Raw genomic sequence first — 57671 nt, 5'->3', positions numbered from 1 at the left:
CCAGCATGATTACCGAAAGAGCGATCAATTTCCACATCAATGCTTTTTTGGCTCCGGCTACTTTTAGGATCAAATAAAACTCAACGCACATTAGGGGAACTGTCAGAATCCAGTCCACATAACGGAAAAAGGTGGGCGATTCACCATTGGCTGCCCAATAATCACGCATGTACCAATAGTGCACTGCAGCAATGAACGTAATCAATCCGGATACTAAAATGGAAGTTCTCCATTTACGGTCAAAACTGTTCATTGATAAAAAGAAAAAGGCCGACGCGGCCATCATGGCCATACACCCAACAAAGAAGGTGAAGCCAACGTAATCGTTGGTAGCAATTTTAGCCACCATGGGTAACGAAGTAATTAAACTTTCCATAATACAATTATTTTTTTGTTTAACTAAAAGTATAAAAAATTAAACAATATATTTATATTTTTGTATAACTTTTTTTATGAATAATTAAACAAAGAGTATTGGATATTATCAGAATAACAAGTTTTTTGCTGGTAGCTACCTTTTTTGGATTATGGCTATCGGTATATTTACCCTTGGAATTGGAGCTGCTGTTGTCCTTTTTGCTTATTGGCACCTTTGGGATATTGCATGGTGCAAATGACATTGGTATACTGACCAGCTATTTTCAAAAAAGAGGGGCCAATATCCCACAAACGGGCATGACCATGCTTTATATTATAATGATAGCATCCATCTGCGCCGTATTTTATTTTTTCCCCACCATTGCCCTAATGCTCTTTATCCTGTTTAGCAGCTATCATTTTGGGGAACAGCATTGGAATACCACCTTGGCCGGAGACTTTAAAGGTAAGCCGTTGTTTTATCTACTTTATGGTGGCCTGATTTTATTTATGCTGTTCCATGCGCACCGCGAACAAGTGGCCCAGATAGTATTGGATATTACCGGACAGGATGTTCCCTCGCGGGTAATTGGTCAACTATTTCTCGGAATGGGGATAGGGGTTGGCTTGTTTTTCCTGTATTTCGCCTATGCCAGGTTAAGGACCTATTCCATTTTGCTGGAGCTGTTCCTATTGGCAGTTTTTTATGTTGTTTTCAATACCGCTTCGTTGTTGCTGGCCTTTTGCATCTATTTTGTGGTTTGGCACAGTATTCCCTCTTTAATGGATCAGATGAAGTTTCTTTATGGGGAAGTGAGCTGGAAATCGTTCTACCGTTATTTCAAGAGCAGCTACCTCTATTGGTTGGCTTCTTTGCTAGGAACTTTAATCTTATACCTTTTATTAAGGAACACTGAGGAAATTTTGGTCCCTGGTTTGATTTGCTTTTTGGCCTCGATTACGGTTCCCCATGTGTTGGTGATGACGAAAATTGAGGAGTACCTAAAAGCTCACCCTGAAACTGATGTTGGGAGTAATACCCAATGAAAAATTTTCAATGGTTTCGATTTCATCGTCCTCATTCACCCGATAATACTTGTTCAGGGTATTTCTTCGGTCCGTAAAATTTAAGATTGATAAGCCTGCATTGGCCTTGATGTTCCTAGCAAGCTGAAAATGGTAAATGGCTGAGGCATCCGCCCTAAAATAGTCTGGCAAACGGCTATTGTTCGGGGACTGGAAATTGATGCGGGGCGGCACAAAGTCATCATTTAGGCCTTCATCCCCCTCAACGGGTTCCGTAAAGGGTTTACCGGTCCTATAATTGAGTCCAATACTTAACTTCAAATCCTTATAGGTATAGGTGCTGGCAAGGGTTATGGTGTGTCGAATATCCAAATTGTTGGGGAAGGTTGTAGGTGTTATGGAATCGAAAGTGTAATCGTTTTTATTGTAGGCATAGGTGAACCATGTACTGTAATTGTCGCCTTTTTTGTTGATGAGCAATTCAACCCCTTTTACATCATAGCTGCCGATTTCCCCAGCAAATTGATTTGGATTTTGGAAACCTTGGGTGCTTGTGCTGATGCCGTCCACATGTTTGTAAAACCCTTCAACGCCGATATAAAGGTTATTTTTTTCGTAATTAAACCCAACTGAGCCCTGCTTACTGGTGGTAACGGGCAAAGAATTGTCGTTGGACAGTATCCACCTGCGTTTTTCAATTCCTAAAAAGTTTTGCTCCAAATCAATGATCTGGTTAGTGGTCTGGCTTTTGAATTCACCCAAAACCTCTGCTCTAAGATAGTTGGCCAGTTTAAAATTGAGGTTGAGTCTGGGTTCGATAATCACTTTTTGAAAGGTGTTCAAGTTCTCGATAAAGTTGACCCTGGCCCCGAGACCACCTATAAACTTGTTGCCCGGTGAACTGTAGTTGAGTTCCGAATAGGGAGCGTGGGTTCGTATGACTCCTTTTATTTCGCTGATAAAATTAGGCTCGTTGATAACCGTGGCATTGGTAATTCCCGTTTCGATATATTGGTAACCATTGCTCCAGTTCCATCCATCGGTGATAAGATATCTGGTGTCCAGTTTTAGTGCGTTTTCCGTTACTTGGTTGTTCTGGAACAATTGCTGTACTTGATTGGCAAAAATGTTCTCCGCATCCAGATCATACTTGGAATAGTAGATATTGAGATGGGAGGAAAATCTTTCGGTCCAGCTACTTGTCAATTGCCCACCCACCGAAATGTTATCCTGTTTCAACAGACTGATGTTCGTTTCGTTGAGGGACACATTGGTTTCTTCAAACCTTAAGTTGTTTTTGATTTGGATGGCACTGAGGCTAACTTTATGGTCTGGATTCAGGTCGTAAATAATCTTTCCTGAAAAATCATAAAAGAAAAAATCTTCGTCACGGATAAACTCATCCTCTACGGTGTTGTTGTTCTGCAAGGTAATCTCACTATCCTGAAAGGCCCTATTGATAAATTGCTTGTAGGTTGGAGTACTCAAAAAATCGGTAGCCGAGCGTCTTGCGGCGAACTGTACCCCCAATTTTTGGGTTATTGGGATTTCGACATAAATATCACCACTTATCAAGTTGAAGCCACCTCCACCTTTAAAGGTTTGGGGCACGGTATTGCCGGTTTCCATTTGGATCACACTGCTTACCCCATCCCCAAAAATGGCAGGGGTTCCGTTTTTGTAAACGGTCACCATATCCGTTTGATATGGATTGAAGGCTGAAATCAACCCGAAAAAATGACCGGATTGGTACATTTTGATGCCGTTCCACAGTACGAGGTTCTGGTCGTTGGTTCCTCCGCGGACATTGATGTCGGATACGGTCTCATCAATACTTTTGATCCCTGGCAACGCTTGTACGGTTTGAAGGATGTCCGGTTCTATCAAGCCGGGCAAGATACCAAACTCCGCCGTGTTCAGTGAGATGCTCGCATCACTCTCCTTTATAATTCCAGAGGTAAGATACTTGTACACAAATACCTCGTCTAACTCTTCGTAACGCGGTGCCAATAGGATTTTAGGGCATCCCCCTTGCTGGATGAGCGCTTCAACATTGATGTATTTGGTATCATAGCCCAAGTATCGAATCCTTAGGGAAGCATCGCGGGATACGTTTTCCAAACGGAATGAGCCATCGGAATCGGTAACAATGGCGACATTGAAGCCCATCACCTCCACCGTGGCACCTATGACGGTATTTTCAGCAAAATTATCCAGTACCACACCACAAAGATTGACCCGATTATTTTTGGAAAGGGCGTAGTAACGATCATTCAATTTTTCGGGGATGATCCGGAATTTATCCTGAATATATGTTAGAATATCAGTAAGGGAACTGAGGTTTTCGGGAATCTGGATGGTATAGCCTTCCAAATCTTCGTTCAAGTAGGAAAATTTAATATCAAAACGGTCCTCCAAGGTTTGAATGTACGAAATAAGGGAAACGGAGGGTTCTTGTTTTTCCTGGGCCTGCAAGCAAATGTCGCCCATTAAAAACAGGAAAACCAGTATGGTGCCTATATTTTTATTGAGGTGTGTTCCCAGCATAAAAAAGTACATTGTCTCCTTCTACCTTATAACGAGTTTGGGAGGGGGTACTTATACTTTTTAACGCCATATTCAGGTCGGTGTTGTTGAAAGATCCGGTAAATAGTAAATCGGTATTGATGTTTTCCGTGTTGACCTTCACATCAAATTGCCTTTCCAACTCGGCAAATACATATTTCAGGGGAATACTTTCAAAGCTACTTTCGTTGTTCATCCAAGAAGGTTGGGTTCCTTCGGGAGTTCCTGTAACTTGCTTTCCATTGATGACCACATAGGAGTTACCAGCAGGCAACTTTATTTCTTTGCCATTGTGGGTAACACTTACCAAGCCCTCATAACAGGTCACCTCAAAGATTCCTTTCCTGTTTTCTACGTTGAATTGGGTTCCCAACACGGTTACGGTGCCCTGTTCCGTGGAAACTGTGAATTTTTTTCCTTTAGCCACCTTAAAAAAGGCTTCCCCATCCAATTTGATGTTTCTTTGATTATCCCAATTCTTTTCGCTGTAGGAAATACGCGAATCCGCATTCAAAAACAGTTCGGAATTGTCGGGAAGGATAACCTCGGAACGTTCGGCAAAACCAGTAGTGACCTTTTCGTTCAAGGAGTTGATATAAAAGTAGGAACCGGTAAGTAGTACAGCAATAACGGCAGCCACCCGGAGGAATTTCCTGAAGGGATTCAAGGAAATGACCTTGGGTGCCTCGGCCATGTGCTCTTCCTTAAATCGGAGCAAGGCTTGGTCCACATCAAAATCGGGAGCCTGCAAACCGCTGGAAGCTTCCTTCAGTTTTTGAAAGGAAGCATATGCTTCAGAAGCTTCAAATTCCCGAAGCTCCTGCTCTGAGAGCTCTCCGCTCAACCATTTTGCCAAATAATTTTCTTGCATGGGTCTTATGCTTTACGTTATGATAACAACTACCTATTAAAATACCCTACCTTACCACCTTAAAAATAATCACCTGCTAGATCCCGTCTATATGTTCCCGCAAACTTTTAAGGGCCAAATGCATTCTTTTTTCAATGGCTTTTACACTTACCCCTTCCATTTCGGCGATTTCCGCATATTTTTTTCCATCGATGCGGTTGAGCAAAAAAGTGGTACGCTGATTTTCTGGAAGGGCATGTAGTGCATCGTCCAATTTTTTCTGGTATTCCTTTTCCTCCATTAAAAATTCGGGCGACTCGTTGGTACGGTCCCTAACAAGGCTGTCCGCATGTTTGAGTCTTACCTTTTCCGCTTTGATTACATTTAGGTATAGATTGTTGGCCACAGTGTAAACGAAGGATTTGGCTTTTTCCGGACTTACCTTGGCACAATTCTCCCATAACTTTACAAAGGCTTCTTGAACGGCATCATGGGCCTTTTCTTCGTTCCCAAATTTGTAAAATATATAATTAAAGACCGTTTTGGAATGGGCCTTGAACACTTCACTGAAAATATGGTCCTCGCAGACGTTGCTCATAGCGGGAAAATTGTTTGTTGGTCAAATATATTTGAAAAATTTAAAGAAAAAGTAGGGTTTTCTTTTTGATGGTTGTTTTAAGGTTGAATTATAACCCCAAAATTGATTTGTTATGAAAAAGTTGACAAACAACTTGTTGCGTACATTACTTGTAATCCTTGTTCTTGGTTTTACGGCCTGCCAAGAAGAATATGAAGAAGTAGGAGGAGGGACACAGAGCGAGACTATTTCCGCCAGCTCCACTACCGCCGATTTGATTCAGAAGACCTCTTCCAATGATGGTTCTTATGACAATATCGTGGATGGCGCCAGTTGCTTCGCCGTACAATTTCCATATACCGTAAATGTGAACGGAGTGGAAATAACCATCGATTCCAGGGAAGATTTGGATTTGATCGAAGAAATCTTTGATGAATTGGACGACGACGATGATATTCTTGATATCTTCTTCCCCATTACCATCACCCTTTCCGATTTCAGTGAAATCACCATAGAAAATCAAGATCAATTGGAGCAGTATGCCCGTGAGTGTCTTGAAGGAGGTGACGATGACGATATTGAATGTATCGATTTTGTATATCCCATTACGCTCTTCACCTTTGGTGTGGACAACCAACAGTCAGGTCAAGTGAACATTGAGAGCGATCGCGATATGAAGCGATTCTTTGACGAACTGGATGATGATGATTTGATCAGCATCGAATTTCCCATTACCCTTATTAAGTTTGACGGAACCCAAGTGGTGATCGAAAATAACGCAGCCTTGGCCGCAGCCCTCGAAATGGCCAAAAACCAGTGTGATGAGGACGATGACGATGATTATAACGACGACGACTTTACAGAATCCGAGTTGGACGAACTGCTACTGGAATGCCCATTGCAGGTGAGGCAGGTCATCCGAAACAGTGTGGACAATACAGAACAGTACATTGAGCGTCTGTTGACCTTCTCCGCAGATGGTACAGTTTACTTCACCACCTTTACCGCCGATGAAATCATGGGAACATGGAGCACCAGTACCACCGAAAATGGTGTAATGCTGAGCCTTGACTTTGAAGATTTCCCAGATTTCACCATCGACGCTATTGTTTACGAATTGGATGATGACAGAATCAAACTTTATCAAGACGATGAGAACAAGATCATATTGAAAGAGAGATGTGATTTGGAGGATTCCAATCCAATCGACAGGGAGGCTTTTATAGCTCTGCTCAACGAATGTAAATGGATTATTAAGGATGTGGAGAACCAAGGTGAGGAAATAGAAAGACTCTTGGGATACGAATTTGAATTTGCCGCTGGTGGCGCTGTAACCTTGAGCAACGGGGTAGATACCAAACAAGGTACCTGGGAAACTGGTTTGAACAGTCAGTTGCAACTTTCCCTAATGATTACCATTGGAGACGAACCCGGAGTGAGCTTTGAATGGCCCATTCGTAAAATGCTACAGTCCCGATTGGAGTTTGAAATCGATGATACTGACCACGAAATGGTATTGTTGAAAGAGTGTAACGATAGTGCGGACGACGGCGATGTGGTCGAAATCAGAGGAATCGCCTTGGACGGACCATGGAATGTGGCCCTCTACAAAGAAGGCAGTACCGATATGACGGCTTCTTTCGCTGGAATGGACTTTAATTTTGGCGAAATGCACCAAGTTGAGGTCTCCATCAACGCTGACCCACAGGCCACAGGTCTTTGGAGAGTGCTTAGGGATTCCGAAGAAGGACTAAAGTTCTTTATCAACTTTGACACAATGGACGACCTATCGGAATTGACAGACGACTGGAAGGTAGTTTCCATAACTTCCACCCGTATCGAGCTAACGGATGAGAGTGGCGATGGAACTATTGATACCCTGGTATTCGAAAAACCATAAACCCGGCATAAAACGAGAACACTAAATTTTTATTCAATCACTTTTATATGAAAACCTCAATTTTAAAACTGACAACGGTTCTATTGTTCATGATTTTTGTGAGCTGCGAAAACAACAACGATGATGATGTCCTTACCAATATATCGGCAGCCCAGGTCACTGAACTTACAGGAATAGCCGCAAGTGGGTCATGGACCATTACCTATTATTTCGATGATAAGGATGAAACGGACCATTTTAATGGCTACACCTTTACCTTTAATAACGATGGCACATTAGTGGCTAGCAACGGTACCACTGATATCAATGGCACGTGGTCCATTTCCGATTCCGACGATGATGGGGATGATGACAGTCCAGATGATAGTGATGTGGATTTCAATATTGCTTTTAGTGCACCGGCCGATTTTGCCGATTTGACAGACGATTGGGATATAGTCAAATACTCTGCTGTGAGAATCGAATTGATCGATGAAAGTGGAGGAAACGGCGGAACCGACAAATTGGTTTTCGAAAAGAATTAAATATTTTTCCCCAATCTTTTTTCAAAAGAAGGACGGCTCTCCCCAAAGCCGTCCTTTTTCTATTGGATTATTCTTAAATTTGTCCCTCTTTAAAACAAAGAACTTATGTTCGATAATTTAAGCGAAAAGTTAGATAAGGCATTACACGTCCTCAAAGGTCACGGACAAATTACCGAAATCAATGTGGCAGAGACCCTTAAGGAAGTTCGACGAGCTTTGCTGGATGCCGATGTCAATTTTAAGATAGCCAAGGAGTTTACCAATACGGTCAAAGAGAAGGCACTGGGACAAAATGTACTGTCTTCCCTTCAACCTGGCCAGCTTATGGTCAAATTGGTGAAGGATGAGCTTACCGAATTGATGGGTGGAGAAGCCGAGGGAATAGACCTTTCTGGTAACCCATCCGTAATCCTAATGTCCGGTTTGCAGGGATCGGGTAAAACCACTTTTTCCGGTAAACTTGCCAATTACCTCAAGAACAAGAAAACCAAAAAGCCGCTTTTGGTGGCCTGTGATGTGTACCGCCCCGCTGCGATAGATCAGTTGCATGTGGTTGGGGAGCAGATAGGAGTGGAGGTCTACTCCGATCACGACAACAACAACCCCGTGGCCATTGCCAAGGCAGGTATAGCCCATGCCAAAACCAAGGGTTGCAATGTGGTAATCATCGATACCGCAGGTCGATTGGCTGTGGATGAGCAGATGATGACCGAGATATCCAACATCCACAAGGCCATACAACCACAGGAAACCCTGTTCGTGGTGGACTCCATGACAGGTCAGGATGCCGTTAACACGGCCAAGGCCTTTAACGATGTCTTGAATTTTGATGGGGTCATCCTTACCAAATTGGACGGTGATACCCGTGGTGGAGCCGCTATTTCCATCAAATCCGTGGTGGACAAGCCCATCAAATTTATCGGTACGGGTGAAAAAATGGAGGCCATCGATGTGTTCCATCCCTCGCGTATGGCCGACCGTATCCTCGGAATGGGAGATGTGGTTTCCTTGGTGGAGCGTGCACAAGAACAGTTCGATGAGGAACAAGCGCGCAAAATCCAGAAGAAAATAGCCAAAAATAAGTTCGGTTTTGATGATTTCCTGAGCCAAATTCAGCAGATCAAAAAAATGGGGAACATGAAGGATTTGATGGGCATGATTCCCGGAGCTGGAAAGGCCCTCAAAGGATTGGATATTGATGATGACGCATTCAAACATATCGAGGCCATTATCCATTCCATGACCCCCGAAGAACGTTCTACTCCGGCCATGCTTAATGCCAGCCGTAAAAAACGGATAGCCGCAGGTAGCGGAACCTCCATTCAAGAAGTAAACCAATTGCTCAAGCAGTTCAACCAAATGAGCAAGATGATGAAGATGATGCAAGGCGGCGGAGGCAAGAAGATGATGCAGATGATGCAGAATATGAGATAACCCTTTTCAGCATAACAAACCAACAAAGCAACCCATGGAAATCCTTGACGGAAAGAAAATATCAAACCAAATCAAAGAAGAAATCACCGTTGAGGTGGCCCAAATGAAAGAGCGGGGCGAAAAAGTCCCCCATTTGGCCGCTGTGCTGGTAGGTAACGATGGTGCCAGCCTCACCTACGTGGGCAGTAAAGTGCGTTCCTGTAAAAAAATAGGTTTTGAGTCTACCCTCATCCATCTTCCGGAAGAGACTACAGAAGAAGAGTTGCTAAAGCAAGTGAACCAATTGAACAACGACCCTGCAATCGATGGGTATATTGTGCAATTGCCCCTGCCCAAACATATTGATGAAGAAAAAGTATTGATGGCCGTTGATCCCGACAAGGATGTTGATGGATTCCACCCCATGAATTTCGGAAAAATGGCCTTGGATATGGAAACCTTCATTTCAGCAACCCCGTTCGGCATCATGGAATTGTTGAAGCGCTATAAGGTGGATACCGAAGGCAAGCATACCGTTGTAATCGGGAGAAGCCATATTGTGGGACGGCCCATCAGTATTTTGATGAGCCAAAAAGGAAACCCAGGGAATTCCACAGTGACACTTGCCCATAGCAGGACCAAAAACCTTAAAGAGTTGACACTTCAGGCTGATATTGTTATCTCTGCCCTAGGAGTTCCCAAGTTTTTAAAAGCGGATATGGTCAAGGAAGGGGTAACCATCATTGACGTTGGAATTACCCGTGTACCGGATGATACCAAAGAAAAAGGATACTACATCACTGGTGACGTGGATTACGAAGAAGTGAGCAAAAAGGCGTCCTACATCACACCCGTGCCCGGCGGAGTAGGCCCTATGACCATTGCCATGTTGCTCAAGAACACCTTGCTCGCACGAGAGCGTCACTCATAAGGTTTAGTTTACCTTTTCCTGTTCCACTTCAGTTTTTAAAGGCGTTGTTTGTTGCTCCTCTTCGGGATTGATGTACTCGAATTCGGTGTCACCCTCGTCATTGGTGCAACTCGATACGGCCATGGCCGAAAAAATAAGGGTGACCAAAAGTAAAATTGTCTTCATACGGATAAGATTTGGGTTCGACTTTATGTTCTAATCGATACACTTATAACGATTTAGGATCAAAATTCTTGTTTTTGTGTTCAAAATATCGATAACTTACTTCGTGGTAAAAAGCGAAGTATGGCCCAAACTACAAGAAATAAGGTAGCATGGATTGTTTTTATTTTTCTGGCCATCGGGATTGGCCTGTATCCATTGGTATACATTTTTGCTTCCGATGATTTTGGTCTGTTGCTGAACAAATCAGATGCAATAAGGGCTAGTTCAGTTTGGAAAGTGGCCTTTTACGGCCATATCAGTTTTGGTGGAATAGCCCTGCTGGTAGGATGGTCCCAGTTCATTAAAACGTTACGCTCCAAACGGCTGCAACTCCATCGAAACCTTGGAAAGATATATGTAATTACGGCCATCCTGAGTGGTTTGTGTGGACTCTATTTGGGTTTTTATGCCACGGGTGGTTGGGTGTCCTCCATCGGCTTTTGTAGCCTTGCACTGATTTGGCTCTTTACCACAACCCGCGCCTACATCGCCATCAAAAACAAGGATTTGGCGCTGCACCAAGGTATGATGATCTATAGCTACGCAGCTTGTTTCGCCGCCGTAACATTGCGTATTTGGTTGCCCATCCTCATCGTGATTTTTGGGGAATTCCTAGTAGCTTACAAAATTGTTTCTTGGCTTTGCTGGGTGCCCAATATGATTTTTGCCTTTTTATGGGTCCGAAGAAAGGGATTGAATTTGGCCTAGATCATTTGGCAAACAATTGCCCCATATCTTTAAAAGCCTTAAACTCCAGTGCGTTTCCCGCAGGGTCTAAAAAGAACATGGTGGCCTGTTCTCCAGGTTCCCCTTTGAACCGAATGTAGGGCTCAATCACAAAATCGATGCCCTTCTCAATCAATTCTTTGGAAAAGGATTGGAAGGTATCCCATGGCAGCACTACGCCATAGTGCGGCACCGGTACGTTTTTGCCATCAACAGGGTTGGTATGGGTGTCTTCTTCGGATTTGGGTTTGTAGTGAATGACAAATTGATGGCCAAAAAAGTTAAAATCTACCCATTGTTCCGCACTTCTACCTTCTTCACAACCGAGGACATCCCGATAAAAAGTTCGGCATTCTTGAAGATTATGTACTGGAACGGCAACATGAAAGGGGGTTATGTTCTGCATGGTCTATTTTTTCTGAAAATTAGGACAAGTTTATCAAGCTTCCAAAAATGATACAATTTGATCGTTTACATCGTCTTGGTGCATGGAATGACCGAGACCTTCGGTACTTATCAATTGGCTCTCTTGCCAATTTTTGTTGACTGCAACCGATGCGTGGTAAGGCGTAATCTTGTCGTACCTGTCATGGAACAGCAAGCCTTTCTTGCTAAGGGAACGTGCAAATTGTGAGGTGGAAAACTCATCAATTTTAAAACCAAAACGTTGTTGCACATACGCATCCAAGTGTTTCATCACCCGATTGTTAAACTTTAATAGGTCTTGAAAATGGGCCATGATCTCATGGAATTCGGACGGAGAACCAATGGTGACCAATTTTTCTACTTGATCGCTCGGATTTTTGTATTGGTTGTACACAATGGTCATCCCACCCACAGAGTGTCCGATAAGATGTTTCGGCTGGTATTTTTTAACCATGTGGTTGAGTGCCTCTTCGTACAACGGAACATAGAGATGTTTCCCTGAGGAATAGCCATGCGACGGTGCATCGAAAGCAATAATGTTAAAATCCGCTTCCCTCAGTTTTTTGATGAGGTTCCGCCACCGGAAGGTGTTGCTCTCCCAGCCATGGACCAATAAAACCGTTTCCTTGTTCCCGGGCCAGTGGTAGGATTGGATGTTGTGTCCAGCTACTTTCTCAACAGAAAGTTTATGGTTGTCCAAATAAGCTGCCTGTTCAGGTGATATCCGCCCCTTCCGTACGGTACAAAAAATATGGAAAGCCGTTTCGGCTCCCTTTTTTGGCGCAACTAGGGTATAGGCATTAAGATATTGCCCATAAACCAAGGGAATCGCTTTGTTCAGTAGTTTTTTCATTAAAACAATTTGGGGGCTACTCCCAGCCCAACATCAAATATTTGATTTTGGCATCATCGGGAATCTGCACGGCTTCAATGGATGCCGTAGAAAAGCGTAAACTTTCGGGCAGTTCCTCTTTGTCGATGGTAAAGTAAAGGTTACTTCCCTTCGGGAAAACCACAACGCTATTTAGGGTGGTCACGATTTTCTTGATTTCATAGGCATCCTGGATATCCTTAAAAGTGCTTTTCAGTCCAATACCATTTTCTGAAGTGTAGCGTGGATCCATAATCCTTACATTTTCCACGGTAGGGATACTGTCCGAATTTGCGGTAAGGGTCAACAAATGTTTGCCACCTTTCTCAAAAATATCGACTTTTTTTGGTGAAGCCCCCAGATTGATCTGGGCGGCATCTCCCACAACGGAATCTTGTACAAAAATGGTTTCGAGTTCACTCACTTTGGAGGTATTGGTCAAGGGACCAACACTGGTTTCGGTAATCAGGAATGCGGTATCCTTTTGGCACGATTGCATTACGGCCAAACCACAGATGAGGGCAAAGGCCCAATTTCTCTTTTTCATATAATTAGCTATCGGATCACTTTTTTTAGAACGCCCAGAACTCCACGTATAAATGTGGCACTGGTCAAGACTTTCACAACCGGGTTCATACGGGTACTGCGCCTGCTCGAAGAGCTTCGGGTTGTTCTTTTTTCTTCTTTTTCTTTCTCGGCCTCTTTTTCGGCCCTTTCAATTTTTTCCGTCAGGATTTCGTAAGCACTTTCGCGGTCGATTTCCTCGTTGTATTTTTTGATGAGCTTGGAATTGTCCAAAACTTCTTTGATTTCCCCATCGGTCAAAATATCCATGCGGCTCATGGGCGCACGCATCATCGTGGCGGCCAATGGTGTGGGTCGGCCTTTTTCGTCCAGGGCGGAAACCAATGCTTCCCCGGTTCCCAGCGATGTCAGTACTTCGGCGGTATCGTAAAATTCCGTGATGGGATAATTTTGGGCCGTTAGTTTGATGGCTTTTCGGTCCTTTGCCGTAAAAGCCCTCAGTGCATGTTGGATTTTGAGTCCCAACTGGGCCAGCACATCGTCCGGCACATCGGTGGGATTTTGGGTCACAAAGTAAAGCCCGATTCCTTTGGAACGTATCAGTTTTACGATGCTTTCAATTTGATCGAGCAGTGCTTTGCTGGCATTGTCAAAAATCAAATGGGCCTCATCAATGAACAATACCAACTCGGGGCGTTCACTGTCGCCCTGCTCCGGGAAGGTGGAGTATATCTCTGCTAAAAGACTTAGCATAAAGGTGGAAAATAGTTTGGGTCGGTCTTGAATATCGGTCAAACGGATAATATTGATGTACCCTCTGCCATTTTCATCAATGCGCACCAAATCGTCCACATCAAAGGACTTCTCCCCAAAAAAGAGGTCGGCACCCTGTTGTTCCAACTCTATGATTTTCCTTAAAATAGTTCCCGTGGAGCTTGTGGAAATGCGACCGTATGCTTTTTGAAACTCATCCTTGCCTTCTCCCGTGGCGTACTGCAGCACTTTTTTGAAGTCCTTAAGATCTAAAAGCGGTAGCTTGTTATCGTCACAATATTTGAATACCACGGCAACAATACCTTCTTGGGTAACGCTCAGGTCTAGAATCCGTGAAAGCAGTACAGGTCCAAATTCAGAGACCGTGGCCCTCAGGCGGACACCATTTTGCTCGGAGAGCGATAAAATTTCAACAGGAAACCCCTTGGCTTCGAACGGGAGTCCAATTTTTGCATGGCGTTCATCGATTTTGGGGTGTCCGGGACTTGGTTGGGCTATACCACTAAGGTCACCTTTAAGGTCCATCAGCAGTACGGGTATGCCTTTGTCAGACAGATTTTCGGCCAATACCTGCAAGGTTTTGGTCTTTCCTGTACCCGTAGCCCCTGCAATAAGTCCATGGCGATTCATGGTTTTGAGCGGAATCTTGACAAATGCGTTGGTCATGGTTTCCCCATCGAGCATTCCGGCGCCCACGGTGATAAAATCACCTTTGGTGGCGTACCCTTGGTCGATATGTTCGATGAACCGTTCTTTGTTGCCCATGCTGTTCAATTTCCGATAAAAATAGGGTAATTTTAAGCAAAACTAAAAACTGGATTATGAAACCTTTTCGATATGTTATTTTGATTTTTCTGTTGGGAGGCTCTTTCTCAACCGCTTGTGCACAAGAAGATACTGAATTGATTTTTCACCCATCACACGAGCCCAAAAAGCAAAGTGCTCCTTTTAGCGATGTGGTGCAGGCAGGAAACCTGTATTTTTTGGCCGGACAAATAGGTATGGACCACAGCACACGTACTTTGGTTTCCGGAGGGATTCAGGCGGAGACCCAACAGGCGATTCAAAATATTTCGGAGGTCTTGGCCCAGCATGGTATGACCTTGGACAACGTGGTAAAATGCACGGTCATTTTAGCGAATATCGAAGATTTTTCGGCCTTCAATGAAATTTATACCCAATACTTCACCCGAAAACCGGCCCGGACCACCTTTGCCGCAAAGGACATTGCTGCCAATGGGCAAATCGAAATTGATGTGATTGCCGTAAAATAAGTGGTACCATTGATTTATCGAAGATATGGGGCAATCGGCTTTAAAATTGAAGCCATTCCTTAAACTGTAAATATCTTCATGGATTCAGAAATTAAGGAATGCTGGAACGCTATTTTTTAAAACATATCTCTAAGGAAACCAAAAGAGAGCTAGGTCTTTTCATCTGTTTCCTATGTTTTGTTCCATATGTGCTGTGCTCCCAGACCAATGTGGCCCCTGAGGTAAATGCAACGGGTGACCAAATTTATTGTCCGCTGACTTCAATTCCGGTTGCGACTGCATTCACAATTACAGATCCGGACGATACGGAAATAGACGCTTTTTATATTCAGATATCAACGGGCTATGAACGAGGATTGGATACCTTACGTTTGGAAAACAATCATCCAAATGTGGCAGCAACATGGAACAGTCAGGAAGGAAAGCTCACACTTGCCGGGGTATCAGGGGGTGCAGTTGCCTATGTGGATTTAATTGCCGCGGTAAGCGATGTAGTTTTCGAGAGCAGTTCCACATCGCCAACCGAAGAAAAGTTCTTTTCATTTACGATAGGTAGTGCCAACTATTTGCCCGAAACGGGGCATTATTATGAATACATTGAAGCCTTTGGTATACGATGGGACGATGCTAGGGCAGCGGCAGAAAATAGGAGCTTTTTTGGACTCCAAGGCTATTTGGCCACTATTACCTCCGATGCGGAGGCCCAACTTACGGGAGAGCAGGCATCTGGAACAGGTTGGATTGGCGGAACGGACAGTGTGAACGAAGGGGTTTGGAGATGGGCCACCGGGCCAGAGGCAGGAACTGTTTTTTGGAACGGAGATGCTAATGGCACTTCTCCAAATTTTGCCTTTTGGAACACCAATGAACCTAACAATCTTAACGATGAGGACTACGCGCATATCACCGCTCCGGGAGTTGGAATCACAGGGTCGTGGAACGATTTGTCCACAACCGGTGATCCCACTGGCGATTATCAACCTAAGGGATATATCGTGGAATATGGTGGGATGCCCGGAGATCCGACGTTAACACTTTCGGCAAGTACCAAAATAACTACTCCAAAAATCTTCACTACGAACCCTGCGGTTATTTGCGGTGCCGGAACCATAACGCTGAGCGCAGAGCCAACTTTGGGAGAGGTAGTTTGGTTTGATGAGCCAACAGGTGGCAACCCTGTGGCCACAGGCAATATTTTTACTGCCGACATAACTTCCAGCACCACGTTTTATGCGATAGCTTCATACGATGGATGCCTCAACGGCGAACGTATTCCAGTTGATGCCCAGGTGCAAATTAAACCACAGGTGAACAGTGATTTTACGGTGGCCAATTGTGGTTCCGGACAAGATGTATTTTTCAATCTGCCACAATACAACAGCTTGATAATCGCGAATTCCGATAATTATACCATAACATTCCATCTTTCGGAAAATGATGCAGAAAACAACACCAACCCTTTGGATGACGAAATGTTTAGTATTTCCACTGCTAATGAGGTGTTTTTTCGGGTGGAGGGGACAGGCGATTTCTGTTATTCGGTCGGAAGGATATTTTTGGAGGAAAGTACTACCTCTTTGCCTGCGAATTACGTATTTGAACAAGAAAAATGTGATGAAGGAGCAATGGACGGTATCGCCTCCTTTGACTTGCAAGAGGCTAGTGATGCCATTCTTTCGGAGTTTCCCACAAATCAAAATCTGTCCGTCTCGTTTTATGTCAGTGAGTATGATGCTTACCTCAGCAGGAATGCGATTTCTCAAAGTGATAATTATACCAATGCCACAACTTTTGCCGAAACACTCTTTGTAAGGGTAGAGGACAATACTTCGGGGACTTGCTTTGGCGTGGGTCCAAACGTAGTGCTCCGCGTAAATCCCATTCCGTCCTTTTCTGTGGAGGACGACTATATCTATTGTACCGGAGAGAGCGTATTGGTGGAACCATTTGCTGCCAACGGCGATTACACGTACGAGTGGTTCAATGAAGCAGGTCAGGTGGTCGGAACAACAGCGAGGATACGTATTTCAAAACAAGGAATGTATAGTGTTATCGCCACCTCGGAATCAGGTTGTGTGGGAGAGCGGCAATCGTTTCAAGTGACCGAATCTGGACCTCCTTCCTTGTCACCTCAATTTATTCAAGTTGAGGATGACGGTGAAACGGGAACCATAATTGTGAATCATCAGGAAGGACAATTGGGTATTGGGGAATATGTTTTTGCCTTGGATGACCCTAACAATGTGCAAGAGGAAGGTGTTTTCACCAATGTAACCCCCGGGCTCCATACCTTATATGCCATGGATTTGAACGGTTGTGGCATGGATGAAATCAGCGTTGGTGTTATTGGTGTCTCCAAATTCCTGACCCCAAATAATGATGGCATCAACGATACGGTGAAAATTTTAGGGGTCACCTCGGCATTTTATGAGCAAGGCACTTTTTATGTGTTTGATCGCTATGGTCGATTGCTCGCCCAAACCAACCCTTTGGTGGCTGGCTGGAACGGCTTTTTTGATGGTCAACCAATGCCCCCATCCGATTATTGGTATGCATTGGAACTTAGGGATGTAAATGGCAAGGTGCATCTTAAAAAGGGACACTTTACCTTGAAGCAATAATTGCCAAGTTTCACGATCATACAATTTCTTCGTAGTATCTTTGCACCATGGTTGAAGAAAACGTGATGGATTTGGTAGAAAAGGGCCTCATGCTGCCTTTGATGGAAGAGTTTTACACCATTCAAGGAGAGGGCTTCCACAAAGGAGCAGCCGCTTATTTTATAAGGGTAGGTGGCTGTGATGTAGGATGCCATTGGTGCGACGTAAAAGAAAGTTGGAACGCCGAAACCCATCCACCAACGCATATTGATAGCATTGTGGCCAATGCCGAAAAGTATTCCAATACCATAGTGATTACCGGCGGGGAACCGCTCACTTGGGATATGGGACCGCTAACAGAAGGATTGAAGGCCAAGAACATGAACATCCATATCGAAACCTCTGGTGCTTATCCGTTGACCGGGGTTTGGGATTGGATTTGCTTGTCCCCGAAAAAGAACAAATTACCAGTGGGCGACATCCACAAAAAAGCCCATGAACTCAAGGTAATCGTTTATAACAAGCACGATTTTATCTTTGCCGAAGAACAAGCTGCACAAGTGAGTGAGGATTGCATCCTGTATCTACAACCCGAATGGAGCGTGCGGGACAAAATTATGCCGCTTATTGTGGATTATGTCATGAAACATCCTAAATGGAAAGTGTCCTTGCAGACCCACAAATACTTGAACATCCCTTAAAAGTTCAAGATTAACGTCCTCCGTATTTCTGAAGGTCCAAAATGCATTCAGCATCCAAGTTGGGAATGGTAGCCAGTCCTTTGGACGCATTGCTTTCCATTTGCTTCAATAAAGAAGAACCAAATTCCAGTTCGGAACGCATCAAACAGCCATCAACATTACAATGGTTATTGCCTTCTTCCATACCTTCCTCATTAACGGTGGTCTCTTCGTGGTCGTTCACCGACTGTGTAGAAAGGTTCACCAAGCCGAACAAATGCCCGAATTCATGTATCAAAGTCGCTGTTTCCACATCTTCGGTGCTGACAGCTGTACTGCTATTGGCAATCTCTTGGATGGTGGATTCATAAACGACCATGGAGGTGTTCCGGTACACCGCACCAAGGGTCACTAGATTGTTTTCTTCGTCATCGGTTTCGGCAGGTGCATCGGCAAAATAAATGTGTACGGTAATGGTAGACCCGCTGTTGTATTCGTCCCTATTCTCCCTTTCCAGCTCTACCACCTCATCCAGGGTCAGGCTTTGTTCATTGGGAGAAGCTAATGAGGTATAAATAAATTCAATATCTTCCTTAAAGGTGTGATGCCTTAAAAATTCTTCAAAATTGGCGATAGCCTCTGCGGTTGGGGCGAACCCGGTTACGTAATCAATTTCGATCAAAAGTTTATCGTAAACGTCGTTGGAAAGTAAGTCCCTGGCCGAAGCACCTGTGGATAACAGGTTTCCCGCCCTAAGATTGGCGTTGGAATCCGTGGATGTCGGGGTCGAATCCTTGGAGCAACCCATAAGTAACCCAAGGCCAAACAAAGTGTATAGCGCAATTTTTTTCATAGCAATCAGTATAAACAAAAAACGTTCCTTGCCGGAATCTATTATGTTTTTAAGGTCAGCTTTGCTAAATAGTCGAAATGCTCGCCGGAAATTACAAGCTCGCAATTGAAACCATTTGACTCGCAGGCGTTTTGCAAGGTATCAAAATCTACGTAAACCCAATCAAAAGGTTCACTTTTTTGCCCCTTATATTCCATTTCAAATTGGACTTCACCATAATAAGTCCCATCATTGGGAATCCAATAGCCACCATCTTCATCCTGTTCAAACATGTAAATGATATCGCTGGAGTCCAGTAATATTTGACCATTAGGCCGCAATAATGAGGCCAAATGCTGAAAAAAGCCACTCAAATTTTTGAGTTGGCCCGCCAATCCTATACCGTTCATCAGTAAAAGGAGGGTGTCATATCTTTCTTCGGAATAATCCAAAATAGGACTGCATATGGTTGATTCTACCCCACGTGCTTGGCAGACTTCGATACAGCCTTTGGAACCATCCAAAGCAGTTACCTCCAATCCTTTGTTCTGTAGGTAGAGTGAATGACTTCCTGCACCCGCCCCTACATCCAACACTTTTCCGCGTGCCAATTGCAACGCTTTTTGCTCAATTTGGGGCATTTCATTAAATGTTCGGAACAAATAGGGCAAAGGGATGACGTCCTCCTCATCCAAAGAGGAGTAGGTTTTGATATCCTCGGTGTATTGCCCTTTTTGATAATCCTGCAATGCCTTTCCAAAAATGTCGGCCATATGGGGAATGTTTTTGCAAAGGTGTGACTTTAATTGGATAGAAAGGTTTAAAATGGATAAGTTTGTGCATTATGGATGAACAACTCCGGGAATTGCCCCAAAAAGCTAGGGAAAAGCATTCCGAGAATAAAAAATTCTTTGCCAAGTTAAAAAAACGCCCTCCCAAGGATTTGGACTACACTATGCAACAACTGCATGATGCCGAATTCGAGCGAACGGACTGTCTTTCTTGTGCCAATTGTTGCAAGACCACAGGCCCCTTGTTCACCAACGCGGATATTGAACGCATTGCCAAACATTTTAGGATGAAGCCTTCCCAATTTATCGATGCCTTTTTACGAGTCGATGAGGAGAATGACTACGTGCTTCAGTCTGTGCCCTGTACATTTTTGGGCGAGGACAATTACTGTTCCATTTACGATGTTCGCCCCAAGGCCTGCAGAGAGTTTCCACATACGGATAGAAAAAAGTTCCAGCAAATCTCCAATCTCACCTTAAAGAATGTAGCAATCTGCCCAGCGGCCTTTAACATCGTGGAGGAAATGAAAAAGGCAATAAAATTTTGACGATTTATTATATTTGGGAATATGGAGCAGCTTATTTCATATTTCGAGACCATTCCTTCCTGGCACCGTAGTTTGATCTTGGTGGGAGGAATAACTTTTTTCTGGATTTTGGAAGGAATTGTACCCTTGTTCAACGTGCCCTACAAAAAATGGAGGCATTCGGTTCCCAATTTCTTTTTTACAATGACCACGATCATCGTGAACTTTCCGCTGGCGTTCTTGCTGCTCAAGTCATCGGATTGGGCGGTTGCCAACGATTTTGGTATTATCAATTGGCTGCCGGAGATGCCACTTTGGCTTTATGTGGTACTAGGGGTCATGTTTTTGGATTTGATAGGGGCTTACACAGCACATTGGGTAGAGCACAAGGTAAAACCCCTTTGGATGGTCCATTTGGTACATCATTCCGACCATAATGTGGATACCACAACGGCCAACCGCCACCATCCATTGGAAAGTTTGATTCGTTATTTCTTTACCTTGGTAGGGGTTATCATAGTTGGTGCGCCTATTGGCATCATCATGCTGTACCAGAGTTTGTCGGTGGTGTTTTCACAATTCAACCATGCCAATATCCGTTTGCCGAGAAAGGTGGACAACGCGCTAAGTTGGATTATCGTGAGCCCGGACATGCACAAAGTGCATCACCATTATCAATTGCCCTATACCGATTCCAATTACGGGAATATTTTCTCCATTTGGGACCGATTGTTCGGTACTTATATGTCCATGGACCCCAAAAATATCGTTTATGGAGTCGATACGTTTCCTGATGAAAAAGAAAACAGTAGCATCAAAGGACTGCTAAAACAACCTTTTCATAAATATAGAAGGCCTACAACGGAGGGATAAGGTGTCTTAAAATAAGTGGGCATTAAGAAGTTAACCATTAACAAATAACCAAATCCTCCAAAAGTCAAAGTCGAGATTCAATAAAAAAGACATCAGACAACAAGCAAACATTAACAGTTGCCAATTGTCAGTTCGAGCGCAGTCGAGAACCTTTTGCCATTGATTTTTCCCCCTTCACCTATCAACCAAATACAAATAACCGAACAGCTCAAACTTTTCAAAGATTAATCATAAATCAAATACTTTTCCCGAATTTTCTTGAAGCGGGCCAAATCATCCTGCCAAGTGGCCTTTATTTCATCATTGGTCATGCCCTGCTCAATCTGTTGTTGTAAGAGCGGTGTTCCAGCGTGTTTAGTAAATCTGTCCGTTAAAAAGAATTTGGATTTGTCCAAGGTATTCTTGTAGGCGTCGATGATCCATTCCATGGAAACTTCGCTCATTCGTGGCACATGGGACAAATCACGCCCATAGCAAGTTTTACCTTCCTCCTTGGGGTATTTGGACCCAAAGTTGGGTTCGGGGACATAGCTAAAATCATACTTGGTACTGTCCATAAACGAAGCGCCATAACGTTGGAACTGAAATTCAGTGCCGCGCCCAGCATTTACATTAGTGCCCTCGAATAGCCCCAAACTCGGATATAGGTTAATGGACGTATCATTGGGCAAATTGGGGGAAGGCCGTATGGGGAGCTGATACTCGGATTGATGGGTGTAGTTCTCCAACGGAATCACGGTCAAATCTGCTTTGTTTCCACTCTCCAACCATCCCTCGCCGTTGAGCATTTGGGCGTATTCGCCCATGGTCATCCCATATACCAAAGGAATGGTGTTCATGCCCAAATAGCTGGTATGTTCCTTTAGCATCGTGGGGCCATCCACATAGTGTCCGTTTGGATTGGGTCGGTCCAAAACGATTATCGGTTTGTTGTTTTCGGCGCAGGCCTCCATGACCAACTGCAAAGTGGCAATGTAAGTGTAAAAGCGAACCCCCACATCTTGAATATCAAAAACAATAATGTCCAAATCGCTTAATTGCTCGGCCGAAGGTTTTCGGTTTTTGCCATAAAGCGAGATAATGGGAAGCCCGGTCTGGGTGTCCACACCATCTTTCACATGCTCTCCTGCATCGGCCGTACCTCGAAATCCGTGTTCTGGGGCAAAGACTTTTTTCACTTGAATCCCGGAGGAGAGCAAGGAGTCCACCAAATGGGTGTATCCTTTTTTATGGAAGACAACAGTGGTCGGATTGGCCACCACGCCTACGTTTTTCCCTTGTAAGTGGGGTAGGTAAGCTGCTGTCCTATTGGCGGCAACGACAATCGGTGCTGGTGCATCTGTTTCGGCCAGTGGGGTGGTCTCGGTGTCTTTTTGTTGTCCCTTGCAAGCGGAAAACACCAAAAACAACAATAAAACTGTACTTTTGAACTTAGATAAAATGGGCATTCGTTGAATTTAGAATTGTTTATAGCCAAACGCCTGGTGACAGGGAAGGAACATAAAATTAGTATTTCCGCCCCGATAATAAAAATTGCCATCGCCGCGATCGCCATCGGTGTGGTAATGATGCTCATTGCCATCGCCACAGGTGTTGGCCTCAAGAACAAAATTCGCGAAAAAGTTGCTGCCTTCAACGGCCATATCCAAATTTCCAATTTCGATAATAATAATTCCGAAGTCTCCCTGACCCCGATTTCCATCACCCAAGATTTCTATCCTGAGTTTAAAAATGTGGAAGGGGTAAAGCATGTGCAGGCAGTGGCCACCAAAGGTGGGATCATCCGAACTGCAGATACTTTTGAGGGCATGCTCGCCAAAGGAGTGGGTACCGATTACGATTGGAGCACTTTTGAGGAATATTTGGTGGACGGTAGGTTACCTGATTATAGCGGTAAGTTGAATGAGGAAGTACTTATATCCAGTTTAATGGCCAATAGGCTGAGGTTGAAGGTGGGCGATAGCTTTTTTTCCTTTTTTCTGAGGGATGGCGATGCCTCCAAACCCCCAAACAACCGTAGGTTCGAAATCGTGGGCATCTATGATAGCGGTTTTGAGGAATTTGATGAAACCTATGTGTTTGTGGATATCCGTCACATCCAATTGATGAACCGATGGGAGGAGAATCAAATTGGAAACTTTGAGGTGTTTATTGATGATTTTGACCAGTTGGAGGAAAAAAGCAATGAGATCTATGGGAAAACGGTATCCGTTTTGGATACGCAGAATATCAAAAACAAGTATTTCCGCATTTTTGAATGGATAGGCCTTTTTGATTTCAATATTGCCCTGATTATTGGGATTATGATTATTGTAGGCGGCATCAACATGATTACTGCCCTGCTGGTCCTGATTTTGGAACGTACCCAAATGATCGGAATCCTTAAGGCTCTGGGATCTGCGAACTGGAGCATCCGAAAGGTGTTTTTGTACAACGCTGCCTATTTGATTGCCATTGGGCTATTTTGGGGCAACCTGATTGGGTTGGGCGTCATCTTTCTGCAGGATAAGTACCGCATGTTCAAATTCCCAAACCCAGAAGAATATTATATCGATTACATCCCTGTGCACATGGATTTGATTACGATTTTACTCTTGAATTTGGGAGTGATGTTGCTCTGCTTGTTGATGTTGTTGGTGCCCTCTTACATCATCACTAAAATTACTCCGGTAAAGGCCATTCAATTTGAGTAGGGTTGCGAAGGAATCATGATTTATCATTCTAAATTGATACCTTGTAGCACAAAATAACCAACCATGATTTTCAAATATTACATGACTTTAATAGCTGTATTGCTTACAGCTTCCATTTCAGCTCAAAAACTTTCCAGAACCGAAAAAAAGATTGTTTCCACGATTGAAAAGAACAATGCCGAGGCCATTGATTTCTTGGAGCAGGTGGTCAATATCAATAGTGGTACCCTTAATGCCAAAGGGGTTAAGGAAGTGGGAATGGTGTTCAAGGATGCCTTTGATAATATTGGATTTGAGACCAAATGGATAGAGATGCCAACAGAAATGAACCGTGCAGGTCATCTTTTTGCCGAAACCAGCGGGACCAAGGGAAAAAAGTTATTGCTGATCGGTCACTTGGATACCGTTTTTGAAGAGGACAGTCCATTCCAGACCTTTGAAATGGTAAACGACAGTGTTGCCCACGCCCCGGGTGGAAATGACATGAAGGGAGGGGATGTCATCGTGCTATATGCGCTCAAGGCACTTTCGGATAACGGATTGTTGGATGATGCCCAAATTATTGTGGCCTTTACCGGGGATGAGGAAAGTACGGGTAAACCCTTGTCGATAAGTAGAAAAGACTTGATCGATGCCGCCAAGCGAAGCGATATTGCCTTGGGCTTTGAAACATCAACAGGGTTCAACTATGCAACCGTGGCCCGAAGAGGAGCTTCGGGCTGGGCGGTGGAAGTGGAAGGAAAACGGGCCCATTCCTCAGGTGTGTTCAGCGAGCGAACCGGTGCCGGTGCCATTTTTGAAATGTCCCGAATCCTACATCAATTTTATACCGATGTAAAAGGGGAAGATTTGCTGACCTTCAACCCTGGCGTTTTGCTTGGAGGCACCTTTGTCAATTTTGATGAAAAGACCAGCAAGGGCGATGCCTTTGGAAAAACCAATGTTGTGGCCCAAAAAGCGGTGGTAAAGGGAGGGCTTCGATTTATATCGGAGGAACAAAAAGAACGGGCAAGAGCCAAAATGAGGGAAATCGTGGCCAACAATTTACCACAGACCTCGGCCACCATCAGTTTTACGGATAGCTACCCTGCCATGCAGCCCACGGAAGGAAACCTTGCCCTATTGGGTACTTTGAACCAGGTGAGTTTAGATTTAAATCAAGGTGAGGTCTTGGCTTATGACCCTGGAAGAAGGGGTGCGGCAGACGTATCTTTTGTAGCTGAATATGTAGATGGTTTGGACGGATTGGGAACCATGGGCTCCGGTGCACATACGCCGCAGGAGACCGTTAACCTGAATACCATCGAGGCTTTGACCAAACGCACGGCCATCTTAATTTATCGATTGATCAACACTAACTAATGGTAATACTACAAAACAAAAACGCCACCGTAAAGATTGACGCGGGCGAACTCGTGGGCTATCAAGTGGATGGACATGAATTTATCCACCAAAAGGGAAGCCCGGGATGGAGCAGCGCCGATACTGAAATGTTTCCTATTATCGGCCCGGTCAACGAGGCTGGTTTTCGTGTAAAAACCCCGAAAGGCGAAGCGGTTCAAGACCAGCATGGGCACTTACGCCAAATGGAATATCAGCTGACGGAAAAAACAGAAACCGCTGCCGCTTTTGTGAAGCAATACCAATCGGGCACTGAGGTACACAATTCCAAGTTTCCCGAAAAATCTACGGAAGAAGCCCTTACCTGGCCTTATGACTTTCGGTTTGAGAAAACTTATTTATTGACCGATTCCAGTCTGGAAATCAATTTCAAAATTACCGGTGAAGAGGGAATGCCGTTTATGCTCGGGTACCATCCTGCCTTTAAACTCCATACGGAATCACCGTTTATTTTGGCAAATGGCAAAAAGATCTCACTGGATGAAGTTTTGTCTGTAGGGAGTAGGGCGCTCCAAATTCCAGATTGTTCCTCCGTTACACTAAAAGATGAGAAGGGAATCACCATCGAAACCGAAGGTTTCGGCCATTTTATGTGTTGGACAGAGGTAAGAAACATGGTCTGTATCGAACCGATTTCATTTTACCCGTATGCCGTAAAACAATCGGATTTGCACCAAGGCTTCGAAAAGCTAAAGAATACGGCCGAATTTAAAGTCGTTTTAAGGCCAGGAGTATAAACTGCCTTTAGGATTACACGAGCACCTTACTCTTGTTTTGTTTGAGAAAATACTGCGTCAAAATACTTTCCGTTTCCAAAGTATGCTTTTGTGGGGTAATGAAAGCCTCCACATCTTCAAGATTGGATAACTGCGTTTCGGTATCGACAAAACCAAAACCCTTGTAAATGCCATCCGCAATCAAAATGACGGCATGTTCATTTTCGTTTCGGCCTTTTTCTTGGATAACCCTGATTTCCGAGGAGAGCATTTTCATGTGGGCGATGGCCTCTTCGACTTTTTGGTTATAAGCGTCTATTTTCTCCTCGCCCCTGCAGATACCTTCGCAGCTATTTATTTCGTGATGGGAACAGGCCGATGCGGTCTGTTGCAAATGACAGTAACGGGGACAGAGCGAGAATACCTTGCATACCTCTTCCAAATACGCCCGGCATTCCGTTTGGTTGTGGAGTATTTTTAACGGGTTTGGTATCCCTTTGGTGGTATTGTAGGCCAGGTGGGTAATCCCATTTCTATCTTCGTAGGCAAAAATGGCGTACTGCTTGCCCATTCTTTTTTGGGCGCGGTTATAAGGTGGGAACAACCGTTTGATTTCTGCGGATTCCATCAAAAGAGCGACCAATTCGCTCCCTGCGAGTTTGAAATCAATATTGGCCGTCTCGCTGCACATTTGGATTTCCTTTCGGCTCTTGTCGTAAAAATGGCCCAACACCCGTTTTTTCAGGTTGATAGCCTTTCCCACATAAATAATCTCCCCTTTTTGATTCATAAAATAGTAGATGCCCGGTTTTTGGGGAATACGGTCAAATACTGATTTGGGCAAATGGGGTGGAAGGGTAGCTTCTTGGCTTCTGGCGTTCAAAAACTTTTTGAAAATGGTATCAGCCTCAGGCTGTTCCAACAACTTCTCAAACAAAAGTACGGTGGCATGGGCATCACCTCGGGCACGGTGCCGGTCCACCAAAGGAATCTGTATGGCCGAGCAGAGTTTTCCCAAGCTGTACGAACGCAGTCCGGGAATCAATTTTCGGGACAGCCTTACCGTACACAGCTTCTTTCGGTTAAAATCAACCCCGATTTGTCGAAATTCCTCCTTGATCACGCCATAATCAAAATTGACGGAGTGCGCCACAAAAATACACCCCTCGGTAATGCGTTGGACCGCATCGGCAATCTCGTGGAATACGGGAGCATTTTGCACCATGTGGTCATCGATGCCCGTTAGTCCCGTGATAAAATAGGGGATAGGACATTGTGGGTTGACAAGGGATGTGAATTCGTCCACAATTTGATTGCCGTCATATTTAAAAATGGAAATCTCCGTAATCTTGTTGCCTTTGATTCCGTTGCCCGTGGTCTCTATGTCGATGATGGTGTACAAACGCTGTGCGGCTTAGTAGGATTGAAATTATGGATAAACGGCCCGACATCCAAGTGCTTTGCCCAGATATGTCAAAATTGATGGCGGTATTGCGTTGGCGTGCAGTGCTTGAATTCCTTGAACTTGCGGTTAAAGTTGGCAATATTGTTGAAACCGCACTGTTCAGAAATCGAAGCAATGGAGCGTTCGGGATTTTTTAAGAGGAGCTTACAGGCATTTTCAATGCGTATTTCGATTAAAAATTGGAAAAATGTCTTGTTGGTCCTTTTTTTAAAGTATCTACAGAACGCATTCTTCGTCATGTTGGCCTTTTCTGCAATTTCTTCCAAATTAATGGGTTCTCTGTAGTGTTCCATGGCATAGTCGTAGACCTTGCTCATCCGTTTGCCCTCGTCATCCGTGAACGATTTGCGATATACAAAAGCGGAAAGCGGCACTGTATTGGATTTATTGATTTGGTCGATGATTAGCAGCAAGGATGCAATTTGCTCCACTTTGTTTTGTGCTGAAAGCGCATGGAACAATGGAACGATCTTGCTTTGTCTTGAAGTGATGCGCATTCCAAACTCCGCCTTTGTAAAGAATTGTTGAATGGAAGAAAGGTCTGCCAGTTGGAAGAATCCTTTTCCAAAGGAATCTTGGTCAAAAAACAAGGTGTGCATCAATGATTCTTCCTTGATTCGGGTGTCGCTTCGGAATACATGAGGGACAAAACTACCAATGACCAGAATGTCGCCAGCCTTGTATTCATTGATGCTGTCCCCTACAATCAGTGTCCCGGCACCTTTTTCCACATAACTGATCTGAATTTCCGCATGTTGGTGCAACTGGTCATAAAATACCTGTTCGCGGTCAATTTGGTACACCAGTGCCTCATGCTGTGGTTTTGGTATTTTAAAGGGAAGCACCTTCATGGATATGCCTAAATTATTTGAAAAATTGATTTTGCAGCTAATTTAGGGTAATATACTATCATAATAGGCTAATAATCGAACAAAAGAAAAAAGGACTCCCTTCGTAATTTTAGAAAGGAAAAAATTAAGCTTACATTATGGTAAAATGGGAAGGCGTAATGCCAGCGGTAACTACAAAGTTTACTAGCGACGATACCTTGGACCTTGTGATGTTCGAAAAAAACATACGAGCGCAAATGGATGCAGGGGTACACGGGATTATTTTAGGGGGTACCTTGGGAGAGGCGAGCACCTTGGAACAAGAAGAAAAGGAAACCTTGATCAAAACGTCGATTGCTTTGGCCGACGGAAAAATTCCGGTGATCATGAACGTGGCGGAACAAAGCACCAAAGGTGCTATTGAAGCCGCACAGACTGCGGAAAAAGTGGGTGCCCAAGGATTAATGTTGTTGCCGCCCATGCGCTACAAGGCTACCGATTATGAAACGGTCGCCTATTTTAAGGCAGTGGCCAAAAACACCTCTTTGCCGATTATGCTGTACAATAATCCAGTAGATTATAAGATCGAGGTGACTTTGGATATGTTGGAGGAATTGATGGCGTGCGACAATATCCAAGCCATTAAAGAATCTACCCGGGATATTACCAACGTGATCCGAATCCAGAATAGGTTTGGCGATCGTGTAAAGGTTTTCACGGGAGTGGATACCTTGGGATTGGAAAGTTTGGTCATAGGCGCCGTAGGTTGGGTGGCCGGACTGGTTTGTGCCTATCCTGCCGAAACGGTTGCCATTTATGAGTTGGTGAAAGTTGGCAGGATTGAGGAAGCCCTGAAGATATATCGATGGTTTATGCCCTTGTTGGAGTTGGACATTAGTCCGCAATTGGTACAAAACATCAAACTGGCCGAAGTGGCCACAGGAATTGGCACCGAACATGTGCGAGCACCCCGATTGCCCTTGCAAGGCGCTGAACGGGAACGCGTTTTACAAGTGATAGAAACCGCAATGAAACATAGACCGGAGCTTCCGGACTATAAAAACATAAATAACGAAGTATGATGACAGGTAAAAACTGTCTTGGAGGGCAGTTTAAGGCAGATGGTTCCGTAGAATTCAGAACGGTAGATCCCAAAAAAAACGTTCAGAACCCAACGGTATTCGTGGAAGCCACCAAAGATGAAATAAATACGGCCGTGGAAATGGCTTGGGAGGCTTTTAAGGTATTCCGAACGATGCCAGGCAAACAACGAGCCGATTTTTTAAATACCATTGCTGATGAAATGTTGGCCTTGGGCCAAGAATTGATCGATACCTACATGTTGGAGTCGGGTTTGCCCGAGGGCAGGGCCATTGGCGAACGGGGACGAACTGTTTTTCAGTTGCGTTCGTTTGCCGAACTCGTTGCCAACGACGATTGGCGCGAAAATACATTTGATGTGGCCCAGCCCGATAGAAAACCGCAACCAAAACCAGATTTGCGAAAAACCATGATTCCCTTGGGACCAGTGGCCGTTTTTGGGGCCAGTAATTTTCCGTTGGCGTATTCCACCGCAGGAGGCGATACGGCAAGTGCCTTGGCGGCAGGTTGCCCCGTGATTGTGAAGTCCCATCCCATGCATGCTGGAACCAATGAGTTGGTAGCTTCGGCCATTGTTAAGGCCTCCGAAAAAACGGGAATGCCCAAAGGTGTTTTTTCAAGCATCAATGGTTCGGTACAGGCCGGAATTGATTTGGTGAACCATCCAAAAGTAAAAGCGGTTGGTTTTACGGGAAGCATCGGAGGAGGCAGGGCACTGTTCGATTTGGCAGCCAAAAGAGAGGAACCTATTCCTGTTTTTGCCGAAATGGGCAGTATCAATCCTGTGATCATGACCGCGAGTGCCATTTCGAAAAGAGGAAGTGAACTCGCCAAAACTTACGCTGGGTCCATTACCTTGGGTACGGGACAGTTTTGTACCAATCCAGGGCTTTTGTTGACGGTAAAGAGTGAGGATACCCATAGTTTTATTCAAGAGTTGGCCAAAGAAACCGTAGCCATAGCTCCGCAAACCATGTTGCACCCCAATATCAAAAAAGGGTACATCTCCAAAGGAGATGCTGTAACAGGGCAAGAAGGTGTTGAGGTGGTGGCAACCTACGATGGGAATTTGGATGCCAATGAAGCTGCTGCGACCATTGCCACCGTTTCAGGTGGGGCATTTTTGGATAACCCGAAGATGCACCAAGAGGTTTTTGGTCCCTTTTCCATGGTGGTACAATGTGAGGACGAAGCGGAGTTGATTCAGATTATTGAAGGTTTGGAAGGACAATTGACTGGTACCCTCATCGCAGAAAAGAATGATACATTGAATTTGTCAAGATTGGTTGATGTATTGCAGCACCGTGTGGGACGAATCATTTATAATGGTGTGCCCACCGGGGTGGAGGTATGTGCATCCATGCAACATGGGGGACCTTACCCGGCGTCTACCGATTCAAGGTTTACCGCGGTTGGGATGCATTCCATCAAGCGTTGGGTGCGCCCTATTAGTTATCAATCATTTCCTATGGAATTGTTGCCAGATCATTTAAAAAAATAGCGAGTGGCCAGAAAAACATTTTTTTGTGTGGATGCCCACACCTGCGGAAATCCAGTACGGGTTGTAGCAGGGGGAGGCCCTAATTTGATGGGCAAGGACATGAGCGAGAAGCGCCAGCATTTTTTAAGGGAGTACGATTGGATTCGAAGGGGGTTGATGTTCGAACCAAGAGGACATGATATGATGAGCGGAAGTATTTTGATGGCACCCCATGATGCTGAAAATGACTTTGCCATTCTTTTTATAGAAACATCAGGTTGCCTGCCCATGTGCGGTCATGGTACCATCGGAACTATTACAGTGGCCATAGAAGAAGGCCTCATCGTACCCAAAACACCCGGAAAAATACGGATGGAGGCACCTGCAGGCTTGGTGGAGATTGAATACCAATTGACAGGAAAAAAGGTGGAATGGGTGAAGTTGGTCAACGTAAAATCGTACCTGGCCGCAGCAAATTTGTCCATTGACTGCCCGGGTCTTGGTGAAATCCATTTTGATGTGGCCTATGGGGGTAATTATTATGCCATTGTGGATCCACAGGAACATTATACGGGATTGGAAGACTTTACCGCTGGACAGATTATCCAGTTTTCACAAGTGGTGCGTAAGGCCATAAACGAGAAATATCCAGATAGCTTTGTGCATCCGGAAAACCCAACCATACGGGATGTGAGCCACATGATGTGGACAGGAAAACCTTTGGATGCCACTTCATCCGGACGAAATGCGGTGTTTTATGGCGATAAGGCCATCGACCGTTCTCCCTGTGGAACAGGAACCTCGGCCCGCATGGCCCAATTATATGCGAAAGAAGCCTTGAAAGTAGGAGAACCTTTTGTGCATGAAAGCATTATCGGGAGCAAGTTTGTTGGGAAAGTAGAGGCTGAAACGACCTTGGACGGAAAACAGGCCATTATCCCCAGTATTCAAGGATGGGCACAGGTTACAGGATACAACAATATCATCATAGATGACGACGACCCCTACGCACATGGATTTCAGGTGCTTTAGAAGGCATCAGAATTTGGATGGGCGAGGTGCAAAATAAAATGAGATAACCAAACATTACCTTTAGGTACTGAAAACTAAATACAGCAATATGAGCTTACAGAAAATAAGCATCGCTTTGGTTGCCATGATCAGTACATGGGCTACGGCACAGCATAGTCAATTGGCGGATATGGTCACCGAATTTGAAATGGATAACTGGGCATTGGAACGCACGTACACAGTCGACGAGTCAGAAGAGTATTACCAACGGTTTTTGAGGTTTTACTCGAACTGGGAAGATAAAATGGATGCCGTTGACTTCGCTTCCCTTTCACAACAAGGAAAGGTAGATTATGTACTGCTGAAGAACCAAGTAGCCAAAGGCAATTACTTTTTGAATCAAGACTATAGCGCGTATAAAGGAGTAAAGGAAGTGGGTGATTTCGCGAAAGCTATTTTCCCTTTTATACAAGAACGAAGAAGGGGCAAACAACCCGATGCAAAACAATTGGCCCAATTGTTTCAGAACGCTACCGAAGCGATTGCTAACGATATGGAAACTTGGAAATCCAAACCCTTTAAGGATTGGCAAACGGCTGACAAGGCTTCGGAAGTAGTTACCTCATTCCAAAAAGCACTAAAAGAAGCCTATGAATTTTACTATGGCTACGACCCGGATTTTACCTGGTGGATGGAGAAACCCTATCAAAAACTAAACGAAAAGCTCACTGCTTATGCCGAATTCCTAAAGGAAAATTATGCTGAGGATAGTGTAAAGGATGATGGCAGCGGCATTATTGGAAAACCTATCGGGGAGGAGGCGCTGAAAGAAAGTTTGGCTTTGGAATTTATTCCCTACACGCCTGCAGAACTCATCAAAACAGCGGAAGAACAATTTGAATGGTGCAAAAATGAAATGATAAAGGCCTCAAGGGAGCTGGGCTATGGAGATGACTGGAAAAAAGCCCTGGAGCATGTGAAGGACACCTATGTTCCTGCGGGACAGCAACCACAGGCCATCATGGACCTATATTCCCATTCCGTGGATTTTATTGAAGAAAGGGATTTGATCACGATACCCGAATTGGCCAAGGAGACCTGGGGCATGAAAATGATGAGTCCCGAACGGCAAAAGATAAGTCCTTTCTTTTTGGGAGGGCGGGATATCATTATTTCATATCCCACAATGGAGATGGACCATAACGACAAGTTGATGAGCATGCGGGGGAATAACCCCAACTTTTCCTTTCCGACGGTGCAGCATGAATTGTTGCCGGGACATAATTTGCAGTATTTTATGACGAGCCGCCACAAAAGCTATCGCCGTCCGTTTTCCACACCGTTTTGGACCGAGGGATGGGCCTTGTATTGGGAAATCATCCTCTGGAACAAGGATTTTCCCCAAACGCCGGAACAAAAATTGGGCATGTTGTTTTGGAGAATACATCGCTGTGCGAGAATCATTTTTTCCTTAAAGTTCCATTTGGGAGAGATGACTCCTCAGGAATGTATCGACCTTTTGGTGGATGAGGTCGGCCACGAATACGCCAATGCCGAGGCGGAGGTGAGAAGGTCCTTCACCACAAGCTATCCGCCGTTATATCAATTGGCCTATATGATGGGTGGACTTCAGTTTTATGCCTTGCGCAATGAAATGTTGGCTCAGGGTTGGACAGAAAAACAATTTCATGACCGGGTGATGGTTGAGGGTAGAATGCCAGTGGAACTGTTGCGAAGCCTGCTGCAGGAATTGCCCCTCAGTAAAAACTATAAAACCAAATGGAAGTTCTCCACGGATTTTAAGGATTGATGTAGTTTCTCGATAACAAAGCGGTGAAAGTAGGGGGCGGGTCTATATTTTGAAGATGAACCCGTCTTCCTCTACTTTTTTTCGATATTTTTCCTTGTCGAAAATATAGAGGTATGCCCCTTTTCGGGAAACGCTCATATCCTTTTCGTCCAATTTGATGAGTACGTCCAGTGAGTTGATTTTATTGATGAAGTTGCGCTTGTCCAGCTCCTTGTCCAAAATGGACTCGTACAAGTTTTGTAATTGCCGCATGGTAAATTTTTCGGGAAGCAGCTCAAAACCAATGGGCTGGCTCAGTGCTCGTCTTCGTAAACGCACCTTTGCCTTTTCCACCATTTCGTTATGGTCAAAAATCAAGCTTGGGGCTTCCTTGATATCAAACCATTGGGCGGTATCTAGCTGTACCCCATCGAATTGATGGCTATCCACATCGATCAGGGCATAATAGGCCACGGAGATGGTGCGCTGTCCAGGGTCTCGGTCAATTTTACTATAAGTGTGGATTTGTTCTAGATAAATATCGCTCAAACCTGTTAGGTTTTCCAAAACTCTTGCCGCAGCTTGGTCCAAATCTTCAGTTTTTTTGAGGAACCCACCAATGAGGGACCATTTTCCCTTTTCGGGCTCAATTGGTCTTTTGATTAATAATATGTTGAGACTTTTTTTGTCGAACCCAAAGATGATGCAGTCGACCGCCAAAAGTACCTGATCTTCTTTTTGATAAAAATTGAGTTGTGGGTTGGGTGGTGATTCGACTTTTAAGTTGTTTTCTGCCATGGTATAGGATGCAATTTCAAGGGTAAAAATAGATAAACTATTTCCAAAAAATATCCATATCCATTTTATAATTGGTTTATCGTCAATTAAAAAATTAGGAAGGCACGACTAAAATTGGTTCCACATTTGGCCTTTTCATATTGACCAAAATCATTTTCTAGCCATTTGCATCCCATTATATTTGGAAAAAGTGTTTTGTGATGAAAACCATATTGATTCCCACCGATTTTTCTAAAAATGCCCTACATGCCCTAACGTATGCCAAAGAATTGTACAAGTGCGAGCGGGCTTGTTTTTTTGTGCTTCATGCCTATGGCGAGGAGGTGTACGGACACTATAAAACAACTCCAAAAGAGGAACTCGAAAAAATGAAGGAGGAAAAACGGGAGGAAACCCAAAAGAAATTGGATGCGCTCATCGATTTGGTAGTGGGCGAACCCCCAAACCCTTTGCACAATTTTGAGACGGTGGCCAAATTGGACAATCTGGTGGATGCCGTGAATGACTTTGTGGACGAGATGAACATTGATTTGGTGATCATGGGTACCAAAGGCGAAACCAGCGATCATAAGACCACCTTTGGGAGCTATACCATAGAGATTTTCAAATATGTAAAATGTCCTGTTTTGGCCATTCCCGAAGATTTTGAGTATAGGCAACCCAAGGCCATCCTTTTTCCAACAGACTATATGTTGCCCTACAAGCGAAGGGAATTGAAGCTTTTGGGCGATTTGGCGGGCAAGTTCAAGTCCAAGATACATTGTTTGTACATCACCGATTTCGACGAGCTCAGTCCACGGCAGGAGGACAACAAGTTGTTTTTGGAAGGCACTTTGACCAAACCTTATTTAAGTTTTGAGACCGCTCCCGTTAGGAACAAGGCGGAAATCATACTGGAACAGATTGAGCAAAAGGAGGCGGGTATGTTGGTGATGATGAATTCCAGACATTCCTTTTTTGAGGATATGCTCTACCGGTCGACAGTGGATTTACTGGGGCTCAAGATCAAAATACCGTTTATGGTGATGCAAAACATAAAACGATGATGTTATGAAAAGGAAACGAATCATATTACCGACAGATTTTTCCAAAAATGCATGGAATGCCATTGTATATGCCTTGACAGTTTTTAAGGACGACCCTTGTGATTTCTTTATCCTGAATTCATTTCAGGTGGGTGCTTCCGGGCTTTCCACAAAAATGGCAAGATATAATGATACCCGTTTGTACAATTTGATGAAAGAACAATCGGAACGCGATTTGAAAAGGGAGCTGGAAAAAATCAACGCATTGGACAAAAACCCCAATCATAATTTTATTGCCCGTTCTGAGCAGGCTACTCTGGTAAATGCCATCGGAAAAACGGTGTACAAGGAAGAGATTGATTATGTCATCATGGGGACCAAAGGGGTTTCTGGCTTAAAAGAGGTCTTTATGGGGAGCAATACTTTTCAAATCATCAAGGAAATCGACTTTTGTCCCATTATCGCGGTTCCTGAGGATTATCAGACCGATGGTGAACTGGATTCACTGATGCTGGCCACAGGCTACGAGCACCTTTTTGAAAACTATGAACTCCAGCCCTTGTTGCACCTTCCAGTCAACTTTAAGGCCAAATTGCGGATTGTTTACGTAGGCAATTCAGCGGATTTGAACGAGGCACAAAAAAAGTCCAAGGAAGCACTGGAAAAGCGATTGGACACCATTGAGCACGAGTTTGTGGAGGTCGAAAAGGATGGGTCGGTTACCAATACCATTCAAAAAATGGTACAGCAGGACGACACTATCGATATGTTGGTGATGATCCATCAGGACCATTCATTCTTCGAAAAATTGACCAGGGAACCAGTAATCAAAAAAGTGGCCTTCGCCACCCGCGTACCCTTTATGGTTGTTCATCTATTTGAATGATGCTACAAGAAGGATTTGGCCAACTGGACCAATTCCTGTTTTTGAAGTACGCCCGATTTTCTCCAGAGCTGTTTTCCGTTTTTGAAGAAAATTAAGGTAGGAACGCCCCTTACCTGGTACGTATTGGCCAAATTTTGGTTTTTGTCCACGTCAATTTTTACGATTTTTAAATCTTCGCCCATCTCATCTTTGACCTGCTTTAAAATAGGAGCCAACATTTTACAAGGTCCGCACCATTCTGCCGAAAAGTCGATAAGCGTCAATTGGTCGCTATTGATCAAAGCTACAAAATTTCCTTTCATCGTTTCCAAAAATTAGTGCCTGCAATGTACAAACACTGTTGTTTTTGCAAAGTGACCTAAGTCACCTTTTGGAACCAAGGCCTCAATAAGTTCAAGGGGCGAGGTCGGATTCTTTTGCTATCTTTATTCGCTGCACAACTAAACAAAACTGATTGCATATGCAAAAAATTATCACTGGATGCCTGCTGACACTTTTCCTATTGGCATCCTGTAAAAACGAGAAGAAAAAAGATGTTGCCGAGACGTGGCGTACCAAAAAGGCTGCTGTTGAAAATGCCGCACACAATCAGTTATTGGAGGTGGAAAGGGAAGCAGGCTGGGAGTTGCTGTTTGATGGGGAAACCATGAATGGTTGGCATTTGTACAACGATGCCGGTTCGCAATCGGTTTGGGAAGTGGTGGATGGTACCTTGCACAGCAACCCCAATGATGAATCCTTGACGGCAGGTGACCTGGTGACCGACAAGGCCTATGAAAATTATGAGCTATCCCTGGAATGGAAAGTTATTGGGAATGGCAATAGTGGCATCTTTATCAATGTGCAGGAATTGCCCCATGTTCCTACAGCTTGGCAGAGCGGTCCAGAGTATCAAATATTGGGCGCTGACCACATGGACTACGATGTGCCCGAGAAAAGACCGGGTTGTCTTTATGTTTTCCTGCCCCAACAAAACAATGTGGAAATCAAGCAAGGGGATTGGAACAAAACAACCATCAAACAAAAAGATGGTAAAATCCAGTTCTATCTCAACGGACTGATTACCGCTGAAGAGGATTTAACGACTCCTGAATGGAAAAACAAAGTAGCTGCATCCCATTTTTCCAACTATCCAGAGTTTGGAAAAACAACCGCAGGGCAAATCGCGCTGCAATATTGGTATTTTGAAACCTGGTTTCGGAATATCAAGATCCGGGAATTGTAGTATGTAGTTAATTGATCAAATTATCCGATGGATAAACTACAGCTAATCGGATTCGTTGACTTTTTCCAATAAACCCTCCAGAATCTCATCCGTGTCATCTAGCAGGTAATCTTTGATGAAGACATCCGGGACAACGCCCTCTTCTTTGGTGCTTCCACTTACCCGGACCATTTTTCCTTTGGAAACACTTACCGGAATTTGTGTGTTGGGTAGTTTAAATTCGAACATGGAGGCGTAAAGTGAGGCATATTCCCCAGTTTCTTCGCCAACAATGGTTCCGAAGCCATAATCCTGTATTTGCGCAGCGGTAACCGTGGCTTGTGAGTGTGACTGTCTGTTGACCAACACATAAACGTTGCCAGAAAACCGTTTGGATGGTGGTTGAGGTTGATAATCGCCAAAATCGTAGTTATAAATTTCTCCGTTTTCACGTGAAAGTGCTTCTTTCCAGAAAGTAGAAGTGGTGTCGTAGTGTTGCCTGGCATGTTCCTTTAAGAATTGACTCGTTTTCAGTTGGTAACTGGAATTCCATCGAAATGTAGTGTCCGCAAAATACGAAACCAGGTAATCACTGAAGGCATTGTGACCCCCGCCATTGTTTCTTAAATCAATGATCAGGTTCTTGCTCCTTCGCTCCTTAATTTGTGCAAACGCGGAATCAACAAAACTCTTGAACTTTGTTTCATCACCACTAAAATCACCTGTAACAAGATACGCGGACGCTCCAATGAATTCGAGGGACCTTTGGCGATTGAACAATTCGGTTCGCTTCATTTCGTAGCCCTCAATCAAATCCACTGCGCTAACCGTTTGGGTTTTTATAATGTTATTGGACTTAAACTTGATCTCAAAACTATCTTGCTTCCCGTATAGCTGCCAGTAAAGTCGAGGGAAGGAGTACAGTTCAATTTTCGCATTTTTAAAATAAGGGCGTTCAGCGGAAATCAGGGTGTGCATTTCAGCTAGGATTTTTGAAATGGGAATGTCATTAATGCCCAATACTTCAGCTCCGATGGGGATTTCGTTGCCCGACCAATTTTTACGGACCAATGCTTTGCCCTGTTCGAGCGCAAGTTCCAAAGGAAATAGTGTCCCGCCATTGTAGGCATAGTTGCCATAGGATTTTCCGGGGAACCCGATTTCAGTATGGCCATTGTCCGCTTTTGAAATCACTTTTTGAAAGATGGAAGTCGCCTCCAGTAGACTTAAACTGTCCTGTGCAATGGAATTTTTGACTTGGAGATAATTTTTTTCAAATTCTGCCTTAGATGTATAGGCGTACAAATTGTAATGGGCCTCTTCCAAAGATGCCCAGAGGAACGCCATATCTTCCAAGACTTCATTTTTGGTGAAATAGTCTTGGGCATGCAGCAAGGTGCCGGAAAAACTGGTCATCAAGCAAATTTGGAATAGAAGGACTCTAGGGTTGAAAACAGCTTTCATCAAATTTAAATTTTCCGCAAAACTAGGCGTGCTCGTCCTATGAAACGACCGACTGCTTCCTTTCGGACTTATTTTTGAGCTGCTTCGCGTATTGACTTGGGGTTTTTCCGGTTGATTTTTTAAACACATCGTTAAACGTGGACTTGGAGTTAAAACCACATTCAAACGCCAGACCGAGCAGGGTCAATTTTTTGTTTTCCGGTTGGGCCACCAATTCTTTAAAAGCTTCGATGCGGTAGCTGTTCACATATTCGTAAAAATTTTTGGAGAAGCTTCGGTTGATGGTTTGGGATACCTGTTTTGGACTTACTTCCAGCAGCTCCGCCAATGTGTTGAGGTCTAAATCGGAATTGAGATAAGGCTTCTTTTTTTCCATTAATTCTGTGAGTTGCTTTGCCAAATCTGGATTTAGGTCATCCAAAGTGGGTTTTGACTTTTTTGAGGCATAGCCAGAGGTTTCCTTGAGTGTTTTTAGATATCCCTTAAACCCAATCCAACATGTTACAATGGCCAATCCAACGAAGGTGGGAAGGACGTAATACTCCTTCAGGGATTTGTCAAAAAAGTACTTGTCCACCTCTGCAAAGAAATTCCAACCGATCCAAAACAGCGCATAAATGATAATGGGAAGTTGCAACCATCTCAGCGATTTATGCTCCAGATTGGAATAACGCTGTTTTAGCCAAGATTGATACTGGAACAGCAGCCATAGCGATATGATGGCATAGCTCATAATCGAAAAACTGCCGAGCCATTGTTCCGCCAAGTAGATCTTGGTGTACGGATGGGCCGGTGTTTGATAGAGCCCGTCCGCACCCAAGCGGTAAAATGCCGTTCTGTAAAAAATAAATTCCAGTACCACCGGAACAAAATGGATGGCATCCCTTTTTGAAAAAACGAATTCTTTATCGGTCACACTTTTAGTGTAGAAATACAGCGCAGGGCCAATACCATAAAGGAGCTCCAATTGCATATACCGAAAAACGTCTATCATGCAACTGCTCCACAGTATGTTCACCAAACCTATGTTGAGCGCCATCAGCGCAAAAAAGAATATGAGAAGCGATAGGAATATGTTGGACTGTTTTGGTGGCCGTTTGGTCACCAACAAAACCCCAAGCACGATCGCTTGAAAGGCAAAAACAAAGATGATGGTGGACAATATGGGGTTGGGCGAAGTCATGGCAATGCGAATTTAGCTAATTTCAGAATAGTCCTTTTGCCCTTCGGTATTTAGCGCATCCTTTCAAGAGGATTTTACAGGTCAGTTATCAACGAAGTCCCTTGTTGGGAAGAAACCTTAATTTTCATTGTCTTGGACTTTGTCCAAAAGTTGGGAAAAGGTAGTATCTTAAGGCACCTTAACGCTATGAAATTATGATGAGGTACACACTTTGTTTGCTTTTATTCTTTTCACAATGGCTTTTGAGTCAGGAACTACCGCCAATTCAGAACTACACTCCTTCGGACTATCAGGCTGAAAATCAAAACTGGGCTCTTTCGCAGGCCGATGATAAGGTGATGTATATAGCCAATAACAAAGGCCTTCTGCAATTTAACGGGGCCGATTGGACCTTGTTCCCATCACCGAACGAGTCCATTATGCGATCGGTAAAGGTGGTAGGGGACCGGATTTATACCGGCTGTTACATGGAGTTTGGTTATTGGGTGCGCGATGGTCAAGGAATGCTTCGGTATACTTCCCTATCTGCCGATATGCAAGAAGATTTGTTGGAGGACGAGGAGTTTTGGGGCATTTTTAACTTGGAGGATTGGATCGTGTTCCAGTCGCTAAAACGCATTTACATTTACAATATTCAAACGGAATCCATCAACAGTATTGATACGGAGGATACCCTTTTCCGAATGTTCAAGGTATCCAATGAGATTTATTTTCAGGAAAATGGCAAAGGAGTTTTCAAAATAGACAATGGCAAGTCGAAACTGGTTTATGATGATGAGGTGGTGCTCACGGATGAAATCATCAATATATTTCAGGAAGATGAAGAACTCTACATGCTCACCAAGCATAATGGCTTTTACAGGGACAACAACGGTGTATTGGACAAATTCCCTACGGGTCTGGATGATTTGCCCAAAAAAATAACGGTGTATAGTGCCATTAGATTGAATGATGGCAGCTATGCTTTGGGTACCATTTCCAACGGTCTTGTTCTTTTGGATGCGGGTGGGGCCTTGCTCAACCATATTGATCAGATCAAGGGCCTGCGCAACAACACGATTCTTTCCTTAATGGAGGATAGGGACAACAATATTTGGTTAGGGCTCGATAATGGGGTCAGTTATGTGAACCTAAAATCACCCATAAAGGTATACAGGGACAACAAAGGGGTGGTAGGAAGTATTTATGCAGCGGTGGTAAAGGATGGCATCCTGTATCTGGGGACCAATCAAGGCTTGTTCCATAAAGAGTTGGATGGTGATTCCGATTTTACATTGATCGAAGGGACGCAGGGCCAGGTTTGGTCGCTCCAGGAAATTGAAGGCACCCTTTTTTGTTGCCATCATTCGGGCACCTACATTGTGGAAGGCAACGCGGCAAAAAGGATTACCGATGTGGAAGGAGCCTGGAAAATCAGCCCTTTGCCCAAGCATCAGGATTTGCTTTTGCAAGGTAATTATGATGGTCTTTACGTGCTGGAAAAAGTCGAGGGCAATTGGAAGCTCCGAAATAAAATAGATGGTTTCGGGAATTCCTCACGCTACTTTGAAACATTGGGAAACAAAGTTTTTGTGAACCACGAGTACAAGGGCATCTTCAAGTTGGATGTGGACAATGATTTCTCCCATGTGAATACAATTTCCATGGATACCTTGATCAAAGGTTCGGAATCGGGTATCATTAAATATCGCGACAATGTGTTCTATGCATATCGGGAAGGAGTATACAAATATCAGTTGGAGTCGGATGCTTTTGTTAAGGACAGCTTATTGAGCAGTATTTACAATCAAGATGAATACGTTTCCGGAAAAATGGTCTTGGACCAAAACGAAGAGAATTTGTGGCTGTTTACCAATTCCAATATCAGTTTGCTATTGGAAGGCTCTTTGGCGGATACGTTATTGGTAAAGCCCATTCCATTGACGGAAGATATGAGGGATGGCATTGTTGGCTACGAGAACATTGCGAATCTGGGTGAGGAGGGCAAGTACCTTTTGGGGACTACTTCGGGCTACATTACCTTGGATGTCAATGGGTTCAAGAATAAGAATTTTCGAGTTCAGATCGGGAGGGTCGAAAAATCCGATAAGCAGAGTCGGCAGTGGGCCTTGGTGGGAACTTCATCAAACGCCGAATTTAGCAGTGCCGATAACCATGTTCGCTTTTCGTTCTTTACGCCAGAGTACTATAAGTTGTTCAAGCCCCAATATCAATATCAATTGGAGGGCATTTACAACAATTGGAGCAATTGGTCCGAGTCTTATACCACAACTTTCGAAAATTTGCCCCATGGTGACTACACCTTTCGGGTCAGGGCTAAAATTGGCGACCAAATTTCCAACAATGTTTCAACCTTTACGTTTTCCATAGCCCGGCCATGGTACATTTCCAATGTAATGTTGGCGCTTTATCTCTTGGCATTTATCTTGGGTTCATTTCTGATACATCAGGCTTATCGACGTTACTAACACAAACGACAGCACAAGCTCATTGAAAAGAACAAAAGGGATATGGAATTGGCCAAGGCCCAGAATGAAAAGGAAATCATCAAAATAAAGAATGAGCAATTACAGGAAGAGTTCAGGAGCAAGAGCAATGAACTTGCCGCATCTACCTTGAGCATCATCCGAAAGAACGAGCTGTTGTCCAAGGTAAAAGATCAACTATTGTCCAGTGTCGATGATACGAGTTCCATAAAGCCTATCATCAAGGTCATTGATAAGAACATTACGCAGAACGATGATTGGGAACTCTTCAAGGAAGCATTCAATAATGCCGACCGTAAGTTCCTGAAAAAGCTCAAAAAGGCACATCCAAACCTGTCTCCCAACGATGTTCGATTATGTGCCTACCTACGTTTGAATTTATCTTCCAAAGAGATAGCCCCGCTCTTTAATATTTCGGTGAGAAGTGTGGAGATCAAACGGTACCGTCTTCGAAAAAAAATGGATTTATCCCACGATGACAACCTTGTTGATTACATCTTGAAACTATAGTCCTATACGAAACTAGTTTTATACCTCAACATTACCTCAACATTTATACACAACACTTCTAATATACAGATTTAACATACTTTGGTGAAGTCACTGTTTTAGCGGATTAAATAAGGATTTCTTAATTATTGACACATTATTTTACAATGTATATTTTTTGTTGAGGCAGTTTTTAAGGAATTCACATTTTGTTAAGTTAAGTTTAACCTTCTGCAAAAAGCATCTATCACAAAATGCACCTTGCGTGCATACCTGAACTAAAAGTATTTGGGTGATGTGGAGGTATTTAATGCGGAGCTAAATTTAAACTAAACAACACTATGAAAAACTGGCTGCACGCACTGTTCCTTTTATGCTTTGTTTTTGGGGCAACTGCCCAAACGCCTAAGGTAACCGTAGAAAGCAACGAGGCAGGAATGAAATTGGTCGTGAACGGAGAGGACTTCATGATCAACGGTATGAACTGGGATTACATACCCATTGGAACCAATACGGTAAACGCACAATTCTGGGAAAAATCCGATGAAATCATTAAAGCGGGTCTCGATACCGAGATGTCGCTTTTAAAGAACATGGGGGTTAATGTAATCCGACAATATACTGGTGTTCCAGCCAGATGGATACGGTACATCTACGAAGAATATGGTATCTACACCATGTTGAATCACTCTTTTGGGCGATATGGGCTTACCATTGACGGGGTCTGGACACCTGTTACCATCTATGATGAGCCAAAGACCCAAGCACTTTTGATGTCAGAATTGGAAAATTTGGTACGGGAGTACAAGAATACCCCCGGTCTATTAATGTATCTCTTAGGAAATGAAAACAACTACGGTCTGTTTTGGGCCGGAGCGGAAACCGAAGACTTCCCGGATGATCAGCAGCGGATAGACTATATCGGGGAGAGCCGCGGACGACCTATGTATCGCTTAATGAACGAGGCTGCCAAAATGATGAAGGAGATGGATGCCTCCCACCCCGTAGCCATTTGCAACGGGGATGTACTTTTTATCGACATCATCGCCGAAGAATGTCCGGACGTGGACATCTACGGAACCAATACCTATAGGGGTGTCTCCTTTGGAGATATGTTCCAAGTGGTAAAGGATAAACTGAACAAGCCGGTCATGTTCACTGAATTTGGAGCGGATGCCTTCAACGCCATAGATAACAGGGAAGATCAGTTTTCCCAAGCTTACTATATGGTGGGAAATTGGGAAGAAATCTATGAAAATGCTGCAGGACTGGGAAAAGCGGGCAACTCTATCGGAGGATTTACCTTTCAGTTTAGTGACGGATGGTGGAAGTACGGTTTTGATGACCGCGAAAATGCCGATATACACGATACCAACGCCTCTTGGTCCAATGGTGGATATTCGAGAGACTTGGCCGAGCCCGGTGCAAACAATATGAACGAAGAATGGTTCGGGATATGTGCCAAAGGTGCCACCGACCCAAGAGGGCTCTATGAACTATATCCAAGGGCTGCTTACTATGCCTTGCAACAAGCCCATCAACTGGATCCTTACGCCGATGGTGTGGACTTGAATTTTGTCCAGAATCATTTTGACAATATTCAAATCATGGATGCGGTACTCAAGGCAAGGGGGGATAAGGCGGCCTTGCAGGGCGAACAAAGCAATTTGCTCCGCATCAGTAATCTAACGGCGAAATTCTCCACTTTTAGCACGGGAGGTAGTTTGATCACTACACCAGAAAACGCAGATCCCGATGATCCCAATACCTTTCCGAACCAATTGGGCTTTGACCATATGCAATCCTATTTTGTGGGAGTGGAAGGTAATCCTGCACCCAACATGCGTGCCGAGGTCAATTTTAACGTGGTCGGTAATGTGGCCCAAAACCCGATCAATGAAATCTTCTACGAAAACAATTCACGTCCCATTGAAGTCAACACGGACCAGGGCAATGTATTGGTTCAGGATGTGAACCGTATTCGGGTTTACCAAGCGGAATTTGAATGGAAAGCCAAACAATTTGATTTAAAAGGATTTTACAGGACCGGACATTACCATTGGGGCTACGAAGGGGATTTCTTCGGGTTCTATCCGGAAGCTAACTACGGACCAAACTTGGATATTTACAATGGTGAGATACTGGGTATGGAAATAGACGGTAAGGGCATGTTTGACGGTTTGAAAGTGGCAATAGGACCACAATTGTGGTGGGGAGCCAACCCAACAATGCTGTTTAAATACAGAAAAAATATAGCCAACTTCAATATTACCGGTATCTATCATAGGGATTTTCAAACTGATATTGTATTGGACGAAAATGGACGTCGAGTTTTGGATATCAACCAAGTTCGTAGTGGTGTGATACCGCCCTGGCCCACTGAAAGAGCGGCCATTGCCATAGAGCGCGAAGTTGGAAAATTTGGATTTGAAGTAGGAGGAATTTGGTCAGGAAGTCCACTCAATGGAATTTCTTTTCAGGATGTGAGGGGTACTCCTGGTAACTATGTGGTATTTGAGGATAGAATCCAAGCCAGTGATAATTGGGGAGGAAAATTCAAGGTCACCTACGAGGGAGGAAAATTTAATTGGTACGGTCAAACCGCGGCCATGGGATTGATCGCAAATGGTGGTGCCGATCAGACGTTGACCTTTACCGGCTGGAAACTTAGGGATACCGGAAGTGGTAACCAAGTCAATTTTTTAACAGGATTCACCTATTCTTTTGACAATTTTCAGATAGCCCCCAACTTTATGTGGCAAGAGCCGTTGGTAGACGCGATGCCCAATGATGTAGGAGGTCCAGGAAGATTGAGAAATATTATCGACGATCCTTTTGCTGTAAGGGCGAACAGGAAAACCACTGCAGGTGAAATTCTATTGACCTATGATCCTACCCCGGGTACCTGGATGTACGAGTGGGACAACGATAGGGCAGAAGACGCCAAATTCGCCATGAATTTGGGCTTTGTATACCGCCGTCTACCCACAAGGATGGATGCGCATATCGGTTTTAATGCCAATCGGGAATTTTTTGCATTTCCAAATTCTGCACCAGCGGAAGATCTTTGGGAAGTACACTCACGAATGGTTTCCAAGCTCGGACCGGATTTGGGCATCATCGGTAATTTCTACTATGGAAATGGACAAGGTAATGGTGATTCCGATCGTTTGATCCGGCGTTTTGGAGGTGATGTGAGGATGCTTTACAAGAATTTCAAAATACAGTACACGCAAAAAATAAACGATTGGGGTCCTTATGATTACCACAGGGATTTCAACCTCACTTTTCCCGTGCAGTTGATGCTGGATATTTCTACCACATTGGGCAAACCCGATTGGTTCATTCTTCCAAGCACACAAGTTGGAATTCGTGGAATTTGGAGATCCTTGAACGAATTCTCACCACGATATCTGCCCAACGTGGCGCAGGAATTTGCCAATGAGCCTATTTTGAGTCCAGTTGGTTTCGACAACGGACATGAATGGGAGATTATGACTTATGTGCACATTAATATCGGGAAATAAAAAGATTGAGCAATGAAAAACTATAAGACAATAAATTTCCGTTCCATATTTCTTTTGAGCCTTGCATGTACACTTATGATGGGCTGCGAAAGAGAGTTTTCAGAGGATGTAGAATTCGCATCCTTCCCGCCCAATGGCGATGTGTTTCTCGACACCTTTTCTGCAGGACTCAACTATTTCCCATTTGTGGATGCAGGGGCAGACCCAGAAGCTTTTAGTGTAGACACCAATGAGGCTTTCGAAGGAGAAGCTTCCATGCGATTCGATGTGCCAGCTTTTGGTAACGGTTTCGTAGGAGCTACCTTCAATACCACAGCTAGGCGAGATCTTTCAGGTTTCGATGCCCTGACATTTTACGCGAAGGCCTCGCAGGCAGCAAGTATTAATTCCATAGGGTATGGTATCTCTGGAGAGACCAATAACAAATTTCAGGTGACGGCCAATAATTTGAATGTAAGTACGCGATGGGAGAAATATGTGATTCCCATCCCGGACCCTTCAAAACTGATCAATGAAACAGGATTGTTCTGGATTGCAGAAGGGGCTTCTTTTGAGGGAGACGAAGGCGGCTACGTGCTCTGGCTGGACGAAATAAAGTTCGAAAAGTTGGGAACCGTTGCACAGCCACAACCTGCCATATTGGGAGGTGAAGCCATCTCCGAACAAACCTTTATCGGTTCCAGCATTACCTTGAACGGACTTACCCAGACCTTTAATCTAGCTGATGGGACCAATCAAACTGTAAGTATTGCACCATCCTACTTCAATTTTGAATCATCGGATATTGGAGTAGCAAGTGTAAATGAACTTGGACGAGTAAATGTTCTAGGTGAGGGTACTGCTAACATTACGGCTATTTTGGCCGGGGTACGTGCAGAGGGTTCTTTGGAAATCGTATCAAATGGTGTCTTGCAGCCCGCCCCCACACCAACACAGCCACAGGCAAACGTGGCATCGATATTTAGCGATGCCTATGCGAATGCCACTGAGAGCAATTTTTCACCTGGTTTTGGTGGGTCTACCACAGAAACTTCAATTGCAACACTTAATGATAATGCTGTGGTGTCCTACGTGAACAACAATTTTACAGGAATCATATTTAATAGTCCTGTAGATGCCTCTGGTCTATCCTTTTTACATATCGATGTGTATGTTCAACAATCGGGCACCGAAGTAGGCATTCAAATCAGGGATGTAGGAGCCAATCAAACTATTGAAACAGATGTAAACACTGGACTTCCCATAGGCGATGATAGGGACTTGAGATTTGACCTGACCAATCTCGCTGTTGGCCAATGGACCTCGTTCGATATACCACTCGGTGGAGATTTGGCAACTCAAAAAAATAATTTGGGAGCACTGATTTTGGTGGGCGGTCCCAATTTCATCCTGGATAATATTTATTTCTACACAGAATAACAATGTCCTACCATCAACTAAAAAAAATGACAATGAATACGAAACATAAGCACCTTCAATCCAGTAGTCATGTGTTTTTCAAATACACTTTGCTGGTCTTTGCCATTGCTTTATTAGGTTGTGAAACCGACGACCAACAGACCGTGGCCAGATTTACCGAATTGACGCTCTCCGAAGAGTTTGATACGGACGGACAACCGAACCCTTCCATTTGGGGATACGAAATTGGCACCGGCGAAAATGGTTGGGGCAATCAAGAATTGCAGTACTACACCGATAGATCCGACAATGTAACCGTCCAGAATGGTGTATTGCTCATTACAGCGAGGGAGGAATCCTTCGAGGGCTCTGCTTACACTTCGGCCAGACTGATAACAAAGGATAAGTTCGAGCAACGTTACGGGCGTTTTGAGGCGAGAATCCGTTTGCCTTACGGTCAGGGCATATGGCCTGCATTTTGGATGCTGGGCGCCGATATTGATGAAAATCCATGGCCCGGAGCTGGAGAAATAGATATTATGGAGTATCGCGGTCAAGAGCCAACCGTTTTGATTGGTAGCATGCACGGCCCGGGATATTCAGCAGGGGAAGCTATTTCAAAGGAATACGAACTGACCAATGACCGATTCGATACAGGCTTTCACATTTTCGGCATCGAATGGGGACCAGAATACGTCAATTTTTATGTGGACGATGTCCTCTACAATCAAATCACCCCGGAGGACGTACCAGGGCCTTGGGTGTTCAATAAGCCATTTTACATATTGATGAACGTCGCTGTTGGGGGCACTTTCGTAGGCTCTCCCGATGATGAGACCGTATTTCCACAAACCATGTTGGTGGACTACGTAAGAGTATATAAAGAACTAGAAATAAACTAAACTAACTATTGATTATGAAGCAGTTAATAACCAAATTCAAGCTGGTATCCGTGTTTGTACTGGCCTTGTTGGTCGGGTGTGAATCGGACGACAGTACCCTTTTGCCGACCATACTGTCCAATTTTACCTTTACGCTCGATGAAGATACCGGAACGGTGGAATTCATCAACATTTCGGAAAAGGCAACCTCTTATCAATGGGATTTTGGCGATGGGGATACGTCCACCGAGATCAACCCGATTAAGACCTATACGGCCAGTGGAACCTATACCGTGGTTTTAACGGCCAGCAATACGGCGGGGGCAACTTCCACCTTTGAGGATGAAATCACTATCGTAATCAAAGAACCTATTACCCTGCCCATAACCTTTGACAGCAACAATGTAAACTATGACTTAGGGGTGAGCACATTCAATGGTGCCGCTTTCGAAATTTTGGATAATCCTGATGTATCCGGAACCAATGACAAGAGCTCAAAGGTTGGGAAGATAACCAATAGCGGAGCAGCTTTTGAAGGCATCTTTTTTGACTTGGGAACACCGGTCGATTTATCCACAGAACAAACCATAACCGCAAATTTCTGGTCAGAGGAGCCCATCGATATCTTGATGAAATTGGAGCTTGGAACAGGAAGTGACACCGAAGTATCGGCAAGCCATGGTGGAACAGGTTGGGAAACAGTTTCCTTCAATTTTGCTTCTACGGAGAGCTACTCCAGAATAACGTTGTTCGTTGACGGCCCTGGAACCACCGCAGGTGATTTCTTTATTGATGATGTGGAACAGGTCGAAACCGCTACAACGCCAAGTGGATGTGTGGACACACCAGTGGCCGCGACAGCACTTCCTGTGGACTTTGAAGGTTGTGAAACTTTTCTTTCTTCGGAAAACTTTGGTGATGGTATCACTTCAGGCTTGGCCGAAAACCCTTCCAAAGCTGGAATAAATACTTCAGATTTTGTCCTGCAAGTTGACAAACCTTCAGGTTCCAGTTTCTTTGCAGGGATTCAAAATACCTTTGAAAACAATTTTGACCTTACCACTACAGATGTCTTTAAACTAAAAGTGTACTCTACCAAGGCCAATGTGGTCTTCCGTTTTGAGCTGGCACTGAACCCACAAACCGATCCGGTTACTGGAAACCCTGCGCCTGTATTTGTGACAATACCCAACGCAAATGAATGGACAGAGGTAGAGTTCACCTTTACCAACCTGCCTGGAGGACCAACGGCTTATAACCAATTGGTCATTAAGCCCGACAACGATGAGGTGGATAGCGCAATCACCGAGGGTGGAACATATTACATAGATGACCTTACTCTAGGTACTTCCGGAGGAGGAAGTGGTGGTAGTGGATTTGATGATGGATTGTTGACCAATGGTGACTTTGAGAACGGAAGCGCCCCATGGATCTTGGGTGTGGACGATGCCGCTGCGGCACCTGTCACCACCGAAGGTGGTAACTCTTTTTACTCCGTGAACGTCACGACTCCAGATCCGGGTCAACCCTTTTTGGTGAATTTGAGCCAAAAATTGGAAATTATACAAGATGAGACATACACCTTGACATTTGATGCTTGGTCCGATACCGACCGTCCCATCATTGCCGGGATTGGTTTAAGTGGTGGTAGCTTTGCGAACACTACGGAGACTGTCAACATCAACACGACAAGACAGACCTATTCAGTCGTACTGACTGCTTCAGGCTTTGGTGCCCCGGATGCACGTGTACTATTTGATTTGAACGGAGCAGCCGGCTTGGTGAACATTGACAACGTTTCACTGGTTGTGGGAGGAACCGCAGTCGAAGATACCACCCCGCCGGTGATTACCCTTAATGGAGACGCCATCGTAGATTTAAATGTGGGCGATAGCTATACAGAAGCAGGGGCAACCGCCACCGATGATACAGACGGGGACATCTCGGGTAACATTGTGGTAGGTGGAGATACAGTGGATACCAGTGTTGCAGGCACCTATATCGTGACCTATAACGTAAGCGATGCAGCAGGTAATGCTGCAACCGAAGTAACCAGAACAGTAAATGTAATTGCCTTTGATGATGGACTGTTGACCAACGGAGACTTTGAGAACGGAAGTGCCCCATGGATATTGGGCGTGGATGATGCTGCTGCGGCACCTGTGACCACGGAAAACGGAAATTCATTTTACTCCGTAAACGTAACCACCCCAGACCCAGGTCAACCATTCTTGGTCAACCTAAGTCAGAAATTGGAAATCATCCAAGATGAAACCTATACATTGTCATTTGACGCATGGTCGGATACCGATAGGCCTATCATAGCCGGGATTGGCTTGAGCGGGGGCAGTTTTGCCAACACTACCGAGACGGTGAACATTAACACAACCAGACAGACCTATTCAGTTGTCTTGACAGCGACAGGCTTTGGTGCTCCAGACGCACGAGTGCTCTTTGATTTGAATGGAGCAGCTGGATTGGTGAATATTGATAATGTCTCTCTTGTTGTAGGAGGTTCAGGCGGTGGTGGCGGTGCCACAAGTGGCTGTACCGGAACTCCCGTGGCGGCAACCTCATTGCCTTTGGATTTTGAAGGCTGTGAAACCTTCTTGAGCGCCTTCTCCAGCATCGGTGATGGTGGTGTGGTGCCTAGTTTGGCAGCAAATCCCAATCCATCTGGTATCAATACATCCGACAATGTGTTGCAGGTGGTACGTGCCAGTGGCATCAATCGTTGGGGCGGAGTTCAAAATTCCTTCCCTGCTGGAACCATCGATATCACTACCCAAACCTTTAAGGTGATGGTGTATTCCAGTGTGCCGGACGTCACTTATCGATTTGAATTGGCGCTCGACCCACAAACCGATCCCGTGACAGGTAATCCTCCACCAACCTTTGTACAGGTTTCGGGAGGAGCGAACACTTGGACGGAAATAGAATTTACGTTTACGGGTCTACCCGCCTCACCAACAACCTACAATCAACTGGTCATCAAACCGGATAACCCTTCTGGGTCAGATGGTGAGTTGACCACGGAGGAACGTATTTTCTACTTTGACAATTTAAGACTGGACTAAAAGTTTCGGATTGAGAAGGAAAGGCTGGCAAAACCATTTTTACTTGCCAGCTTTTCTACATATATCAGAACTAATAAAGGTGTGATGGATTTATGGACCAAAAGGATATGTACATAGCAGGAACAAAATTAAAAACGGAAGCTAAAGCTGTGGAAGGTTCATCGGTGACCTTGGGTGATGAGGCTTACTATAAAATTTCCAACTGCGACGCAATGCGCCCATTTTTTATGAGCATTGTGAGCCATTCCGATCACTGGATGTTTATTTCCAGCAATGGTGCACTTACGGCAGGACGCAAGAATGCCGAATCGGCCCTTTTTCCATATTACACAGACGATAAAATCACCGAATCCGCTGCCATCACAGGAAGCAAAACCATCATACGGGTTCGGTCAGAATCAAAAAAATACCTCTGGGAACCGTTTTCCAACTGTTTTTCAGGTCAATACCAAATCCAAAGAAACCTGTACAAGAGCAACTATGGGAATAAAATCCTTTTTGAGGAAATCAATAACGATTTAGGGCTTACGTTCCGATATCAATGGAGCTTTAGTGAGACCTATGGATTTGTAAAGAAATCACATTTGATCAACCATGGAGACCACGAGTTGTCCTGTGAGTTGTTGGACGGTATCCAAAATGTACTGCCCTACGGTGTGCCTTCTGCAACCCAAAATGGCAGTAGTAATTTGGTCGATGCCTATAAGAGGAACCAACTGGAACCTGATGTTGGGTTGGGAATTTTTGCCCTGAGTGCCATCATTGTCGATAAAGCGGAGCCCAGTGAAGCATTGAAAGCCACAACGGTTTGGTCTGTAGGCTTGGACAAGGCAAAGCACTTGGTATCGTCACTCCAATTGGATGCCTTTAGAAATGGAATGCCCTTGGAAGAGGAAACGGATGTAAAAGCAGAGAAAGGGGCTTACTTTGTGAACACGGATATTCATTTACATCCCAAAGAGGAGAAGCAATGGATGTTGGTTGCAGAGGTCAACCAATCGCGAATGGATGTAAGTGTTATTAAACAAGACCTAAAAAAGGAAAGCAAGCTCTTCGACAAAATAGAAGCCGACATTGATAAAGGAACGCAACAGCTCCTGCAATTGGCAGGGGCATCCGATGCCGTTCAGTGTACAGCCGATAGTATGCGGGATGCCCGTCATTTCTCCAATACGCTGTTCAATATCATGCGGGGCGGTATTTTTGATAACGGCTACCAAATGGAACGTGACGATTTTAGTTCCTATATCCGCAAAGCCAATAAGTCGCTTTTCGACCTTAAAAAGGAATTGCTGGAGCGTTTTCCCGAAGAATTTTCATTGGCCTTTTTACGGGAAAAGGTCGATACGGATGACAACCCCGATTTTAAGAGGTTAGCCATGGAATACTTGCCGCTCAAATTTAGTAGACGGCATGGTGACCCGAGTAGGCCATGGAACAAGTTTTCCATCAATACCCGCGGGGATGATGGTAAAAAACTCCTGGATTATGAGGGCAACTGGAGGGACATTTTCCAAAACTGGGAGGCCTTGGCCGTTTCTTACCCCGGCTTTTTGGAAAGCATGATCTATAAATTTTTGAACGCTTCCACCTTTGATGGTTATAATCCCTATCGGGTAACCAAGGACGGTTTTGATTGGGAGATCATTGAACCGGACGACCCTTGGTCCTATATTGGATATTGGGGCGACCATCAAATCATCTATTTGCTCAAATTATTGGAGTTGATGGAAAGCCATTATCCACAGACCCTTGGAAAATCTTTTAGCGAAAAAATCTTTGTGTATGCCAATGTGCCCTACAAAATCAAATCGTACGAAGAGATTTTGAAGAACCCGAAGGATACCATCGTATTTGATGAGGATTTGGACCATCACATCAACAAGGAGCGAGAAAGGATTGGAGCCGATGCGGCCTTGCTAATGGGTAAAGAAGATAACATCTACCACGTGAATCTGCTTGAGAAAGTATTGGCGACCGTACTTTCCAAAATGTCAAACTTTGTTCCAGAAGCGGGTATTTGGATGAATACCCAACGACCGGAGTGGAACGATGCCAACAATGCCTTGGTGGGCAATGGGGTATCTATGGTAACACTGTATTATTTGAGACGTTTCTTGAAGTTTTTCCAAGGAATGATTGCCAATCTTGAGGAAGCGGAATTCAGCGTTTCGGAAGAACTTGCAGTTTTCTTTGAATCCGTGACCCAGACCCTGTTGCAAGACCACAACAAACTGAAAGCTAACCTAAGCGATACCGATAGAAGGGCGATAATGGATGGGTTGGGTATGGCAGGAAGCAGATTCCGAAGTGCCGTCTACAACAATGGATTTCAACAAAAGAACAAACCGATTGATAAGGCCAAACTCGGGACCTTCATTGAAGTATCCTTGGAGTATTTGGAGCATAGCATACGGGCCAATCAACGGGAAGATAAGTTGTACCACGCCTACAATTTGATAACCATCAAAAATGATAAGGAGGTTTCCATTTCCTATCTGTCTGAAATGTTGGAAGGGCAGGTCGCAGTGCTCAGTTCGGGCTATCTTGATGGAAAAGCATCACTTCAGGTGCTGGATGCCTTAAAAAGCAGCGCGCTTTTTCGGGAAGACCAATACAGTTATCTGCTTTATCCCAACAAGGAACTGCCCCGATTCTGCGAAAAAAACACTATTCCGCCGGAAAAAGTCAAACAATCTGATCTCCTGCAGAAACTGGTGGAGGATGAAAACACAGCGGTCATCGGCAAAAGTGTGGATGGAACCTATCATTTTAATGGAAGTTTCAACAATGCCGAAAGCCTTAAAACAGCCTTGGCAGCGTTGCCTGAAAAAGCATATGGGCACTTGGTCCAAAAAGACCGTCAAAAAATATTGGATCTATTCGAGGAGTTATTTGACCATAAGTCCTTTACAGGTAGATCAGGAACATTTTATGGCTATGAAGGACTAGGTTCCATTTACTGGCACATGGTTTCCAAATTGTTGTTGAGCGTAGAGGAAACCTGTCTGCGGGCTATCAGAAACAATGATGATGCGGTCACCGTTGGCAAGTTGTTGGAGCATTTTTATGAGATTATGGAAGGAATAGGGGTACATAAGCCACCGAAACTTTATGGGGCATTTCCAACCGATCCCTATTCACACACACCGGCAGGTAAGGGAGCACAACAGCCTGGAATGACAGGTCAAGTGAAGGAAGATATTTTGAGCCGTTTTGGGGAGTTGGGTGTTTTTGTTTCCGATGGACAACTATTTTTTGACCCTTGCATGCTTCGAAAGACGGAATTTTTGGAACAGCCCGCAGATTTTGAATATGTGGATTTGGACGGGAGAACAGCCCACATCAAACTTGAAAAAAACTCGTTGGGCTTTACCTATTGCCAAGTTCCAATCCAATATGTTATTGCGGAAAAGGAAGAAGTGCAATTGGTGTTCAGAGATGATTCACAAATGAAACTTGATGGTTTGACTTTGGATAAAGAACATAGTTCGGAACTATTCGGCAGGACTGGGCACATCAAATTGATTAAGGTGGGCATCACTGAAAAGCGATTAAAATAGCAACATCATCCATTAACTATAAAAATATGATTTCATGGGAAGACAATTAAAAACAGGCAGTTTGATATTGATGGTTTTATTGTGCTTCGCATGTAAAGACCAAACCAAAACAGCAGATAAAGACAATACAGTGAACCAAGAAACAAAACTGACCGCAGCGGATATTCTGGGAAACCCTGATTATACGGCCATTTCTTATGGTGGCTATCGCAAAACTACAAGGGAAGCCCAACCTACCGTGGCAGAGCTTAAGGAGGATATGAAAATATTGGATGCCATGGGTATCGGAATCATCCGTACCTATAATGTGCAACTGCCGCACGCCTCCAATGTACTCAAAGCTATTCGAGAACTCAAACAAGAAGATTCCAACTTTGAAATGTATGTGATGTTGGGTGCTTGGATCGATTGTAAAAACGCTTGGACAGGGCAAGAGCCCGACCACAATGTGGAAAGTGAAGCCAACGCTGCCGAAATTGAACGGGCGGTGAATTTGGCCAATCAGTATCCGGATATCGTCAAAGTATTGGCTGTGGGCAATGAGGCCATGGTCAAGTGGGCAACAAGCTACTACGTGCAGCCCGATGTGATCTTAAAATGGGTCAACCACTTGCAAGAACTTAAAGCCAAGGGTAAACTTTCCAAGGACTTATGGATTACCAGCTCCGACGATTTTGCATCATGGGGAGGTGGCGATGCAGCATATCATACCCCCGACCTAGAGGCGTTGATCAAGGCGGTGGATTACATTTCCATGCATACCTACCCATATCACAATACCCATTACAATCCTGAATTTTGGTTGCAGGACGAGCAGCACTCCGAACTTTCCAAAAAGGAGCTAGTGGACGCGGCCATGCAACGTGCCCTCGAATTCGCCCAAAAACAATATGACAGTGTTTCCAGCTACATGAAAAGCTTGGGCGTGGATAAACCCATACATATTGGCGAAACAGGTTGGGCCTCTGTTTCCAATGGTTTTTATGGGCCAAAAGGTTCCAGGGCGACGGACGAATACAAACAGGCCATGTACCATAAGTTGATGCGCGACTGGACCACAGAAGCCAACATATCCTGTTTTTATTTTGAAGCCTTCAACGAACCATGGAAAGATGCGCAAAATCCGAATGGATCGGAGAATCATTTCGGGTTGTTCACGGTTGATGGAAAAGCGAAGTATCCGCTTTGGGATATGGTGGACCAAGGTGTTTTTAAAGGGCTCACTCGAAATGGTAACCCTATTGTCAAAACATATGATGGCAATTTGGAAGCTTTAATGGAAACCGTTTCTGTGCCGCCAACCAAGGCAGAGATGGAGTCACATTAAAATCAAGTTATGGAATTGGGAAAACACTACATATGGGCGGTTATGATAGCACTCGTTATAAGCTGTGGGGATAAAGAGAAACCCTTAGAAGTTCAAGTCGTTGAAACCTCCGCAAACGGAAATAAACTAGCTGCTGTTTCCATGGATGAAGTAGTCGAACCCAATGCACAGATCCGCATTCTTCCCAATGAAAAATACCAAACCATAACCGGTTTTGGAGGTTCTTTTACGGAAGCCTCGGCCCATTTGTTGAACCGTATGGGAGCAGATAATAGAAGGAAAATCTTAGAAGCCTATTTCGGCGAAAACGGGGCTAAATACTCATTGACCCGAACCCACATCAACTCCTGTGATTTTTCCCTTGGCAATTATGCCTACGCCAATGTCCCAGATGATGTAAACTTGGAGCATTTTTCCATTGATGAGGATAGGGACGACCTCGTGCCCATGATCAAAGAAGCCATGTCCATCTCCAAAGATGGATTCAAGATTATCGCCTCACCATGGACGGCACCGCCTTGGATGAAGGACAACAACGATTGGAGAGGGGGAAAGTTGCTGCCCGAATACAGAAGCACTTGGGCACTTTACTTTTCAAAATATGTGGAGGCTTATGCCATGGAAGGCATCC

General features: G+C 44.3%; 48 protein-coding genes (2 of these 48 running past the window's edge). 30 read left to right on the top strand and 18 right to left on the bottom strand.

What is annotated here, in order from left to right; all coding sequences use genetic code 11:
- On the bottom strand, positions 1–376 hold the 5' portion of the coding sequence (locus tag ABNE31_RS16500) for a bacteriorhodopsin-like (RefSeq protein WP_179384457.1). It extends 353 nt beyond the left edge of the window; only the first 376 of its 729 coding nucleotides appear in the window; the start codon lies at positions 374–376; its stop codon lies off the left edge, out of view.
- 98 nt (positions 377–474) lie between these two features.
- On the opposite strand from ABNE31_RS16500, the gene ABNE31_RS16495 reads away from it, so the two are divergent.
- Positions 475–1404, top strand: a complete 930-nt coding sequence (locus tag ABNE31_RS16495; RefSeq protein ID WP_349351891.1) for a Brp/Blh family beta-carotene 15,15'-dioxygenase — start codon at positions 475–477, stop codon at positions 1402–1404.
- Here the strand turns inward: ABNE31_RS16495 and ABNE31_RS16490 are convergent.
- The 3 genes from ABNE31_RS16490 to ABNE31_RS16480 all read right to left on the bottom strand — a co-directional run bounded on the left by ABNE31_RS16490 (position 1360) and on the right by ABNE31_RS16480 (position 5396).
- Positions 1360–3930: a carboxypeptidase-like regulatory domain-containing protein gene (locus ABNE31_RS16490; protein ID WP_293287112.1), complete on the bottom strand. Its 2571-nt coding sequence runs from the start codon at positions 3928–3930 to the stop codon at positions 1360–1362. The two genes, ABNE31_RS16495 and ABNE31_RS16490, sit on opposite strands and share 45 nt — an antisense overlap.
- Complete coding sequence (locus ABNE31_RS16485) at positions 3908–4819, bottom strand: FecR family protein (protein ID WP_293287114.1); 912 nt, start codon at positions 4817–4819, stop codon at positions 3908–3910. The genes ABNE31_RS16490 and ABNE31_RS16485 overlap by 23 nt, the downstream gene beginning before the upstream one ends.
- 76 nt (positions 4820–4895) lie before the next feature.
- On the bottom strand, positions 4896–5396 hold the full coding sequence (locus ABNE31_RS16480) for a sigma-70 family RNA polymerase sigma factor (protein WP_293287116.1): 501 nt from the start codon (positions 5394–5396) through the stop codon (positions 4896–4898).
- Between the two features lie 112 nt (positions 5397–5508).
- Between ABNE31_RS16480 and ABNE31_RS16475 the strand changes: the two genes are divergently transcribed.
- The 4 genes from ABNE31_RS16475 (at position 5509) to folD (ending at position 10143) form a co-directional block, all read left to right on the top strand.
- Entirely contained in the window at positions 5509–7275 is a 1767-nt protein-coding gene (locus ABNE31_RS16475; RefSeq protein WP_293287118.1) for a hypothetical protein, read from the top strand.
- A gap of 47 nt (positions 7276–7322) precedes the next feature.
- Positions 7323–7799: a hypothetical protein gene (locus ABNE31_RS16470; protein WP_293287120.1), complete on the top strand. Its 477-nt coding sequence runs from the start codon at positions 7323–7325 to the stop codon at positions 7797–7799.
- A gap of 105 nt (positions 7800–7904) precedes the next feature.
- The gene (gene ffh / locus ABNE31_RS16465) at positions 7905–9233 is read left to right on the top strand and encodes a signal recognition particle protein (protein WP_293287122.1); all 1329 of its coding nucleotides are present in this window, start codon (positions 7905–7907) and stop codon (positions 9231–9233) included.
- Between the two features lie 34 nt (positions 9234–9267).
- Complete coding sequence (gene folD / locus ABNE31_RS16460; RefSeq protein ID WP_293282868.1) at positions 9268–10143, top strand: bifunctional methylenetetrahydrofolate dehydrogenase/methenyltetrahydrofolate cyclohydrolase FolD; 876 nt, start codon at positions 9268–9270, stop codon at positions 10141–10143.
- A 3-nt stretch (positions 10144–10146) separates the two neighbouring features.
- Here folD and ABNE31_RS16455 read toward each other — a convergent pair whose 3' ends face one another.
- The gene (locus ABNE31_RS16455; protein ID WP_179384449.1) at positions 10147–10308 is read right to left on the bottom strand and encodes a hypothetical protein; all 162 of its coding nucleotides are present in this window, start codon (positions 10306–10308) and stop codon (positions 10147–10149) included.
- Between the two features lie 120 nt (positions 10309–10428).
- Here ABNE31_RS16455 and ABNE31_RS16450 point away from each other — a divergent pair, with 120 nt between their 5' ends.
- Positions 10429–11055 carry a DUF2306 domain-containing protein gene (locus tag ABNE31_RS16450; RefSeq protein WP_293287124.1) on the top strand — a complete coding sequence of 209 codons (627 nt, stop codon included), beginning with the start codon at positions 10429–10431 and terminating at the stop codon, positions 11053–11055.
- A gap of 1 nt (position 11056) precedes the next feature.
- Here the strand turns inward: ABNE31_RS16450 and ABNE31_RS16445 are convergent, their stop codons facing one another.
- Genes ABNE31_RS16445 through ABNE31_RS16430 form a run of 4 tightly spaced genes read right to left on the bottom strand, consistent with a single transcriptional unit; the run spans position 11057 to position 14434 of the window.
- Positions 11057–11479, bottom strand: a complete 423-nt coding sequence (locus ABNE31_RS16445; RefSeq protein WP_293282872.1) for a VOC family protein — start codon at positions 11477–11479, stop codon at positions 11057–11059.
- Between the two features lie 33 nt (positions 11480–11512).
- Positions 11513–12352 carry an alpha/beta hydrolase gene (locus ABNE31_RS16440; RefSeq protein WP_349351890.1) on the bottom strand — a complete coding sequence of 280 codons (840 nt, stop codon included), beginning with the start codon at positions 12350–12352 and terminating at the stop codon, positions 11513–11515.
- Between the two features lie 16 nt (positions 12353–12368).
- Positions 12369–12917 (bottom strand): hypothetical protein, encoded by a 549-nt coding sequence (locus ABNE31_RS16435; protein ID WP_293287128.1) that lies wholly within the window; start codon positions 12915–12917, stop codon positions 12369–12371.
- A gap of 8 nt (positions 12918–12925) precedes the next feature.
- Entirely contained in the window at positions 12926–14434 is a 1509-nt protein-coding gene (locus ABNE31_RS16430) for a helicase HerA-like domain-containing protein (protein WP_293287130.1), read from the bottom strand.
- 56 nt (positions 14435–14490) lie between these two features.
- On the opposite strand from ABNE31_RS16430, the gene ABNE31_RS16425 reads away from it, so the two are divergent.
- From ABNE31_RS16425 to ABNE31_RS16415, 3 genes are all read left to right on the top strand, one after another.
- Complete coding sequence (locus ABNE31_RS16425; RefSeq protein WP_293287132.1) at positions 14491–14943, top strand: Rid family detoxifying hydrolase; 453 nt, start codon at positions 14491–14493, stop codon at positions 14941–14943.
- 98 nt (positions 14944–15041) lie between these two features.
- Positions 15042–17564 carry a T9SS type B sorting domain-containing protein gene (locus ABNE31_RS16420; protein WP_293287134.1) on the top strand — a complete coding sequence of 841 codons (2523 nt, stop codon included), beginning with the start codon at positions 15042–15044 and terminating at the stop codon, positions 17562–17564.
- Between the two features lie 47 nt (positions 17565–17611).
- The gene (locus tag ABNE31_RS16415) at positions 17612–18244 is read left to right on the top strand and encodes a 7-carboxy-7-deazaguanine synthase QueE (RefSeq protein WP_293287136.1); all 633 of its coding nucleotides are present in this window, start codon (positions 17612–17614) and stop codon (positions 18242–18244) included.
- Between the two features lie 10 nt (positions 18245–18254).
- On the opposite strand, the gene ABNE31_RS16410 is transcribed toward ABNE31_RS16415, so the two are convergent.
- A complete protein-coding gene (locus ABNE31_RS16410) occupies positions 18255–19076 on the bottom strand; it encodes a hypothetical protein (RefSeq protein ID WP_293287138.1) in 822 nt (273 codons plus the stop codon).
- A gap of 41 nt (positions 19077–19117) precedes the next feature.
- Positions 19118–19828, bottom strand: a complete 711-nt coding sequence (locus tag ABNE31_RS16405) for a class I SAM-dependent methyltransferase (RefSeq protein ID WP_293287140.1) — start codon at positions 19826–19828, stop codon at positions 19118–19120.
- Between the two features lie 71 nt (positions 19829–19899).
- On the opposite strand from ABNE31_RS16405, the gene ABNE31_RS16400 reads away from it, so the two are divergent.
- Positions 19900–20394, top strand: coding sequence for a YkgJ family cysteine cluster protein (locus ABNE31_RS16400; RefSeq protein ID WP_293282891.1), 495 nt, complete (start codon positions 19900–19902; stop codon positions 20392–20394).
- A gap of 21 nt (positions 20395–20415) precedes the next feature.
- Positions 20416–21246 (top strand): sterol desaturase family protein, encoded by an 831-nt coding sequence (locus tag ABNE31_RS16395; protein ID WP_293287142.1) that lies wholly within the window; start codon positions 20416–20418, stop codon positions 21244–21246.
- 224 nt (positions 21247–21470) lie between these two features.
- On the opposite strand, the gene ABNE31_RS16390 is transcribed toward ABNE31_RS16395, so the two are convergent.
- Positions 21471–22694 (bottom strand): DUF1343 domain-containing protein, encoded by a 1224-nt coding sequence (locus ABNE31_RS16390; protein ID WP_293287144.1) that lies wholly within the window; start codon positions 22692–22694, stop codon positions 21471–21473.
- Between the two features lie 3 nt (positions 22695–22697).
- Here ABNE31_RS16390 and ABNE31_RS16385 point away from each other — a divergent pair, with 3 nt between their 5' ends.
- The 3 genes from ABNE31_RS16385 to ABNE31_RS16375 all read left to right on the top strand — a co-directional run bounded on the left by ABNE31_RS16385 (position 22698) and on the right by ABNE31_RS16375 (position 26077).
- Positions 22698–23939: an FtsX-like permease family protein gene (locus ABNE31_RS16385; RefSeq protein WP_293287146.1), complete on the top strand. Its 1242-nt coding sequence runs from the start codon at positions 22698–22700 to the stop codon at positions 23937–23939.
- Positions 23940–24002: 63 nt separating this feature from the next.
- Positions 24003–25301: a M20/M25/M40 family metallo-hydrolase gene (locus ABNE31_RS16380; protein ID WP_293287148.1), complete on the top strand. Its 1299-nt coding sequence runs from the start codon at positions 24003–24005 to the stop codon at positions 25299–25301.
- Positions 25301–26077, top strand: a complete 777-nt coding sequence (locus ABNE31_RS16375) for an aldose 1-epimerase (protein WP_293287150.1) — start codon at positions 25301–25303, stop codon at positions 26075–26077. Before ABNE31_RS16380 ends, ABNE31_RS16375 begins: the two co-directional genes overlap by 1 nt.
- Positions 26078–26090: 13 nt before the next feature.
- Here ABNE31_RS16375 and ABNE31_RS16370 read toward each other — a convergent pair whose 3' ends face one another.
- Complete coding sequence (locus ABNE31_RS16370; RefSeq protein ID WP_293287152.1) at positions 26091–27458, bottom strand: exonuclease domain-containing protein; 1368 nt, start codon at positions 27456–27458, stop codon at positions 26091–26093.
- Positions 27459–27529: 71 nt separating this feature from the next.
- Positions 27530–28372, bottom strand: coding sequence for an AraC family transcriptional regulator (locus ABNE31_RS16365; RefSeq protein ID WP_293287154.1), 843 nt, complete (start codon positions 28370–28372; stop codon positions 27530–27532).
- 134 nt (positions 28373–28506) lie between these two features.
- On the opposite strand from ABNE31_RS16365, the gene ABNE31_RS16360 reads away from it, so the two are divergent.
- The 4 genes from ABNE31_RS16360 to ABNE31_RS16345 all read left to right on the top strand — a co-directional run bounded on the left by ABNE31_RS16360 (position 28507) and on the right by ABNE31_RS16345 (position 33753).
- Positions 28507–29433, top strand: coding sequence for a dihydrodipicolinate synthase family protein (locus ABNE31_RS16360; RefSeq protein WP_293287231.1), 927 nt, complete (start codon positions 28507–28509; stop codon positions 29431–29433).
- Positions 29430–30953 carry an aldehyde dehydrogenase (NADP(+)) gene (locus ABNE31_RS16355; protein ID WP_293287156.1) on the top strand — a complete coding sequence of 508 codons (1524 nt, stop codon included), beginning with the start codon at positions 29430–29432 and terminating at the stop codon, positions 30951–30953. The genes ABNE31_RS16360 and ABNE31_RS16355 overlap by 4 nt, the downstream gene beginning before the upstream one ends.
- 3 nt (positions 30954–30956) lie before the next feature.
- Positions 30957–31964 (top strand): 4-hydroxyproline epimerase, encoded by a 1008-nt coding sequence (locus ABNE31_RS16350; RefSeq protein ID WP_293287158.1) that lies wholly within the window; start codon positions 30957–30959, stop codon positions 31962–31964.
- Positions 31965–32052: 88 nt separating this feature from the next.
- Positions 32053–33753: a DUF885 family protein gene (locus tag ABNE31_RS16345; RefSeq protein WP_293287160.1), complete on the top strand. Its 1701-nt coding sequence runs from the start codon at positions 32053–32055 to the stop codon at positions 33751–33753.
- Between the two features lie 42 nt (positions 33754–33795).
- On the opposite strand, the gene ABNE31_RS16340 is transcribed toward ABNE31_RS16345, so the two are convergent.
- Positions 33796–34530 (bottom strand): NUDIX domain-containing protein, encoded by a 735-nt coding sequence (locus ABNE31_RS16340; RefSeq protein ID WP_293287162.1) that lies wholly within the window; start codon positions 34528–34530, stop codon positions 33796–33798.
- Between the two features lie 200 nt (positions 34531–34730).
- On the opposite strand from ABNE31_RS16340, the gene ABNE31_RS16335 reads away from it, so the two are divergent.
- On the top strand, positions 34731–35576 hold the full coding sequence (locus ABNE31_RS16335; RefSeq protein WP_293287164.1) for a universal stress protein: 846 nt from the start codon (positions 34731–34733) through the stop codon (positions 35574–35576).
- Positions 35577–35580: 4 nt separating this feature from the next.
- Positions 35581–36441 (top strand): universal stress protein, encoded by an 861-nt coding sequence (locus tag ABNE31_RS16330; RefSeq protein WP_293287166.1) that lies wholly within the window; start codon positions 35581–35583, stop codon positions 36439–36441.
- Positions 36442–36443: 2 nt separating this feature from the next.
- Here ABNE31_RS16330 and trxA read toward each other — a convergent pair whose 3' ends face one another.
- On the bottom strand, positions 36444–36743 hold the full coding sequence (gene trxA, locus ABNE31_RS16325) for a thioredoxin (protein WP_293287168.1): 300 nt from the start codon (positions 36741–36743) through the stop codon (positions 36444–36446).
- A gap of 158 nt (positions 36744–36901) precedes the next feature.
- Between trxA and ABNE31_RS16320 the strand changes: the two genes are divergently transcribed.
- On the top strand, positions 36902–37666 hold the full coding sequence (locus ABNE31_RS16320) for a DUF1080 domain-containing protein (protein ID WP_293287170.1): 765 nt from the start codon (positions 36902–36904) through the stop codon (positions 37664–37666).
- A gap of 42 nt (positions 37667–37708) precedes the next feature.
- Here the strand turns inward: ABNE31_RS16320 and ABNE31_RS16315 are convergent, their stop codons facing one another.
- Both ABNE31_RS16315 and ABNE31_RS16310 read right to left on the bottom strand, forming a co-directional pair.
- A complete protein-coding gene (locus tag ABNE31_RS16315; protein ID WP_293287172.1) occupies positions 37709–39061 on the bottom strand; it encodes a S41 family peptidase in 1353 nt (450 codons plus the stop codon).
- A gap of 85 nt (positions 39062–39146) precedes the next feature.
- The gene (locus tag ABNE31_RS16310) at positions 39147–40292 is read right to left on the bottom strand and encodes a helix-turn-helix domain-containing protein (RefSeq protein ID WP_349351889.1); all 1146 of its coding nucleotides are present in this window, start codon (positions 40290–40292) and stop codon (positions 39147–39149) included.
- Positions 40293–40486: 194 nt separating this feature from the next.
- Here ABNE31_RS16310 and ABNE31_RS16305 point away from each other — a divergent pair, with 194 nt between their 5' ends.
- From ABNE31_RS16305 to ABNE31_RS16265, 9 genes are all read left to right on the top strand, one after another.
- Positions 40487–42760: a triple tyrosine motif-containing protein gene (locus tag ABNE31_RS16305; protein WP_349351888.1), complete on the top strand. Its 2274-nt coding sequence runs from the start codon at positions 40487–40489 to the stop codon at positions 42758–42760.
- A 42-nt stretch (positions 42761–42802) separates the two neighbouring features.
- Positions 42803–43288 (top strand): LuxR C-terminal-related transcriptional regulator, encoded by a 486-nt coding sequence (locus tag ABNE31_RS16300; RefSeq protein ID WP_349351887.1) that lies wholly within the window; start codon positions 42803–42805, stop codon positions 43286–43288.
- A 320-nt stretch (positions 43289–43608) separates the two neighbouring features.
- Entirely contained in the window at positions 43609–46794 is a 3186-nt protein-coding gene (locus ABNE31_RS16295; RefSeq protein ID WP_179384420.1) for a glycoside hydrolase family 2 TIM barrel-domain containing protein, read from the top strand.
- 12 nt (positions 46795–46806) lie between these two features.
- Positions 46807–48213: a glycosyl hydrolase family 16 gene (locus tag ABNE31_RS16290; RefSeq protein ID WP_293287179.1), complete on the top strand. Its 1407-nt coding sequence runs from the start codon at positions 46807–46809 to the stop codon at positions 48211–48213.
- A gap of 32 nt (positions 48214–48245) precedes the next feature.
- Complete coding sequence (locus ABNE31_RS16285; RefSeq protein WP_293287181.1) at positions 48246–49094, top strand: glycoside hydrolase family 16 protein; 849 nt, start codon at positions 48246–48248, stop codon at positions 49092–49094.
- 14 nt (positions 49095–49108) lie between these two features.
- Positions 49109–52150, top strand: coding sequence for a carbohydrate binding domain-containing protein (locus ABNE31_RS16280; protein WP_293287183.1), 3042 nt, complete (start codon positions 49109–49111; stop codon positions 52148–52150).
- A gap of 92 nt (positions 52151–52242) precedes the next feature.
- Positions 52243–55713, top strand: a complete 3471-nt coding sequence (locus ABNE31_RS16275; protein ID WP_349351886.1) for a hypothetical protein — start codon at positions 52243–52245, stop codon at positions 55711–55713.
- A gap of 34 nt (positions 55714–55747) precedes the next feature.
- Entirely contained in the window at positions 55748–57040 is a 1293-nt protein-coding gene (locus tag ABNE31_RS16270) for a glycosyl hydrolase family 17 protein (protein WP_349351885.1), read from the top strand.
- 9 nt (positions 57041–57049) lie between these two features.
- On the top strand, positions 57050–57671 hold the 5' portion of the coding sequence (locus ABNE31_RS16265) for a glycoside hydrolase family 30 protein (RefSeq protein ID WP_349351884.1). It continues 893 nt past the right edge of the window; the window shows 622 of its 1515 coding nt (coding positions 1–622); it begins with the start codon at positions 57050–57052; the stop codon falls past the right edge of the window.

The organism is Flagellimonas sp. MMG031 (genome assembly GCF_040112705.1).
Classification (GTDB): domain Bacteria; phylum Bacteroidota; class Bacteroidia; order Flavobacteriales; family Flavobacteriaceae; genus Flagellimonas.
This window is presented reverse-complemented; position numbering and strand designations above follow the sequence as displayed.

What these genes read in the sequence shown, in the direction of transcription:
- ABNE31_RS16490 (WP_293287112.1), bottom strand. Translation starts at nt 3,930, where the DNA reads ATGCTGGGAACACACCTCAATAAAAATATAGGCACCATACTGGTTTTC.
- ABNE31_RS16485 (WP_293287114.1), bottom strand. Translation starts at nt 4,819, where the DNA reads ATGCAAGAAAATTATTTGGCAAAATGGTTGAGCGGAGAGCTCTCAGAG.
- ABNE31_RS16480 (WP_293287116.1), bottom strand. Translation starts at nt 5,396, where the DNA reads ATGAGCAACGTCTGCGAGGACCATATTTTCAGTGAAGTGTTCAAGGCC.
- ABNE31_RS16475 (WP_293287118.1), top strand. Translation starts at nt 5,509, where the DNA reads ATGAAAAAGTTGACAAACAACTTGTTGCGTACATTACTTGTAATCCTT.
- ABNE31_RS16470 (WP_293287120.1), top strand. Translation starts at nt 7,323, where the DNA reads ATGAAAACCTCAATTTTAAAACTGACAACGGTTCTATTGTTCATGATT.
- ffh (WP_293287122.1), top strand. Translation starts at nt 7,905, where the DNA reads ATGTTCGATAATTTAAGCGAAAAGTTAGATAAGGCATTACACGTCCTC.
- folD (WP_293282868.1), top strand. Translation starts at nt 9,268, where the DNA reads ATGGAAATCCTTGACGGAAAGAAAATATCAAACCAAATCAAAGAAGAA.
- ABNE31_RS16455 (WP_179384449.1), bottom strand. Translation starts at nt 10,308, where the DNA reads ATGAAGACAATTTTACTTTTGGTCACCCTTATTTTTTCGGCCATGGCC.
- ABNE31_RS16450 (WP_293287124.1), top strand. Translation starts at nt 10,429, where the DNA reads ATGGCCCAAACTACAAGAAATAAGGTAGCATGGATTGTTTTTATTTTT.
- ABNE31_RS16445 (WP_293282872.1), bottom strand. Translation starts at nt 11,479, where the DNA reads ATGCAGAACATAACCCCCTTTCATGTTGCCGTTCCAGTACATAATCTT.
- ABNE31_RS16440 (WP_349351890.1), bottom strand. Translation starts at nt 12,352, where the DNA reads ATGAAAAAACTACTGAACAAAGCGATTCCCTTGGTTTATGGGCAATAT.
- ABNE31_RS16435 (WP_293287128.1), bottom strand. Translation starts at nt 12,917, where the DNA reads ATGAAAAAGAGAAATTGGGCCTTTGCCCTCATCTGTGGTTTGGCCGTA.
- ABNE31_RS16430 (WP_293287130.1), bottom strand. Translation starts at nt 14,434, where the DNA reads ATGGGCAACAAAGAACGGTTCATCGAACATATCGACCAAGGGTACGCC.
- ABNE31_RS16425 (WP_293287132.1), top strand. Translation starts at nt 14,491, where the DNA reads ATGAAACCTTTTCGATATGTTATTTTGATTTTTCTGTTGGGAGGCTCT.
- ABNE31_RS16420 (WP_293287134.1), top strand. Translation starts at nt 15,042, where the DNA reads ATGCTGGAACGCTATTTTTTAAAACATATCTCTAAGGAAACCAAAAGA.
- ABNE31_RS16415 (WP_293287136.1), top strand. Translation starts at nt 17,612, where the DNA reads ATGGTTGAAGAAAACGTGATGGATTTGGTAGAAAAGGGCCTCATGCTG.
- ABNE31_RS16410 (WP_293287138.1), bottom strand. Translation starts at nt 19,076, where the DNA reads ATGAAAAAAATTGCGCTATACACTTTGTTTGGCCTTGGGTTACTTATG.
- ABNE31_RS16405 (WP_293287140.1), bottom strand. Translation starts at nt 19,828, where the DNA reads ATGGCCGACATTTTTGGAAAGGCATTGCAGGATTATCAAAAAGGGCAA.
- ABNE31_RS16400 (WP_293282891.1), top strand. Translation starts at nt 19,900, where the DNA reads ATGGATGAACAACTCCGGGAATTGCCCCAAAAAGCTAGGGAAAAGCAT.
- ABNE31_RS16395 (WP_293287142.1), top strand. Translation starts at nt 20,416, where the DNA reads ATGGAGCAGCTTATTTCATATTTCGAGACCATTCCTTCCTGGCACCGT.
- ABNE31_RS16390 (WP_293287144.1), bottom strand. Translation starts at nt 22,694, where the DNA reads ATGCCCATTTTATCTAAGTTCAAAAGTACAGTTTTATTGTTGTTTTTG.
- ABNE31_RS16380 (WP_293287148.1), top strand. Translation starts at nt 24,003, where the DNA reads ATGATTTTCAAATATTACATGACTTTAATAGCTGTATTGCTTACAGCT.
- ABNE31_RS16375 (WP_293287150.1), top strand. Translation starts at nt 25,301, where the DNA reads ATGGTAATACTACAAAACAAAAACGCCACCGTAAAGATTGACGCGGGC.
- ABNE31_RS16365 (WP_293287154.1), bottom strand. Translation starts at nt 28,372, where the DNA reads ATGAAGGTGCTTCCCTTTAAAATACCAAAACCACAGCATGAGGCACTG.
- ABNE31_RS16355 (WP_293287156.1), top strand. Translation starts at nt 29,430, where the DNA reads ATGATGACAGGTAAAAACTGTCTTGGAGGGCAGTTTAAGGCAGATGGT.
- ABNE31_RS16345 (WP_293287160.1), top strand. Translation starts at nt 32,053, where the DNA reads ATGAGCTTACAGAAAATAAGCATCGCTTTGGTTGCCATGATCAGTACA.
- ABNE31_RS16340 (WP_293287162.1), bottom strand. Translation starts at nt 34,530, where the DNA reads ATGGCAGAAAACAACTTAAAAGTCGAATCACCACCCAACCCACAACTC.
- ABNE31_RS16335 (WP_293287164.1), top strand. Translation starts at nt 34,731, where the DNA reads ATGAAAACCATATTGATTCCCACCGATTTTTCTAAAAATGCCCTACAT.
- ABNE31_RS16330 (WP_293287166.1), top strand. Translation starts at nt 35,581, where the DNA reads ATGAAAAGGAAACGAATCATATTACCGACAGATTTTTCCAAAAATGCA.
- trxA (WP_293287168.1), bottom strand. Translation starts at nt 36,743, where the DNA reads ATGAAAGGAAATTTTGTAGCTTTGATCAATAGCGACCAATTGACGCTT.
- ABNE31_RS16320 (WP_293287170.1), top strand. Translation starts at nt 36,902, where the DNA reads ATGCAAAAAATTATCACTGGATGCCTGCTGACACTTTTCCTATTGGCA.
- ABNE31_RS16315 (WP_293287172.1), bottom strand. Translation starts at nt 39,061, where the DNA reads ATGACCAGTTTTTCCGGCACCTTGCTGCATGCCCAAGACTATTTCACC.
- ABNE31_RS16310 (WP_349351889.1), bottom strand. Translation starts at nt 40,292, where the DNA reads ATGACTTCGCCCAACCCCATATTGTCCACCATCATCTTTGTTTTTGCC.
- ABNE31_RS16305 (WP_349351888.1), top strand. Translation starts at nt 40,487, where the DNA reads ATGATGAGGTACACACTTTGTTTGCTTTTATTCTTTTCACAATGGCTT.
- ABNE31_RS16300 (WP_349351887.1), top strand. Translation starts at nt 42,803, where the DNA reads ATGGAATTGGCCAAGGCCCAGAATGAAAAGGAAATCATCAAAATAAAG.
- ABNE31_RS16295 (WP_179384420.1), top strand. Translation starts at nt 43,609, where the DNA reads ATGAAAAACTGGCTGCACGCACTGTTCCTTTTATGCTTTGTTTTTGGG.
- ABNE31_RS16290 (WP_293287179.1), top strand. Translation starts at nt 46,807, where the DNA reads ATGAAAAACTATAAGACAATAAATTTCCGTTCCATATTTCTTTTGAGC.
- ABNE31_RS16285 (WP_293287181.1), top strand. Translation starts at nt 48,246, where the DNA reads ATGAATACGAAACATAAGCACCTTCAATCCAGTAGTCATGTGTTTTTC.
- ABNE31_RS16280 (WP_293287183.1), top strand. Translation starts at nt 49,109, where the DNA reads ATGAAGCAGTTAATAACCAAATTCAAGCTGGTATCCGTGTTTGTACTG.
- ABNE31_RS16275 (WP_349351886.1), top strand. Translation starts at nt 52,243, where the DNA reads ATGGACCAAAAGGATATGTACATAGCAGGAACAAAATTAAAAACGGAA.
- ABNE31_RS16270 (WP_349351885.1), top strand. Translation starts at nt 55,748, where the DNA reads ATGGGAAGACAATTAAAAACAGGCAGTTTGATATTGATGGTTTTATTG.